This is a genomic window from Marinomonas pontica, from assembly GCF_026191375.1.
GTDB lineage: Bacteria > Pseudomonadota > Gammaproteobacteria > Pseudomonadales > Marinomonadaceae > Marinomonas > Marinomonas pontica.
This window is the reverse complement of sequence record NZ_JAODTL010000056.1, coordinates 1-57,671: the sequence shown is the minus strand read 5'-3', so window position 1 is coordinate 57,671 and position 57,671 is coordinate 1. Positions and strand designations below refer to the sequence as shown.

The window sequence follows — 57,671 nt, the reverse complement described above, 5'->3', positions numbered from 1 at the left end:
CTTCAGCTGACTCTGCTGTTTCAGCATCATCAGAACCACTGAACAATAAAAAATACGCTGCGGCGCCACCACCCACTAGAACGAGAACAAGGGCAATGATGATAATAAGCTTTTTCTTACCGCCAGACTTTCCCTCTTCAGTACCGATATCCAAACCGTCTTCTTCAGCCATCTCTTCAAACCTTAGCTATCAAATTCTTTCTATGGAACACTCACGACGCTATCAATTCGTAAGCCATCCCCTATTCTACAAAGAATCAAACATAGCACCATCAATTTCTCGTAAGTTTAAGCATAGTAATCAACGCCAGACGCAGAAACATACGACAAATTAGTCGGAATCAAGTCTTCATCCACATCCTCTGTCGCCATGAAATTCCCTTGAGGAGTGCCATTATTTCGATTATTGGCCCTATCTTGCGCACCAGAGGTGTCTTGCTGAGAAACATCCACATCCGCTCGACTAAGATCCATACCTTGCTGAGCCAGCATCTCTCTCAATCGCCCCATCTGCCCTTCCAACAGATCCCTCGCTTGAGGTGTCGCCGCAACAAAGCTAATTTGAGTATTAGAATCACTGTCCACTGACACTTTCACCGTTAAGCTACCCAGCTCAGGTGGATCCAATCGGATATGTGCGGTATGGCCGCCATCACGCGCAATCCAAGCCACTTTTTGGCTCATTTCATTCGCCCATCCAGGGTGCCCTGGCGGCAAACTCATAGTCAAGTTATTCTGAGGTGTCATAGCAGCCGCGCTACCTACCACAGCGGCACGATTAGCATTATTTTGTAGTGAGCTATTTAAACCACCTAGTGCGTTGTCATCACGACCAGCATCACTTACATTGCCATCCACTTGTGCTGCCATTCGTCCTATCATGGCTTCTTGTTCTTTTTTACGTAATTCAATTGGCTCATTCAACACAAAGCCATCATCGAGCAATGTGGTGGCAGAGTCTGCCTTTTCCCTGTCAGTAGAAGTGACAACCCCCGCCCCCATTAATGACAACGGCACCGTCTCATTACGCCCGTCCTTATTAGCCCCAGCAATGACGCCAGCGGCCACACCAACAGTGGCTTTTGCTACCTCCGTCGCAGGATCGACATTAGGTGCAAGAGCTGAAGCCTTAGTCACGGGCGCCTCCATTTGAGATAACACCCATGAAAGTGAACCATCTTCATTCAATGGTGCAGGCGCATCCGCCGAATCAGTAACAGGAATATCTGCCTCTTTAACAAGTTTATCCGTTCCAACAACAGCCTGTTTAATCGCACTCAATCCAAGAATATTAGCGCCTGCTTTTGTGGTTATGCTGGATGTGTTCTCAGCCTCCCCCTCTTTGACAACGGTGGGAGAGTTTGGCGGCATAATGTAAGTTGCAACAACTTGTTTATCATCGACCACTCCGTCAACGCCAACTTCTGGCACACCAACCGGCAAACTATCCGCGGTTACTTCAACTGTTGACGCCGATGCCAATGCCGCCGTCTGATCGACTGAAACTGCGGGTAGCATCTCTTCAGAAGGAGCATTCTCGCCTTCTGGCTGCAAAGTTTTGCCACCATCAGCAGTAACAGTATCATGAGAAGTTGACGCTGGAGATTCATCCGATTTAGCGACACCCCCACCCTTTTCATCATTAGAAGAGATGACGTTTTCCGCTTTTTTTGTGGTATCTGTTGGGGCCGCACTGGCAGATGAAGAGGCCTTATCTACGTCACTTGCCGTGTTTTTTTTCGCGTCTAGAGTGTCTTTGGCTTTATTAAAGTCACTGGAAAAAGCCTCTCCATTTCTAGAAGGACTTTTGGTCGAAATAGGCTTCTTAGGTGGTACACCTGAAGACAATGACAATACCGAATTTGAATCTGTGCGCATAATTTCCTCCGACAATACAAAGGACTATGCAATAGAAAGGCCAACCTAACCCAATCCCCCTACTTGCCACTGATAATGTGCTGTCACTGCACTTCCTCCCTTAGAAAACTCCAGCTTGGAGCACAGCTGATCCAATAAAGCCAAGCCACGATTATAAAGCAACTCCGTATTGGACATGTCGTAATTTACGCTGTGGTAATCAAATCCTGAACCACTGTCTTCCACGTATAAAATGAGTGACCGACTGTTAAGATCCGACGACACTTTCACTGAAATTTTCACGTACCCGTCCACCAAATTAGACAATCTTCGTTCTCGTTCGTCATAATACTGAACAAAACCGTCACTGGAGCTTTTCTTTGCCGAACTAAGCTTTAAAACGCCGTGTTCAAGCGCATTTGAATACAATTCAGAAAGGATCATAAAAATTTGACTGGAGAAGCTACTCAACCCAGGAACCGTGGTCAAAATTTGTAAAACATAAGGCAATGGATCGGTATTGCGAAGCGAATCTGCGTTTAGAACATACTCGAAAGAAAAATCGGCTGGCGCCTCATCATGCCCCTTTCGAATCTCTTGCTCGGAAGAGTCAATACCAATATTACTATCCAAACGAACGCTTAGACATGAAATATCGTCATGAGGGTTTTTCAACACACCTTCTGTTTCCAGTTGATCAACCAACCAATCCAGTGAGTGCTCTGCGTCAATGTCTCCTTGGTAAAGCGGGTGCAAGACTGAATGACAAAACATCTGTCCGGATGAATCCAACGCTTCATAAACACCATCAGAAAATGCCACCAAGCGATCTCCAGGGACAAAAGAAATCGGATCAATTTCACACTCAAACGCATCAGGAGATAAGACACCCAAGGGCAAATTCTTAGAAGAAAAACGAACCGGCTTATCCGCAGCACTGGGAAAAAACAATAAATCTGGCAAGCCACCATTCCAAATTTCTATGCTTTTATTATTCACTTTCACATCAATAAACGCCGCACTGCAAAACATATTAGCCGGTAAAATATTTTTTAAGCGCGCGTTTATTTCAGGAAGAATCTGCCGCATTAGAAAACCTTTTCGCGTCCAATCAAAAAAGATATCAGCCAAAGGCAATGCACCAATCGCAGCAGAAAGACCGTGTCCGGTAAAGTCTCCTAATAAAATATGCATGCCGCCATTTGGTTTATAGGCAGCCAAAATAACATCACCATTAAAGGTATGCGTACCATAATGTATGGTCGAAAGTGCCGGATCTTGAAGGCAATTTGAATGAGTTATATTTTCATAAACAACCTTCGCAACGTCTTGGTCATTTAACAACTGTTCATTATACGCACTCAAAGCGTCACGCTGCTCTTCAAGTGTTTTCTGCATAACAAGCAATCGAACAATAGCGTTCAATTTAGCAGTAATCAAAGCAGGGTTGTATGGCTTGGATATAAAGTCTATGCCACCGATACGCAGACAATTAGACAACGCGATGGGATCAGCAATCCCAGAAAGAAATATAATAGGAACAAACAAATCACCCGCTAAGTGCTGAATCTCAAGCGCGGCCTCCCAACCATCTTTATGCGGCATTTTAATGTCCAAACAGACCAGTTCAATGGTGTCTGGATCGAACTTATCAATGGCATCTTGCCCATCAATCGCCGTGATCACCTTGTGACCAAATTGGCTCAAAATGGCCTTCAACAGAATTCTGTCTGATGGATTGTCGTCCGCAATCAATATGGTTAAAACGTGTTCCATATGATACTACTCAGTAATAACAAAAAGCCGATGAAAATTAGCCATTTTTAAAATCTCAACAACGGCATTATTCGCATGAATCAGGCGAATTTTAGATCTCTCGGCACCAGCATGGTCTCTTAGCAATAACAGCATTCCGAGCGCTGAGCTGTCTAAATAAGTCGCTTCTGACAAATCCACATCGTATGACGACACAACACTGCCTTTAGAAAACGCTTGTTTAAAGGCTTTATGGCAGCTGTAATCAAAACGCCCTTTGATCTGGATCGTTAGACACCCCGTTTTTTTATCAATAAAGCTTTCAACCACAGACGACTCCTCAAGTCTGAGTGGAAAACTTTATTCTATTCCCACTCATCGTTTGTTTTTTTAATTGCGCTCTCGTCCACAATGGAAGGCGCATTGGATGCCGATTTTTCCATTAAGCCATGAACACGTACTAGCATTTCATTAACAGACGCTCTTGCTTTATCTAACCTTGCCACACCCACACTTCGATCTGATTCGAGCAAGGTCAAGGTTGAAGCAGCCATGGATTTCATGCTTTCTATTTGGCTTTGTACGTTGCCAATGTCATGTTGTAAATCAACCGCAAATCGATGACGAATGGTTTCACTTTCCCCCTCCGTCGCGGCTAAGCTGGTTAATACACCTGCTCTTACTTCATTTAAACAACGCTCTACATCGCTCAACAGAAACACATCTGAAGACAAATCTTTCTCAACCAAGGCCAAACGTTGCAACACCAGTTCATAGCCAAGAATGAGCGAATCCCGAATCTGCTCTGACAACCATGCCACATTGCTCAACTCACTTTGCACTAACTCTGCCTGTGTGTTTTCAACAGCAACCAGATCATTTTCCGATGAATTATTGTGATCTGTTTTTTCGTCAATTAGGGATGCTATTTGTTGTAGTTTAGTAACTTTATCAATCGAATTTGTGTGCAATAAGGCGGCGTTCAGTTCATCAAATACAACGGATACTTTCCGTCGTATATTCTCTAACGACTTCGCAAAACCAGCATACGGTGATGACGACCTTAAAGGCCTAATCGGAGCGTCCCAAACATCCTGAACCATGAGCTTCAAGCTATGATGCAACACATCAAACTCAACCAACTCTGATTTAGGTCGAATGGAAATAAAGCGTTGCAAATCGTTTTCCTCCCTCTCCACATCGCTCGCAAACCGTTTAACCGACAGCACATAAATACCGTCTGACAAGTTCAATGTGAGATCGTCATCAGACAGCAAAATCGAGTCCGAGATTCGCTCTCCGACTGGATCATCCAAACCAGAATCAATGCCAAACATGGACTCAAACAAAGAAGTGTTTCTGAACCACAAACGCTCTGCACCCGCGCTCAGCCAATTAACGTCCCCATCATGATTGGTGACCAAAAACGCCTCATCGACTTGGTCAAATGCTCGCTCAACCAAACTCAAGCCGTCTTGATAATGAGCTAAATCAAAATCACGAGACGCCAATTCATTGTCAATTTGGTGACCAAGGTCGGTCAATTCATCGACAACACTACGAGGCGACAAAACAGAAGCATGATTATGTTTATGATGGTCTATAATCGTATGTACCGCCGCCAAGCCAGAGCGCAACTGACGCGCAAAACGCACACTCAATAGCAGAATAATGGCTGACATCGCCAAAAGTACCGCACAAGCGCCCCATAGCAGATGCTCAGAAAAAAGCTGTCGATGGTATTCTAGACTCACACCACTCTGTACCAAGATATCATCCAGCTTATTTAGCGCATCAACAGACGAAAAAGCCACCGCTCGCTCATTCCCCACCAACACAGTTAAGTCTATGGACTCTTGAAATAATTGATTAAGCGATTCAATCGACGCAGAGAAATCCACATCAGAGGTAAATGTAAAACGAGGAAGTCGGCTTTCAATCAGACGGTATTCGCTCAACAAGGCTTGATAAAAAACATCGGCCTCTTCGCTTACATCATTGACGTTAGCACCTTGAGAATGACCTCGTAACAACCACGCCTGCCAATGCGCTTTGGCACTGTATGTTAATGCCTGCAATTCACTGAGTTGTTGTTGCTGAAGGTGTTGCTTTTCCAAACCTTGACTGACCCACAAATACATACCATTGAAGGCGAGTATCAGTAAAAATATCAAAGCAACAACGCCTTTTTGCAGCCTATTAATGAGCTCTTTTCTAGGAGCGCCAACAGATGAATGCGGTGTATTCATAGTCAATAATCACTTTCAAGCTAATGAGAAAGATGGCCAAACGCCAGCCACAAAGGACAAATAATTTTTCTTATTAATCAACATCTCGCTACTCAGCGCAGACGATAAAAAATCCCTTCCGCCTTCTTCTGATGTAGGAAGCAACGACGAAATACCATCGAAAGCGACATCATAGTCAGGCACATTGTCATGCCAGTCACACGAGGAGCAAGACACAAGTATCGATTCATTCTGCCATTCAAGAATCAGAGTAAAAGCAGCCTTTGCAGAAGATACGGCTAACTCTTCTCCAAAAGTTGCTCCCGACAAGATGCGATCAACACAATGTCCATCGTGCACTAAAAAATCGACGCACTCAGCGCCCGCATCCGTAAACTGAATAATTGTTTGAGGCACCTGATAAGGCAAAACAGATAAAACCAAACTTGCCTCTACCCAAAACATCCTGCCACAGACATTAACAAAATAATAACCATTCTTAGCAGACTGAATAAATTTCATACGTTCTTTTTTGCTAGCCGCTTCAAACAACGGATCTCCATCAAACAACCAAGGCTCTACCATTGCTTGATTCAATGGATTCACCCAAATATTTTTAGCCCATGAACGCTGCGAAGGCATCCTCGAACAGACTCCCTCTACATCACGAATTGAGACATAAGGCACAGCGAAAAAACGATGTCCCTGCTGAACCAGCAAGACATGCTCAACGTCAGACATCAGAAAACAAAAAGCATCGCGGTCTGTTTCACTTAAAGGCATGCTCAGCACAATTTCGGCATCAAGATGACTACCACAATGAAACCACCATGTTTGTCCAACGCAATAAACATCCAGATCCGTTACACGATATCGCCCCAAACACTCATCATGTGGAAAAACACACTTTCCATTAGGCGTTTCCACTTCATATAAGCGATAAGAAAGGTAATCGTGACCAAGACACGCCAGATACGTCTCACCCGCTGCGTCTTCGTGTTTAGCAGCACGTCCAATGTAAACCGACCCACCTTGCCGCATCGGGTAATAGTAATAGCCATTTTGCACTTCGAAGGACTCACCCGACACAAGAGACGGTACTAAACGTGTTGAATGATGAATCGACGTATCTTGCGTCAAAAAAAACGCACCAAAAGATTGGTAAAACTGGCGTTTAAATCGACTTTCAAACATCGACAACAGTCGATAACGTGAATCACGGTGCATGGTAAGATTTTGAAATAAAGGCAAAAACTCGCCTCACACAAGGCTTTCAATGGCGTATCGTCATGTCTGGACAACAGTCGCCAATGCAAATGAGGGAACGTCATTTTTAGCCAAGTAAGAGACTGCACCGTCACTAACCAGAACCGGCCTTTAATCCTCCCATTTTGAGCAGAATCCAACTGAAACGACACGTTACCCACATGAGAAAAATCATCAAAATAGGTGTCAATTTTGACTCCACTGGCAGATATTGAGTCAAATTCCGCTTCGTAATTGCCATAAACAGGAGATGTCGATGAAGAATCATTCAGAGACGCTATAAGCACCCAACATGCTCGATCACTTGACAATAACCCCTCAAGCTGACGACTACGCTCAGCACCGAACTGATTTGCAATCATCACTTGAAAAAGAGCGTCTGTCGCCGACAAAAAAGCGCGATGATATTCTTCAAAATACGGAGAGCCTACCGCCAAAAGACCATCAACGGCAGACACAAGCGACACGAATTGACGCTGATAAAGAGGTGATGAAATCGCAGGTAAAGAGACGTTTTTTACGGAAAGGAGCGCTTGCTGAAAATGCATCAACCCTTTCATCGGAGCATTAACGTATTCTTGTAACGCGCTGTTCAACTGAGCAAAAGGCAAAGACACATTGGTTAATCCGTTATCCTGTCCAGCCATATTTCACCCTAAAAAAACACACTCAATGATGGAACAACACTCAATAGAAAGACTATCGCATGCTATCTAAAAAGCGCCGCATCGCAAATTCATCACTTTGACGTTGCTCTTGTTTGGTTTCCAAAAGCACTTCCGCTTTATGATTTTTGTCCTTTAGCCAATCCATGCTTTTCGTTTTTGATCGAGCTTGTAGCCATCGTCGCATACTCATATCAGCTTGCTGCTCTGCACGACCGACCGCCGCTTCTTGCTGAACAATCGCTTGCTGTACCCGAGTCACAAAGTGCTGATAGTTCGTGGTTAGATAGGCACTCAAGCCTAACAGGTTTCGCTCAGATTCGTATTGCTCCGCGTATTCTCGTAGCTCATTCAACTTCTGCTCATCGTGCATGACTTTTGCCTTATCACGAGCCAGTTGCTGAGCCGCGGTATCTTCTTTGCGCTTAGCAAGATCAACCAAAATTTGCATTCGCTGTGACTTTTTCATGCAACCTCCGATGAAAAACTCACTAAATAGTAGACGTTTTTACACACTATCGTCTACTGCCCTTTCGTCATGGCTGTGACAAGCTCTTGCAAGCTTTGATCTATTGTAAAGCTCTCCGAAAGAGACTGCTGTAAAAACCCCCTAATTTCAGGCATTTGCACAATGGCTTGGTCCAAATCGGGGTCACTTCCACGAGCGTATGCGCCCACAGAAATCAGATCTTGGTTCTGCTGGAACTTCGAATACAGCTGCTTAACCCGCATAGCACCATACAAATGATCTTCACTGACAATATGCGGCATAGCACGAGAAATAGACGCCTCAATATCAATCGCAGGATAATGCCCTTCTTCGGCCAAGCGCCGAGACAAAACGATATGACCATCAAGAATCGCACGAGACGCATCTGCAATAGGGTCCTGCTGATCATCACCTTCGGTCAACACGGTATAAAATGCGGTGACGGACCCACTGCCTTCGCAGCCATTTCCTGCACGTTCAACTAGCTGAGGCAGCTTAGAGAAAACCGAAGGTGGGTAGCCTTTTGTTGCCGGAGGCTCGCCTACCGATAGTGCAATCTCCCGTTGAGCTTGCGCATAGCGAGTTAGTGAGTCCATTAATAGCAACACGTTTTTACCTTGATCACGATAGTATTCGGCAATTCGAGTTGCCAGCATCGCTGCTCGTAAACGCATCAAGGCAGAATCATCCGCAGGAGACGCAACAACAACCGAGCGAGAGAGCCCCTCTTCGCCTAGTATTTGATCAATAAACTCTTTTACTTCTCGACCACGCTCACCAATTAACCCCACCACCGTGATGTCGGCTTCAGTATACTTAGTCATCATACCGAGAAGCATACTCTTACCCACGCCACTGCCAGCAAAAAGCCCCAGCCTTTGCCCCTTACCAACGGTTAATAAGCTATTAATCGCTTTTATGCCGACATCCAGAGGTTCACTAATCGGTTTTCTTTGTAATGGGTTGATCACATTACCATGCAAGGTTACGGAGTCTTTGGTTTTGATCGGCCCTTTTCCATCCAACGGCTTGCCTAAGCCATTAACAACACGACCCAATAACTCATCGCCAACAGGCATCTTGCTGTCGCCTAATAAAGGACGAACTCTGGCGCCAGGTGATATACCTTCTATTGCTTCCGTCGGCATGAGATACGTCAAATCACCAGTAAAGCCAACCACTTCAGATTCAACCCAGCGGTCTTTTCTCACTTGGACAGAACAACGATCTCCTAAAGCCACGACACAACCCACGGCTTCCATTGTTAGGCCAACCATGCGGGTCACTTTCCCTTCTATTTGAGGTGGCAATGGCGTAGGAGAAATGTGCAAGAGTTTATTGAGGCGCTCTTCAAGCGTAGTCACAGCAGTTAATCCTGCTCAGACAAAGAAAGGGTACGAAGCTCATTGAAGACAGCATCAAGACGCTGCTCCACACGCCCATCAACATGAAAAGATTTCGAATCCAGAACAAAACCGCCACTCATAAGCGAATCGTCCGTTTCCAGTTGAATCATTAGCCGTTCATTGATGCCAAGTTCTTCAATAACCTGAACATCGTCAGAATGAAGCCTAAGTCGAATACGTCCCTCGTATTCGCCAATTTCATCAAAGATTTTTGTTAACTGTGTTTTTAATACACGATGCCCATCTTGCGACATAGTAGACAAACAAATATTTTCGATCATTCTGGTCATGGATTGATACAAAATATGCTCAACACCGGCTCGACTGTCTTCCAAAGGCTGAGTAATTTCTTTCACCACATTCGCCAACAACTGCTCAATATGCTCTAACTTAACCTGAGCATCCGCTTTTGCTTGCGCCAACCCTTCTTCGAAACCAACTACACGACCTTCTTCATGACCTTTTTCAAAGCCATCCACTTCACCCTTGGAAAATCCATCAGCATGGCCTTTCTTATGGCCTTCTTCTTCGCCCTGTATATACCCTTCATCGTACGCGGCAGAGCGAATTTCTTCTAACTGGGATGCGGTTAACGGCTCATAAACCAAAGAGCTTTCATCCACTTCTTCACTGGTGACTACCGTGTTTTTTTGGATCAGTACCGCTGGCCCAGTGTTGTTATTAGGCTTATTGCTTTCTAGATGAGGAAGCTCCCAACGCTCGTAGGCCGTCAGCTTGCGCTCGTCCTTATCTTGCTTATGATCAGACATGCTCTACTTAAACCATCTGCTCACCGCCGCCGCCGAGAACTATTTCTCCGTTGTCGGCAAGGCGTCTGGCAACAGCCAATATTTCTTTCTGAGCAACTTCCACTTCGCTCACACGAACAGGACCTTTCGCCTCTAGATCGTCTTTAAGCATGTCCGCAGCTCGAGAAGACATGTTCTTAAAGACCTTCTCCTGCATGTCTGGATCTGCGCCTTTCAGGGCAAGGATCAATGTTTCAGACTCCACTTCACGAAGTATGACCTGAATGCCACGATCATCCACTTCCAAAAGGTTATCAAACACGAACATCAGATCTTGAATGGTATTGGCCAAATCTTCATCGACGTCACGAATCGATTCCATCAATTCAGACTCTACGGAACTATCAATAAAGTTCATGATATTGGCCGCCGTACGAATGCCGCCGATAGTAGTAGATTGGGTGGAGTTATTGCCAGAGAACTGTCTTTCTAGAATATTGTTCAACTCTTGAAGTGCCGCTGGTTGAACCGTTTCTAACGCGGCGACACGCAACACTATGTCAAGACGCACTCGCTCATCAAAGTTCGCTAAAATGTCGGCGGCTTGATCTGGGTCCAAATACGAGATGACAATCGCTTGTATCTGAGGATGCTCATAACGGATAACATCCGCCACAGCACGAGACTCCATCCACTTTAGTGTGTCCAACCCTGTGGTATTACCACCCAGTAAAATTCGGTCAATCAGACTGCCGGCTTTTTCTTCACCGAGCGCCTCACGAAGCATATTTCGAATATAGCCATCGGCACCCAAGCCTAGTCCAGTTTGGTCGCCAACTAACACCAAAAAATCATCCAATACTTTTTCGACTTGATGGCGCTGAATATTAGAAAGCTGAGCCATAGTCTGGCCGATACGCTGAACCTCTTTAGGTCCCATATGCTTTAGAATCTGAGCCGCATCCGACTCACCTAATGACATAAGCAGTACGGCCGCTTTTTGAACCGAACTTAACTCTGCACCTTGGCCCATATCACTCATTTGCTTTCCATTACCCACTGTTTAACGACTTGAGCAACACGCTCTGGCTCTTCGGCGATCAAACCACGAATTGCGTTCAATTGTCTGTCAATTTTCTCTGGTGATCCTGGTACCAAAATATCCTCGGCGCTGACTAAAGACACCTGATCGTCAGAAATCTCATCGGTTTCATCAGAGAATATCGCAGCTTCAGTGTCTTCTGTAACCGCAATTTTATTTTGGTCACTAAGGGTTTTCAATATAGGTCGAACGACGACCAGCAATAGAATCAACACAAACAAACCAACCAAGGTTGGCTGAATTAAATTCAGGAACCAAGCTTGCTGATAGAAAGGCAGCTCAACAACAGGCTCTTCAGGATCGGGTAAAGCAAACGGCGAATTAATCACACTGACACTGTCACCGCGAGACGGATCATAACCAACCGCATCGCGCACCAAGAGAGTTAAACGCCCCAGTTCATCATCATTCCACGGCGTACGAATAATGGCAGAAGTGTCTGGATTCAAACTGACCAGGTCATCCACCACCACTGCCACAGACAAACGTCTCACCATGCCTTGCTGACGCTTGGTGTAACTAATGCTTCGATCTAATTCAAAATTACGGGTCGTTTCTTCTCGTGACTGACCATTAGCTGCAGAGGTACTTCCACCAATTGGCGCGCCATTTTGATCAACCGCCTCAGGAATAGTCACCGCTCCGGGGGCTGATTGGTCAAGGCTCCAGGAATACCGCTCGCATTTGCGCCAGCACCACGATTTTCTTTTAAGGTTTGTTCGCTTCGTAACGCCAGCAAATCGGGGTTGTACTGTTCGTCTGTTTTTTCAACCGCCGTAAAGTCGACATCAGCAGACACTTCGGCTTTGAAGCGTCCCTGACCAACCACGGGGCCAAGAATATTGTTTACACGCTGTAGCAATACATCTTCGACTTTGCGAGCATAATCAAACTGCTTGCCAGCCACAGATAACTCCGAGTTGGAATCTTTTTCTGTCAACAATGTGCCACGCTGATCAACCACAGTAACGTCTTTATCGCTTAACTGAGAGATACTAGAAGCTACCAAATTGACAATGGCTTCGACTTGGCTTTTGTCTAAACGTCGACCAGGATAAAGTTCCAGAAAAACAGACGCAGATGGTTTACGAGTGTCACGAACAAACACAGATTCTTTGGGGATAGCTAAGTGCACTCTTGCACTTTTAATACTTTGTAGGCTGGAAATCGTTCGACTTAGCTCGCCTTCAAGCCCACGCCGATAGCGGGTCGTTTCGACAAACTGGGAAGTACCAAGACCTTGCTCTTGGTCCATTATCTCCATGCCAACAATGTTGTCAGAAACAATGCCAGAACCCGCTAATTTAAGCCGAGCCTGATGATAAAAGTCGGACTCTACCAGCAAGGCACCTGTGTTTTGGTCCAATTTAAATGGGATGTTATTGACGCTGAGAATCTCAACGATTTGATCGGCATTATAGTCCGTAATGCTACTAAGCACTGGCTTGTAATCTGGGCCATTGCTCCATAAAACCGCAGCCAAACCTATGGCGATAGAAGCCGCTAAGCCCACCATTAGGGCAAGCTGACGTATTACCGTCAATTTATTAAAGCCGGTAACCAACTCTAGATAGAGCTTTTGCTCCGATTGTTCTGCAGGGATATTATCCATTAAAAAGCGCCAAGCGGTTTATTATGCCTAAATCGGCATATTCATGATTTTTTCATACGCGTCTACAAGTTTATTACGCACCTGCGTCATTGCTTCGAATGACACGCTCGACTTTTGCAAACCAATCATGACTTGGGGTAAATCCACCCCTTCGTCACCGCGCTCATAAGATTGGGCTAATTGAGTCGACTCTTTTTGTAAAGTATTCACGTTATTGACCGCATTTTTCAGCATTTCTGCAAAGTCTGCACGTTCAACAGCCTGACCGCCGTCTCCTTCACCACCGTTTTTGGTGACAGTAGGCACAGCAGAGTTAGGCGCACGAACTTGCGACTGCATTTCTCTCATTTGAGATAACACCTGATTAATGTCTGGTCGACCAGTAATCATGTTTTTTCACCTAAAAAATCACATTTGTACAGCTTAGCATAAAGCTAATTAAAACAAGATACAAAAATCAATCGACATCTATGCCACTTTCACGCATTTTCGCAATTTTGTAACGCAAGGTTCTCGGGCTAATGCCCAGCGTATCAGCAACCACTTTACGTTTGCCATTCGCATCCACCAACGCTTGCGCAATAATACGGAATTCGTGTTGTTGAACACCTTTGCCTAAAATCGACGCGGCGCTGTCTTCTTCCACAACTGCCTCGGTCGCAACCGGCGTGAGGCTCATCATATCAAACGCAATATGATCCTCATTGATTTGTGCATTGGGGCTTAATATTAAAGCGCGCTGAATCACGTTGTCTAATTCACGCACATTACCAGGCCAAGGGTGAGATTCCAGCTTACTCTGAGCAGACGGTTTTAAAACAGCCCCCACGATACGCATTTTAGCGGCGTGCTTTGCCAACAAATGTTGCGCAATGGGAAGAATATCGCCTTTTCTTTCACGAATAGGCTGCCAGCGAAGAGGAAACACATTTAAACGGTAATACAAATCCTCCCTGAAACCACCTTCACGAACATAATCTGCAAGATCTCGGTTGGTGGTCGCAATGATACGCACATCCAAAGGTATCGACTTTTTACCACCAAGGCGCTCTACTTCTTGCTCTTGGAGCACACGAAGCAACTTAGCTTGCAAGCCAACATCCATTTCAGTAATTTCATCCAACAGCAAGGTTCCACCATTGGCTTGCTCGAACTTACCCGCCTGTGAAGAAATCGCGCCTGTATAAGCGCCTTTTTCATAACCGAATAAAATAGCTTCCAGCATATTTTCTGGGATGGCTGCGCAGTTAATCGCCACGAAAGGTGCATTTGGACGACTTGAATTCTGATGAATGTAGTGAGCAAGCACCTCTTTACCCGTTCCACTTTCACCACAAATCAATACTGTCGAATCGGTTACAGCGACACGCTTTGCCAATTCAAGCAAAGCAATACTTGATGGGTCTTTTGCTATCGGCTGAAGACTAACTGCTGGGGCTGCTTTTACCGTGTACTTAGCGATCGCATTAAGCAGTTCCTCTTCCTGAAATGGCTTTAAAAGGTAATCAACCGCACCATCTCGCATCGCTTCCACTGCATGAGCAATATCGCCATACGCCGTCATCAGCATAATAGGCAACTCGGAGTAGGTGTCGATGACATGATGCAACAAACCGTATCCATCCATGCCAGGCAAATTTACATCAGACACCACCATATCAAAGACCGCATGCTTTAACGCAATAATGGCCTCTTCGGCGCTGTAAACCACCTTGCATTGATAACTTGCCAGCATCAGCGTGTCTTCCAGCGCCTCTGCAAGCCCTTTGTCATCTTCAACAATTAATAACTTTACATCAGACATTTCATACCCTTACAAGAGGTAACGTAAAACTGGCTGTCGTTCCAGTTCCCTCTATACTGTCTATTTCAAATTGACCATGATGAGCCCGAGCGATGGCTTTCACAACCATCAAACCCAACCCAGTGCCATGCTGTTTTGTTGTCACAAAACCTTCTTGCACATGTTCTAGCTGCGCTTTAGACATCCCTTCACCACGGTCCTTAAATAACAACGTCAAAAAACCATGACTGTTTCGCCAATGCAACTGAACCAAACCACCCTCAGACTGCGCATCGACCGCATTATTTACAAGGTTTAATAATGCCCCTAATAATGTTTCTTTATTGCACTGAATACAATCCGTTGCCGAAAATGTCGCCCCTGAGGCGTCAAACTGCATGTTTTTTTGGTCGCAAATTTCTTTACTTTGATCTGTCAGCTCCCTAATGAAGGCTGAGACACTGACCGTTTCATCCAGTTTTATTTCACTGCGAGAAAATATCAACATATCACGTATTTGCTTTTCAATATTGGCCAGTCTATCCACTAATTTATTCGCAAACGTTTGTCGCATCACCGGAGCCAAATCCGGCTTTTGCAAATGACCAGCATATAAGGTTGCAGAAGACAAAGGAGTTCGAATCTGATGCGCTAACGCCGCTACCATTTTCCCCATATTCGACAGGCGCTCATGATGGCTCAATTTTTTCTGCAATAAATAGGCTTCCGTTAAATCCACCAAAATAACCAACTGTCCCGGCACATTCCCCAATGAAGCAGTTTCAACACGGACACGACGCCCCGTCACCATACTCACATCGTGTCCATCGTCTTTTTGAGGACGAAAGCTCAACGGAACAATGGTTCCCCAAGATTGACCAACCAAAGGCACATTGAATAAGCGGTCAGCGACAGGGTTAGCCATGACAACCACCCCTTCTTCATTTAATAACAACACTCCGACCGGCATCGACTCGAAAAGCTGCTGAAACTGCAACACCAACACTCGATTTTTATCTTGCTCTTGGCGCTTATCTTGCTCAGATTTTTCCAGCTGATCGTATAATCGAGTGACTTCTTGCTGCAGGTCTAAGTACGATTTGGCTAACGCATCAGACGACTCAGAAAACGTCTTAAATGCGGCTTTCAACTCCGCAATTTCTTCATCTTTTGTCACTAAAACTCCGATTTATCAATATTATAGCGACGCATTTTTTCAATCAGCGTGGTTCGTTGTATCTGTAAGTTTTGCGCGGCTTTTGAAACCACACCCTGAGTAGACACTAAAGCTTGGCGGATGAGAAGTGCTTCTAAATGACGAACGTGTAAATTTAAATTCACCCCAGAAGCCTGAGGAAATGTGTGCAGCTGTTTGATTTCTTTTAATATCGAAGAAAGCGATTGCGATCGCCAAGGAAGGGGGCAAAACCAGACATTAAAATCACCGACAATATCCATGCCCGAACGCAAAGAAATGATGGGAATCATTTCATCCAATTCAAACGACTCTATTGCTTTGCCCAACACAACAAAATCAGGCAAAGAAATCGAAGTCAATGATGCACTATGTTCAATACCAATAAACGTCAAAATGCTGGAAACGCTTGCCGCTTCTTCATCATCCAACCCACATAACCAAGCCTTCACAACGCCACCTCAACCTCAAAAACAACCAATATTCACCATTACGTTATTATAATGCGTTGATATCCTTCACTTTCAAGAGCAGCACGCCATTTATACGTTAATATAAGACTATAACGCTGAAAGCAATTCATCAAATTGAGATTGAGCCTCCTCACCGCTGTCACACCATGACAAGGTGGTTAACAAAGGCGCAGGAAGCATAGCCGACAAGGTTGCCACATTTTCCTCAAAAAAAGGCATTTTTTCTGGTCCGGTATTCGCTACCCAGCCAGCTAAGATCAAACCATCGCGCGCAATCGCCTCCGCCGTTAACACAGCGTGATTCAAACAGCCCAATTTCATGTTTACAACCAGAATGACAGGAAACCCCAAAGACTTAGCCACATCCGACAACATTTCTCTATCATTTAACGGCACTCGCCAGCCACCAGCACCTTCAACCAATGCCAACTCATGAGGCATTAATAACGCCCCTTTAATATAGCCTTCTAAACGAGAAGCCGTGACCAACCTTCCTTCTTGAATCGCTGCAATGTGCGGAGCTACAGCCGCTTCTAACACCACTGGATTTACCTGTTCATAGGGTAAAGAGACGCTGTTCGCAGCTTGAATCAACAAGGCATCATCATTTCGTAATTTCCCTTCAATAGAAACAGCCCCTGCCGCAATAGGCTTAAGCCCTAACGATTTCACCCCTGCGCGTTTCGCCGCATTCAACAACCCAACGGTGACATAAGTTTTACCGGCATCGGTATCTGTGCCAGTAACAAAAAAACGTTTTTTCACTGATTACTCCGGAGTATCCATCATTTTTGAGCAACAACAAAAGCAACCTGATAACTAAGGGGAATACCTAAATCAGTCTTTTGTTTTGAATATTCGTGTAAGAAACACTTCCACACGCTAGGTGACATTGTACTTGGCGAATCTGACGCAATCAGGCTTGCACCGACTTTTTTTAGAGAATCAATTGCCTCTTCTGCAGAAGCGAACCACATAGGCACACGCGACAATTCGGCGCTAGAAATACGCCAACCTGAGGCAGACACGCACTCCAACAACGCTGCAATAGACATATATTGATGAACATGCTCTTTATCGTCCAAGGCACTCCATGCTTGGCGAATTTCAGGCATGGAATCTTGCGATAATGTTGAAAAAATCACATAGCCACCCGGTTTAGTGACACGGTAAAGTTCCTCGAACAGAGCCTCCGGCGCCAAACACCACTGAATGGCAAGACTCGAAAACACCACATCGCACGAGGAGGACTGAAATGGCAACTGCTCAGCATCAGCACACACAAATTGAATATTTTCCAAAGAAGAGGAGCGCGTTCTGGCAACAGACAACATCTGTGCAGAAAGATCTAAAGCGACACAGGATGTTGGCTGAAACACACTAGATAGCGACGCCAATGCTTGCCCAGTTCCCGTACCAAGGTCTACTACCACATCGGCAGGTTGCGTAGGCAACAATGACAGCAAGCGCTCTAAAACAATGCGCTGAAATTCTGCATAGGAGTCGTAAGATTGTGAAGCACGGTCGAAACGTCTAGCCAGCTGTTTTTTATAACCAAACGCAGGCAAATCATGGGGTATTAGCATCAATAAAGCTTTCTATCTGCTGCACACAAGTGTCTTCATCTTCAATGAAAGACTGGTGCGCACAATGGGGTAAAACAACGCATTGTTGTAAAGGGTTTACATCAGTTTGTTGCGTGACAGTTTCAGCAGAAACCAACCTATCCTTACCGCCCAATAGGTGCAAATTGGGCAGATCCAAAAGCGACCATTCACGACGAACATCAAGCGATTTAAGAAGACGCAACCCACCCACTAATGCTGAGCGGTTTAACGTATTGATGGGTAAGAATGACTGCAATTGCTTAATAAGAGCCCTCTCATTTTTCGCGCCTTTCGCCTGAAGCATTACAAAACGCTGAAGCCCTTGCTCTGGTGACGTGTCGACTAAAGATGAAAAAGCCTCGAAGTCATCAACCGACATACCATTTGGCCAGTTTTCTCGCTGAATAAAGCTTGGGGAAGCCGACAAAGTCACTAGACCTAACACCTGACTTGAACGACGCGCCGCAACATAAACCGACACCATGCCACCCAAAGACCAACCAATCCACCATGCGTCTGCAGGTGCAACGTCGATCAATTGCTCAGACAACGCATCAATGTCGTAATTCGGCCCAATGCGAGAACGAGAGATCCACTGTTCATCGAGAGAGACGCCCGGCAAATTTGCTATTACTACATAAAAACGCTGACTCAATCGTAAAGCAAAAGCACGCATCACTTCTTTTGGCATTGCCCAGCCGGATACCAAAAAAATGGCTTGGTCAGACGGATTCCCAAAAGCTTCGGTTTCTATACGTGCTCGCATGCTGTCCCTCTATTACTGTGAATTTAACGTGTTGCGTTTGAAAGTTTCGCAGTCAAAACTTTTTCGAGTGAATCGCATAATAACACTAAATCCGCATCAGAGTGGGCAGCACTTAATGTAATTCTCAAGCGCGCACTACCCGCAGGTACGGTCGGAGGACGAATCGCAGTACACCAGATTCCAAGAGCCTTTAATTGCTCACTCAGACGAATGGCCGATTTGCTATCACCAATAACAATAGGTTGAATGGCGGTATTCGAAGGCATCAACGCCACTGGCAGGGACTTGACTCGTTGCCTGAAATACGCGACGTGCTCAGCCAATCGTGCTCTCCGCTCCTCACCTTCATCCGACTGAATAATCTGCAAGGAAGCCAACGTCGCTCCCGCCATTGCGGGTGACATAGCGGTAGTATAAACATAAGGACGCGCAAATTGCGTAAGGTAATCCGCAAAATCATGAGACGTAGCCACAAAAGCCCCGGCGGTTCCAAACGCCTTGCCAAATGTCCCTACTAAAATGGGCATCGTCTGCGCATTCAAACCGGCTAGCGACATACAGCCTCGACCAGCGTCACCCAAACACCCAAGCCCATGAGCATCATCCACCATCAACATCCAATCATGGCGAGCGGCCAAAGCAGACAAGTCAGCAAGAGGCGCCACATCACCATCCATGCTGAACACACCATCCGTCACCAATAACCCGGAATCACTCGACTTAGAAAGCAGTTTTTCAGCACTTTTTACATCCCCATGCAAATAACGGCGTAACGGTGCTTGCGCCAATAACGCACCATCAATCAACGAAGCGTGATTGAGCTTATCTTGCACAACAGGGCGATGCTTACCAGTCAGCGCTGAAATCACGCCGAGGTTTGCCATATAACCAGTACTAAACAGCATGACTCGCTCATAACCAAGCCAGTCAGCTAGCGCCTCTTCCAGCATTTGGTGGGGCGTTAAATGCCCACACACCAAATGCGAAGAACCGCCACCCACACCATAAACTTGCGCGGTATCATTCATCGCAGCAATCAGTTTAGGGTGATTGGCCAACCCAAGGTAATCGTTCGAACAAAAAGCCGTAAAATTTTGGGAGTGGATCTGGGTATGAGGTACTTGAGCGCTATTAAGCGTCATTGTTTGACGCATTAAATCGTGCTGGCGACGCTCATCCAGCGCCGCCAATACCCAATCAGGCGTATTAAACGCTGGCTTCATAAAACAACTTAGACTCTTCTTGTTTTATCGCTTGCGCAGCAATGGCTTCCGCCACGGCTTCATCCGAGTGCTCTTCTCGCTTTTCAGGATTAATACCCAAATTCGCAAATAAAGCCATGTCTTTGTCCGCTTCTGGGTTACCTGTTGTTAGCAGCTTTTCCCCATAGAATATTGAGTTCGCGCCCGCCATGAAGCACAAAGCTTGCGTTTGCTCATTCATACCCTGACGGCCTGCCGATAATCGCACATGAGATTTAGGCATCAATATACGCGCCACCGCAATCGTTCGAATGAACTCAAACGTATCAAGATCCTCCACATTCTCCAGCGGAGTTCCCTCTACTTTGACCAACATATTGATTGGCACACTTTCCGGATGTGGTGTCATTTGAGAAAGTTGACGCAGCAGACCCACTCGGTCTTTTTGCTCTTCGCCCATTCCCATAATACCGCCGCAACAAAGCTTGATCCCAGAATCACGAACACGGGAAAGCGTATCTAAACGGTCTTGATAAGAACGTGTGGTAATGATGCTGTCGTAGAACTCTGCAGACGTATCCAAATTGTGATTGTAATAATCCAATCCCACATCCGACAAACGTTTCGCTTGTTCATCATTTAAAGTACCCAGCGTCACACACGACTCCAGACCTAGGGATTTCACCCCTTTAATCATTTCCAATACATATGGAAAGTCTTTTTCAGAAGGATGCTTCCACGCCGCTCCCATACAAAAACGGCTCGCGCCTTTTTCTTTGGCCAAAGCCGCTTCTTCAAGCACCTTTTGCACTTCCATTAACTTTTCTTTTTCAAGTTCCGTATTATAGTGACCACTCTGTGGACAATATTTGCAGTCTTCAGGGCAAGCGCCTGTTTTTATCGACAACAACGTACTAACTTGCACTTCATTTGGTGCAAAATTTTCTCTATGGACGGTCTGAGCACGAAACATTAAATCCATAAAAGGCAAATCAAAAAGCGCTTTTATTTCGGTTTGAGTCCAATCAAAGCGCGGCTGAGCGGCACTGATTGGTGTGTTTTGAGACATACTTAGAGACATGACACCCTCGATCCAATAGATTTGATGGAGCAATACTAATGGACTGGAAAAAACTGTCAACCAGAAAAATACGCTCGGTTTACAAGTGTTTATTTTTAAATCGATGCTACCTTTGCCATGCCAGTAGTCCGCACACGCTCTGTCATTACTGCCAAAAAGGCCTCCCTAACAACAATAGACATTGCTGCCAATGCAAGCGCCCCACACATTCCCCCAATATTTTATGTGGACAATGTCAGACATCAGCGCCTGCGTACCATACCTGCATCGCGCCGTATCGGTTTGAAGGCATCATCAAAACACTCATTCACAGCATCAAATTCAATCAAGGCAACCATTACATTCGACCACTTACTGATTTGCTCGGTGAGCATGTAATAGCGTCATACAACACCGGAAACTGGCCAGACCAAATCATTTACGTACCAAGCCATGCGAGTCGAATCAAAGAACGTGGCTTTTGCCAAACCCAAAAAATGGCGCACCTATTAGTCAAAAAGCTCCAACAGCAAGCCAACATTCAATGCCCAACTCTACCAAAGAACAACCCACTCAAAAAAAGCAAAAACACTCAAGCCCAGCACACATTGAGCCGAAAGGAACGTCTGCGAAACCCACAAAACAGCTATTATATCGATGGCGCTATTGCCAAACATGTCGCACTCTTTGACGACATCATGACAACTGGGAGCACGATTGAAAGCTGCACAAAACAACTGCTTGATGCCGGCGCTGAACGCGTTGATATTTGGCTAATAGCCCGAACGCCCGACAAAGAGCAGCAAGGATAAAAATCCAGCGGTCTAGCCATCTTCTTAACCATTGTTTAGTATGCTGCCAACAAAACAATGGTTAAGATCATGAAAACACAACAAGAGTACCTAGACTTAGACAAGCAATTACTGTGGCACCCTTACACATCCATGAGTCACCCAAGCCCTCACTTTCTGGTCGAAAAAGCCGCTCAGTGTGAAATAACACTAAGCAACGGAAAAACACTGGTAGATGGCATGTCCTCATGGTGGAGCGTGATTCATGGCTACAACCACCCAACCATAAACGCCGCTATTCAAGAGCAACTGTCGCAATTTTCTCATGTCATGTTTGGTGGATTGACACACAAACCTGCGATCGAACTTGCCGAAAAACTCATCGCAATGACACCCCGCGATTTGCAGCGCGTTTTCTTTTCCGACTCTGGCTCAGTATCCGTAGAAGTTGCCCTAAAAATGGCAATCCAGTACTGGAATACCCAAGGCAAACCTAATAAACAATTTTTTGTCACCCCCAAAAGCGGCTACCACGGAGACACCTTTGCAGCCATGTCCGTGTGCGATCCAGAAAACGGAATGCATAATTTATTTACCGGAGCGCTGACCCGACAGCACTTCGTTTCGCCGCCGCCAACAGGGATTCATGATCCCGTTAAGCGTGAATATTTAGAAGAAATTCGCCACACATTTCAAACACACCATCAACACATAGCGGGGTTTATCATAGAGCCCGTTGTGCAAAACGCTGGCGGCATGCGTTTCTACAATCCAGCTTATCTTGATCACATTAGAACGCTGTGTGATGAATTCGATATCTTGCTAATTTTTGATGAAATTGCCACAGGCTTTGGCCGCACAGGCAAACCTTTCGCAACCGACCACACCAACATTTGCCCCGACATTATGTGTGTTGGCAAAGCATTGACCGGCGGTTATATGACTCTTGCCGCCACATTAACCAACAACAAAGTCGCACTGGGCATCAGCCAAGAAGGCGGCGTGTTTATGCATGGCCCAACATTTATGGGTAATCCACTCGCTTGTGCTGCCGCTAATGCCAGCTTGTCCTTATTGAATCAATACGACATTGTCGAACACATTTCCCAACTCGAAACATGGATGAAAGAAGCGCTGTCGCCTTGCGAACAATTAAAGCAAGTTAAGGAAGTTCGATGTCTTGGTGCCATCGGAGTTGTTGAACTCAATAACTCCGTAAGTTTGCATGAAATACAGCCCAAATTCGTTGAACTTGGCGTTTGGATTCGCCCATTTGGAAAACTTATTTACCTCATGCCACCTTACATCATTACTCAAAAGCAAATTAACAAGCTGGCCGAGGCCATTTACAAAGTAGCCAGTGAAGAAGCCATTTAACACCATCCAGACAAAAAAGCGCCTTGAGTGCGTGTCACTCAAGGCGCTTTTTTGTTTAACAATCACTTAACCAGCGAACATTCACTTAACCAGTGAGCATTCCACCTCAAAAAGACTACTGTTTCATGCGCTCTGCAAGGTTACCTTGCTCATAAGCCTCTTCTTCAATGTGGCTAATATTGATTACGATATTTTCCGCCCTTTCGATGCTATTAATGCTCAACGCATCGACTTCTTGCATCTTATCATTCAGGTCACGAGCCACACTGGCCTGCTCTTCTGAAGAGACATTAATTTGCGCTGTCATGGCCACTACTTGCTTGATCGCCATTTCAATATCGCTCATTTTTTGAGCCACTTTATTCACACTATCCACACCTTCTTGAGCAACTGCCGTGCCTTTGTCGATGGTGTTGGTAACATCCAGTGTGTTTTTCTTCAATTCTTCCGTCATGCTATGGATACTTTGCGTCGCGTTTTGGGTACGAATCGCCAACGCACGCACTTCATCCGCCACGACAGCAAAGCCTCGTCCGGCCTCTCCTGCACGAGCAGATTCAATGGCTGCATTCAATGCCAGCAAATTGGTTTGCTCTGCAATACCACTAATGGAACTTACCACTTCATTAATGCTGTCACTGCGCTCCGCCAATATCGCAACCACTTTTTTTGCATCAGATATGTCTTGATACACTTGGCGCATTGTCTCACCCGTTTGCTGAGCCAACAGACGACTCTCGCGAGACACACCTCCTACCGACTCCGTTGCCTCCACGGCCACATGAACGTGTTCCGCCACATGAGTCACGCTGGACAATAACTGAGAACTTGCTGCGACCACTTCCTGAAAAGTATTTCGCTGCTTATTAAAGTTAGCCAAATTAGTGGTCACACTGGCTTTGGCCTCTGATGCACGCTGACGCAATTGCCCAGCGCCCTCTTTCAAACGATATCGAAACGTATTTCCAGCGGCTTCTTGGTGAATCTTAGCAAATTTAATCGCTGCTTTTGTCCCGACCGTTTTACAGTACAAGTATTGACCGATAGGATTCTGAGATTCGGCGGATAAACCAGACACCACAGAGGCCAAAGATTGTCGTTGATGATTAGAAAGCAACACACCCAGTAACGCCAAGATAGGACCAATCACTTGCAATGCCAACACATTCGACAACAAACACGCCACAGCAAGCAGTACAAAACATGCCATTAAAGGCCAAGAAGCGTTCGCCAAATGCGCCGTTGTTTTTGTGACTGCAGGCACCAAACCTTTACCCGCATTAATGCGGTCATAGACAGACTGAGCGTGTTGAATTTCATCGCGTGTCGCTTTACGACGAACCGATTCATACCCAATAACGTTACTGCCATCCAATAATGGACTTACATGAGCACTCACCCAATAATGATCGCCATTCGCACAACGGTTTTTCACCAAGCCCATCCAGCTTTTACCCTGCTTGAGATTAGCCCACATATCCGCAAACACGGCTGGCGGCACATCAGGGTGACGGATCACGTTATGAGGCGCGCCAATCAAAGCGTCACGCTCATAACCTGCTACCTCACAGAAAACATCATTAACAAACGTAATACGTCCTTTAACATCCGTACTGGAAACCAAAACATAGCTTTCAGGAAAGTCATTCTCTTTATTTGTTACTGGCATTTTTCGCATAAAATAGCTCTCGATCCATTCGTTTATTTCGCCACCTATGATCTGCGTGGCTTCTTATTATGTATAAAGACAATCAAAATACACCAGTATTGGCCTATTCGTCATCAAAATCTCGGTAGGCATCCGGCGCTAAATCCTCAAAACGCGTGTATTTGCCCACAAACGCTAAGCGACAAGTACCAATGGGGCCGTTACGCTGCTTACCGATGATGATCTCGGCAATCCCCTTATGCGGCGTATCTTCATGATAAACTTCATCACGATAGACAAACGAAATCACATCCGCATCCTGCTCGATCGCTCCAGATTCACGCAAGTCAGAGTTTACAGGGCGCTTATTTGGTCGATTCTCCAAACTCCGGTTCAACTGTGACAATGCCACCATAGGGCACTCCATTTCTTTGGCGATGGCTTTTAGCGATCGAGATATTTCAGAAATTTCGTTGGTTCGCCCCTCGGTGAAACCAGGAATCTGCATCAATTGAAGGTAATCGACCATGATTAATGCCACCCCACCGTGTTCACGAGCAATACGACGAACACGCGAACGCATTTCTGTCGGGCTGATACCGCCAGTATCATCGATAAACAGCTTGCGATCTTTGAGCATTTTGACGGCTGACATTAACTTGTCCCAATCCTCTTGAATCAACTGACCTGAGCGCATACGCGTTTGATCGATACGGCCAAGAGAAGACAGCATACGCATCATAAGCGACTCCGCTGGCATCTCCAGACTGAATACAATCACAGGCTTTTCACTGATCATGGCGGCATTTTCCACCAAGTTCATCGCAAACGTTGTTTTACCCATAGAAGGACGACCGGCCACGATAACCAAATCCGAAGGCTGTAAACCCGCCGTCATGGCATCAAGATCGGTAAAGCCAGTACTCAGCCCCGTTATCGCACCTTCTTGATGATACAGTTCATCGATTTTATCTACGGTAGCACTTAGAATATCAGCGGCAATGCGTGGCCCGCCTTTTTTGTCTCCACCCTCTGCAATCTGAAATATTTTTCGTTCGGCTTCATCCAACACTTCGGCAGCCGTCATTCCTTCAGGGTGAAACGCTCTAGCCGAAATATCGTTTGTGGTTGAAATCAAACGACGCAGAATAGATCGCTCACGAACAATGTCTGCGTATGCGGCAATATTTGATGCGCTTGGAGTCGCTTCTGCCACTTCAATCAAATAAGCCATTCCACCAATGGACTCTAAATCGCCTCGTTTATCTAATCGCTCCCCTATAGTCACCACGTCAATAGGTTCTGACTCATCAGCCAAACGAGCAATTACAGTAAAAATTGCCTTATGCTCTGGTCGATAAAAGTCATCGGCAATCACAAGCTCAGAGACTTTCTCCCAAGCTTGCGGATCCAGCATTAAGCCGCCAACAACAGAACGTTCAGCCTCAATGGAATACGGTGGTAATTTAATAGAAGCGACTTCAGAATCATTTAGTTGCACGCAAAATACCCATACAAAAACAGAAAAAATAGTGGAGGATTAGCTTAGCACGCCCGAAAAAAAGGGCATCTTGCAATAGCAAGATACCCTTCTCTTATTTGAGAAAGACTTACGACTTTCTCAAGCAATTTGTCGAAACAAATTACTCAGCGATTACAGCCAAAGTAACAGTTACAACCACTTCAGAATGAAGTTGGATGTCTACTTCGAAAGAACCAGTGTGACGAATTGCGCCTTCAGGAAGACGAATTTCCGCTTTCTCTACCGCTACTTCAGCAGAAATAGCCTCAGCGATGTCACGAGTGCCGATAGAACCGAAAAGCTTACCTTCATCACCAGCGTTTGCCGCGATAGTGAAAGTTTTGCCTTCTAGTGTCAAAGCACGAGCTTCAGCAGCAACTTTACGTTCAGCCGCTTTCGCTTCAAGTTCAACACGACGCTCTTCAAAGCTAGCCAAGTTAGCTTTAGTCGCCATTACCGCTTTTTTGTTCGGAATCAAAAAGTTACGAGCATAGCCTGGTTTAACAACTGCAACGTCACCAATACCGCCTAGCTTGTTTACTTTGTCGAGTAGAATAACTTCCATCTCGATCACCTCTAATTAATCATTAGCTATCACTTGAGTTGGACGCCTTACCTTGGATTCTGGAACGGATATCTACAAAACTGTCGATCACACAAAGTGCCACCAAAATATTTGCAAAATACACATTCAAAACAAAAAATCCCACAAGATAAAATGCGATCAGTCCAACAACCCCAATTTCTTTCTTTGCTAAAACACCATGTACTAGAGCAAGCCCCGGCAACACTAAAGCAGGTATAGCGGCTTGAGAAAGAACAATAAAGGATCCGCCTAAGCTCTCTCCTATAAGAATCATTCCACCCAATACCAGACTAAATGCGATTGGCAATCTTAGCTGATGAAACTCCGCACGTAAGCCGCCCGGATTGTAGAGCCCTGCCTGCCACTTCCTCGCCAAAAACAAAGAAATAACCGCAATTACCACTTGGAAAATGGATATAGCCATTACCGCCTGGTTAAAAATCACGCTTTGATCAGGAACATCAACCCCTTCCGAAGACAAGACCCTCTGAACCAGCGAAACCGCCAAATTCAAAACATCCGCCATCAAAACGGGTTGGAGCAATGTACTGACTACCGCCAAAAAGCTGCCAGCCAATAACACCCAACTCCACGACATCGTTGACCTAAGCAAATAGCTCAACAACATCACATCAACCAACACCATGAGTGCCGTTGCATCTCCTTGAATTACCCACAAAACTAATGCTGGTAGGCAACCCCAGGCCAATACAGGTATTCCTTCTTTTACACCTTTACGAAGCACCACCAATCCAAGGATTGCGGCCGCTAGCCAAAACATCATGGGAATGAGGCCAAACACCATTACACCAATAATGGCATTAAGGCGTTTATTCATTACCCATTTAGCTAAACCACCCATAAAAAGCGCTTCTTCAGCCTATTAATTAAAGTGGCTGTCAGTGTAAGGAAGAATAGCAATGTAGCGAGCGCGTTTGATTGCAGTCGCTAGCTGACGCTGGTAACGAGCCTTAGTGCCAGTAATACGGCTAGGTACGATTTTACCAGTTTCAGTGATGTAACCTTTCAGTGTGTCTAGATCTTTGTAATCGATCTCTTTAACGCCTTCTGCTGTAAAACGGCAGAACTTACGACGACGGAAAAAACGAGCCATGAGTGTCTCCTAATAAAAATAAATTAATCTTCAGATTCTTCAGATACTTCGTCAGCATCGTTGTTACGCTCTTCACGCTGAGGAGCAGAACGACGATCTTCACGACCTTCAGAAGCTTTAATAGGAGATACGTCAGTTACCGCATCTTTACGACGAATCACCAAGTTACGGATGATCGCATCGTTGTAGCGGAACGTGTCGTTTAATTCAGACAAAACACTGTCAGAACACTCAATGTTCATAAGAACATAGTGTGCTTTGTGAATTTTGTTAATTGGGTAAGCAAGTTGACGACGGCCCCAATCTTCTAGACGGTGAACTTTACCACCATCTTCAGTGATTAGGTTAGTGTAACGCTCAACCATTGCTGGTACTTGCTCGCTTTGATCTGGGTGAACCAGAAAGACGATTTCATAATGACGCATTTAAGCTCCTTATGGGTTCTTAGTCTCCACGCTTCCCCTGTTAAAAAGCTGTGAGACAAGGAGTATTGATTTACAGGGACGCGCATTATATAGCACGACTGGATAATAAGTAAACGAAATCAACCAAAGTAATGCCTTGCCCGCCAAATTAGAGACAAATCATGCCAAAAAAGGCGATCCCCGATTTAAGTTGTTTTACAGCCTCGAATGAAGGCAATAGAATCGCTTACTTTATTGGCGGTGCGCTATTTACCACCAGCATAGCTTCTATTTAAATATTTCTGTTTAAAGCAAAGAAGACAATCAAAGCATAGAAATGCTCCCTTACCCTCTGGACATATGGAATCCAATCAATGAATGCACAGTCTGATAACACCAAAGCTATTTTTTATGGGCTAGGGGCCGTCTTACTCTGGTCTACGGTTGCCACCGCGTTTTCACTGTCACTAAAGCACTTTTCACCAACCCAATTGCTTTTGGTCGCGAACCTCGTGTCACTGGTGTTTTTAATCTGTCTTATTGTTTTAAAGGGTGAAACCAAACAACTCATTCAGCTTGCCAAACAATCATGGAAATCGTCCCTGTTTTTTGGTGCTATCAACCCTTTTTTATACTATTTAATTTTGCTCCAAGCGTACGACACACTTCCAGCCCAAGAAGCTCAAGTGATTAACTATACATGGGCTATTACTTTGAGTTTTATGGCTGTCCCCATCCTTAAGCAACGCCTTAAAACCGCTGACTACATTGCCGCAGCCGCCTGCTACTTTGGCGTGCTTTACATAGCAACACGCGGACAAATAGGTGCGTTAGAATTTTCAAATGCGTCGGGCGTCGCCTTTGCATTGTTGAGCACCATCATTTGGGCAATGTATTGGCTTTTAAACACCAAAGACACACGCCCAAGCTTAATTGGCCTCACGCTGAATTTTCTCTTTGCTTTGCCTATTATCCTTGTTTACGCCGCCGCCACGGGAGAATTAACACATTGGGACAATGCTGGACTGTGGGGCGCCGTCTATATTGGCTTTTTTGAAATGGGATTGAGTTTTGTTCTATGGAATAAAGCATTGAAACTTACGTCCAACGCCAGCCAGGTGGCCAATTTAATTTTCTTATCGCCATTGCTTTCTATTATTTGGCTCTCGCAGTTCGCTGGCGAACCGATTCTATCGTCTACACTGGTTGGCTTAGCTTGCATACTTATTGGTTTGTTTGTGCAAAACTGGTCTAAAAGAAAAATAAAATAAGACAACAAGGACATTTCATGCCAGCGTTTATCTATTTATTACTGCCTATCCTCTTCTGGTCAGGCAACTACATTCTAGGACGTTTAACCGTCTCCCATGGAATAGACCCTTTCTCCATTTCTTTTCTGCGTTGGAGCCTTGCCTGCCTCATCATTTTACCTTTTTCCTACAAAAAGCTCTGGTTAGAACGCAATATCATTGCAAAAAATTGGCCGTTACTCGTTTTGTTCGGCTGGCTTGGTATTTGCAACTACAATTTATTTTTATACATAGGTCTTACATCCACCACAGTCACAAACGCAGTTTTGCTTAACTCCATTATGCCCGTCATGATCCTCATTACGGCACGCCTATTACTAGGAAGCAAAACATCATGGCTGCAAAATACCGGAATCCTAATCTCCACCTTGGGAGCCATAATCATTGTTAGCCGAGGAAGTTTGGACACATTTTTGCATCTCACTATTCTCAAAAGGAGACCTGTGGATCATCACGGCGGCAGTGAGTTGGGCTATTTATTCCGTCCTTATTATCAAACGCCCGAAAGACATGTCGCTGATTGGATTCTTTGCCTGTACCGCGTTAATCGGCACATTATTTCAAGCCCCTCTTTTCTTCCTGTTCGGAAGCAGTTCGCTTGGCGATTTTACGGTAACAGACTGGTTAGCCATTGTGTACATGGGCATATTTGCTTCAATCGGTGCCTTTTTATGCTGGAATATTGGCATTCAAAAACTCGGTGCGGCTACCGCAGGACACTTTATTCACCTACTGCCTGTTTTTAGCATCACTTTGTCCGTAATATTTCTAGGAGAAAGCCTACTGAGTTTTCATTTCGTTGGCATTACCCTGATTTTTTCAGGCATATTTGTAGCGACCATACTTAATAAAAAAACAGCTAAATAAAAAGCGTCCACAAAACACTTAACCTCGATTACGCGCCATTCGGGTACTGATTAGAATACTTGAAAAAATACACAGCATTCCCAGAATGGCGAAGACATCCGGCACATGCCCCCAGACAGCCCACCCCCAAAAACCACTGAACACAACACCCACATAACTTACCGGCGACACCACACTGGCTGGGGCATAGGTGTACGCCAAATTATACAGATACATCCCCACATACAAAGTCGCCGTTACTACACCAACCCATGGCCAGACATCCATAGGCAATCGTAAAGAATCTCCTTGCAAAAACACCAAGGGAAGAGAAAGAAGCGTCGACACAAAAAAATACACAAACAACGTCTCTTGACCAGACACTTGCTGCGATAACATGCGCGTTGTCACCATCGACAACGCCAAACCGACAGCAGAAACAAAACCAACAAGATGCCAAGGATTTAAATGCGCAGGGGTCGGCTGAATCACAAACGCCACTCCTACAAAGCCTACTATTAAAGGCAACCAACGCGCCTTTGGAATCCGTACACGATGCAATATCAGCACCACAAAAGGCACACACAAAGGAGCACAAGTGCGCAACAATGACGCCTCAACTAAAGGAATATGATTCAAGGACCAGTAATAAAACAGAAAACCAACAAAGCCACCGAAGCTGCGTAGAAAATGGATTTTCCAAACAGATAGTGGCCGCTTCTGCCAGCGCCCACGCATTTGAGGAAGCAGAATCAAAGCGCAAAACACGCTCTGCCAAAAAACCAACGTAGAGACCGCAATCATAGTTTGAGCTTGCTTGGCAGCTAGCGCTGTTAATGACATAACAAACGCATAAGCGATTGTCATGACAATCCCTTTTTTACTAACTCATTATCGTCTGACACACAGCGCTCTTTAAATACAAAGTTGGGAAGATAAAGTGACCGTTATATCAACGCCCACCATTCAAGTGATATGTAACGCAATATCAAGGGTTTGTCGAACGATTAGAAGCGCCAAGATAATGCGAAAAAAGCGGATGAGCCACATCCTGAGATAAAACGGACACGGACTCATGGGCCGCGACTCGACCATGCTCTATGAGCAAAACTCGCCCGCCAACCAAACTCGCTTCTTGCGGCAAATGCGACACCAATAAGGTAGTCAATCCCAACTCTAACGTTACATCATTCACCAGATACAACATCTCTTCACGTAAAGCGGGATCCAACGCACTAAATGGCTCATCCAATAGCAAAATAGGCTTCCTACGAACCAACACTCGAGCAATCGCCACACGCTGAGCTTGTCCTCCAGACAGTGCCTGTGGAAATCGATCAGCCTTATCAGCAAGCTGCGTTTTCTCTAATGCCCAAAGCACCTTGTCTTTTTGATCGGCCGTCAACGCCAAAGAAGGCGATAAGCCAATGGCGACATTGTCAAAGACGGTCAACTGAGGAAACAAATTATCGCTCTGAAACAAGGTTGAAATAGGTCTCTCATAAGCTGGCAACGACAACAATGATTCTTCATGAAACCGCAATTCCCCACGGCCATCTAAAAAACCACCCAGTAAATGCAACAGCGTACTTTTTCCTTCGCCACTGCCACCAAGCAACGTGGTGACGCCTTTCGAAATCCCCACACAATAGTGTGCGTGAAAGTTTTCCCAGTCATACTGCAGGTTAATTTCTAGCATGCAACGCTCCTATTGCTTTTCGGCCACCAATAAAAAAGGATGAACAAAAAAACAGGGCCAAACAAAGCAAGATCAACACAACAGCCACACAGGCTCCCTCTTCGAGTTGATACGAGCCGATTAGTTGAAACAAATACAAGGGCAACGACACCAAGCCCTGACTACCAAACAAGGCAATCACCCCCATGTCCCCAAGGGAAAGCAATAATGCATAACCAAACGCCTGTGCAATACTTGGGCGCAGCAAAGGCCATTCCAGACGCCATCGAGACCCCGCACGGACACCTAGACTTAAATACAAATTTCTAAAACGGCGCTCTTGTTGGTACATCATTGGCATAAGAGCACGCAATACAAACGGCAACGCCATCACCGCATTGACCCAAACCACCACCCAGTAACTGGATCCTAACCCCCAACCAAGATCGCGTAAAAACAAAAACAAACCAGTGGCGATCACTAAACCTGGCACCATTAAAATCATGTTTCCTAGATGTTCGAGTTTGCTAGGCAAGATATGCAGGTATTGTCTCGCCATACAGAACCGTGCCAGCACGCCAAAGCTCACACCAAGAAAAAGACTCACCATAGCGGCCGGAATGGCTATTTGTAATGACACAAAAACGGCATTCCACAATGCTTTTGATTGCAGCGCTTGAAGAAAAATAGGCGAAAACATCGGATCAAAAATGGCCAAAAAAGGAGGAATCACCAAAACAAACGCACACAGCAATGCAATAGCATCCCCGATTTTTGACAAAAATGAGTCTTTTAACGCATAACTTTTTATCGACAATAAGCTCATATCTTGTCGATTAACCGGCGCAAGTCGATACACAATAACCGCAAATAAAGTACATATCAGCACCTGCAACAGCGCCAAAAAGCTGGCTTTATTTAAATCAAATTCAAACCTCAGCGCCTGATAAATAGCCACTTCCAGCGTACTAAATTTGGGTCCACCCCCAGGCTCAATACCACCGCAAAACTCGAAAAACACAACATAAAAATAAGCACAAACGCGCCTGGCAAAACCTTCTTAAGATAATGCCACTCAATCAAACGAAACGCATTCCAACGGGAAAAACCCAACTGTGAAGCTTGGCGCCACTGGCCTGCAGGTATCAAATCATAACCCTGCATCAACAGTCGTACCGCCAATGGCATATTAAAAAACACATGCGCCAACAGTATACCCAGCAAGCCATACAGAGGGATTTGGACACCAAATAGACTGCTTAGCCAACCGCTTCGGCCGTATACCACCACCAAGCCCAAAATCGCCACAATGGTTGGCACTACCATAGAGACGGAAAATAGCTGCAATAACAAAGATCGCCCATAGAACTGGCGGTGTATTAGGCAAGACGCAACTGGAATAGCAATAAGCAGGCTAATTCCGCTGCTTAGTAATGCTTGACACAGAGAGAAACGTACAACTCGCCACAGATAGGGTTGCTGCATGTAGCCAAGCCAAGAATGTAATTCACTATAACGCAAAAGAGCCGCCAAGCTGGCAGCTCCCATTATCAGGAAAAAGCCAACACCCAATAGCGCTGGCCACAACCCTTTTACTGCTCGAAAAGAAAGCAACTTAACGACTATTATCGAGTTGTAGCATTTAGCCACTCGTCGACCCAAGCTTTACGATGTGTTGCTACGTCTTTTGCTGGCAAGACAAGGTTCTTTGTTGGCTTTAAAGCACCATCAAATGCGGCCGGTAATTTTTCATCTAGCTTCACGACGGGCAACATCCAATTGCCCGTTGCCACCGTTGATTGGAAACCTGGCTGTAAAATAAACTGCATAAACTGTTTCGCTAAAGCTGGATGGGGTGCATCTTTCATCATTGCCGCCACTTCAATTTGCGGGTAAAGGCCTTCACTGGCCATTACAGCCTTATACTTGTTATCCCCTTCCGCCACAATGTGATACGCAGGTGACGTCGTGTAACTCAATACCACATCCGCCTCGCCTTTCAAAAACAAGCCGTAGGCATCAGACCAACCTTTAGTAACGGTTACCGTATGTGAAGCGAGTCGCTCCCAAGCATCGGCCGCGTTATCCCCATAAACAGATTTCATCCATAACAACAAACCCAGCCCAGGTGTACTGGTACGAGGATCCTGATAAATAACACGTAAATTTTGATTGTCCACCACCTCTTTCAAGCTAGTTGGCGGATTTTTCAGTGTCTCAGAGTTGTAAATAAAGGCAAAGTGGCCTTGGTCGAATGGCACAAAGACTTTATCCGTCCACCCACCCGAAATCGTCACGGCAGACGTATCAACAGCATGATCCACTAATAAGCCCGTTTGCTTTGCTGCTTCCATCAGGTTGAGATCTAACCCTAGAAGCACATCCGCTTGTGACGATTTGCCTTCTAATTGCGCGCGAGACAAAATACCAACAGAAGAATCCAGTGCGACAAAATTCAATTCGCACTCACACTCTTGTTCAAAGTTTGCTTTAATCTTAGGGCCCGGCCCCCAGTCGGAAGCAAAGGAATCATAGGTATACACATTAAGGGTGTTAGTCGCTAAAACAGCAGGCGAAAAAATAACGCCAAGCGCCATAACAGCCGCAGGCAAGGAAGAGGGTAACGAAAGTAGTTTCAAAGTGTCGCTCCTAAAATAAGTGAGCGGCGTACAGGGGAAATGGCAAGCAGTGTATTTTGAGCTAGATTTTTTTAGCCGTTCAACTTGCTATCTCGATTCCTACGCCAGCATGATCTGGATCAGGTTCGGTGGGTTAGCAGAAAATCCGCTTCTCAGCCCTAGCATTGAGTCAATGCCAAAACACCCCATGAGATAATGAGCGTCTATTGTAAGGAGTCGTTTAACGGAAGTCTATTTCGGCAAGCACCCTTGTGACAGCACCTTGGTTTTTTTCTGCAAAACGCAGTGCCGTCTGACCTAGCCTAAAGCGTTGAGAAGACTGTCCCGCCAAATCCACTACCACTTTTTCAAGCTGTACCTCATCTTGACACCGAATGGCACCATTGACTTGCAATAACTGATCGGTAATATCCGTAAAATTAAACGTGTACGGCCCCACTAGAATGGCTTTACCTAGCAAGGCCGGTTCAATCGGATTATGCCCACCTCGCTTTATCAAACTTCCTCCCACGAAAGCGAGATCAGATGCTTGATAATAATTCATTAACTCCCCCATTGAGTCACCTATGATGACATCAGACTCAGACCACTGATCCAGCGGCACCTGACTTCGAAGCGCAACCCTATCGAATGATTGCATAGCCAAGGTTTTTACGGCATCAAAACGCTCTGGATGACGAGGCACCAGTATCAATAGCGCCTCAGGGTACTTTTTCATGAGTTCAGCATGAGTACGTAAGAGCATTTCATCTTCGCCTTGATGAGTACTTGCACCCACCCAAACAAAACGAGATCCAAGCTGACGACGCCAATTCGACTCAAGAACACCTGGTGGCACGACAAGATCAAACTTAATACTGCCTATCACCATAACTTTTTTTGCACCCAACGCTTCAAAGCGAACAGCGTCTGCTTGTGCATGGGCTAAGAAACAATCGGGTAATGCGAACAGCGAACGAGAAATAGTCGAAAACTTTTGATACCGTAGAAAAGATCGCTCACTCAAACGCGCATTCACCACATCCACTCGTAAACCTCGACGCTTTGCTTGCTGTAACAAATTAGGCCAAAGTTCAGTCTCGACAACCAGAAGATGCTTACAGGACATTGCGTTTAGCGCTCTTTTAACACTGAAACGCCAGTCCATTGGCAAATAGCGGTGTTGGGCAAATGGAAAGGTTTTCGCCACTTGCTCAGCGCCCGTTGGAGTCATAGTCGTTATCAACAACCGATGAGAGGGATATTTCTCTTGCCATTGCGACACCAATGGCCGCACAGCCAATACCTCACCAACAGACGCACAATGAATCCACAAATCCGCGTCAACGGTGGGCCATAAACCAAATGCTTCTTTCGCCCGATAATTCGCATAATCTTTTTTAAAACGCCGGACTTTTAACAAAATCAACGGCGTTAATAGCGCGATTAGAATACGATAAAGCCACATAACTACGCGGACGTCTCACTAAACTGCTGATTATGAAGTTGTGCATAGGCCCCATTCATCGCCAACAATTCACTGTGAGAGCCTTGCTCAATGATCTCACCATGATCCACAACGGCGATAATATCTGCGTTTTCAATGGTTGATAGTCGATGCGCAATAGCAATGGTCGTTCGATTAACCATTAAATTTTCCAGTGCTGTTTGAATAGCGCGCTCTGACTCGGTGTCCAACGCGGATGTCGCTTCATCCAAAATCAAAATGGGTGAGTTTTTCAGTATTGCTCGAGCAATAGCGATACGCTGACGCTGACCGCCAGAAAGCAATACGCCGTTTTCACCAACCATGGTATCTAAGCCATGATCAAGTTCCTGAATGAATCCCCAGGCATTGGCGGCTTGTGCCGCGGCTACAACATCATCATCACTCACACCATTTAGGCCGCCATAAGCGATATTGTCGCGAATCGTTCCGTTAAACAGCACCACTTGCTGATTCACCAAAGCGATGTTGGAGCGTAGTTCCGTCAATTTATAATCGGCAAGTGAAACGCCATCAATCTTAATGTCGCCTTCACCAAAGTCATAGAATCGAGGAATCAAATTCGCCATCGTGGACTTCCCACTGCCAGAACGACCAACCAAAGCCAGCGTTTTCCCAGCGGGCAAATTCAATGTTATGTTCTTCAAAGCTGGCTTATCAGCACCTGGATATTGAAAAGACATGGATTGCCATTCTATATCGCCTTTTAAACGGTCAATAGAAATCCCGCCTTTATCGACCTCTTCCTGCATATCTAGAAACTCAAAGATACTATAAGAAGCCGCTATCCCTTTTTGCAAAATACTGTTCACATCCGTCAACTGGCGAATGGGCTTACCCAGCATGCCAGCCGCTGTAATAAAGGCAATAAAGTCCCCAGACGTCATGTTCGAGCTAATTGAAGGACTTAAGGCAAACCAAATCAAAATGGCCATTGCCGATGCGAGAATAAATTGCACAATGGGCACGTTTAGCGCTTTGGTTTTTTCCATTTTCAACTGTGAGCGTCTATTTTCAGCGGCCGCTTTGTGAAAACGCTCTATTTCATATTGACTTCCACCAAATATTTTAACGACCTCATGGCCTTTAATCGCTTCAGAAGCCACGTCAGTCACACCGCCCATCGCATTCTGAATGCGAGCGCTTAGTCGACGAAAACGCTTAGAGGCATAAGAAACCACCAAACCAATTAGGGGAACCACTAATAAAAATAATAGCGTTAATCGCCAATTCATGTAGATCATATAACCTAACAAACCAACAACAGTCATTCCTTCACGCAACAAAATTCGGATAGCTTGCGTGATAGACCCAATAACCTGCTCTGTGTTGTAAGTTAGCTTAGCTAATAAGCGGCCTGTGGGAGTAGAATGGTAGTAACTAGAAGGCAATAACACTAATTTATTGAACATGCTGGTTCGTAAATCAAACACAACATTGTTCGCAACTTTTGCCATAAAATAGCTGCCCAAAAAAGTCCCAACTCCTCGCAAAATAAAAATACCTAAAATAGCAGAAGGTATCACTAATCGACTTTCGGTGATTTTCCCTTCGGATACCACATCCACCATGTGTTTCAATAATGCGGCTAATGCTGGCTCCATTGCTGCGTAAATAACATAGCCAATAATACTTAACAGCAAATATCCCCAGGAAGAGCGAACATACGTCAACAAACGAAAATAGGTTTGCATCCCAGTAGCAGGCTCTTTAATAGAAGACGTTTCTTTTTCAACACTGTCGTTTTCTTGCATTTACAAATTCGCTTTTTTAATAATAGCTGTAGTCGAATAGCCATCAACAAAAGTTAAGACCTTCACTTCCCCGCCATGGGCTAGGACATGATCAGCACCAACTATGGTATTAATCGTGTAATCCCCACCCTTCACCAATACATCAGGCGTTAAATATTCAATTATTTCTTTCGGCGTGTCTTCATCAAACCATGTCACCCAATCAATAGCGCCAACACCTTCAAGAACGGACATGCGATGAACCAAATCATTAATGGGACGCTTTTCACCCTTTAAGCGCTTTACCGATGCGTCTGTGTTTACAGCGACGATTAGTCGATCACCAAGCCCCTTTGCCTGCTTCATATAAGCAATATGACCTGGATGAATAATATCAAAGCAACCGTTGGTAAAAACTACCCGCTCTCCATTCATTTGGGCCAGCTTCACCTGCTCTAACAATTCGGAAGGCGGCAATACACCGAAATTTGTTGAATGAGAACGCTGATACATAATCGCCGCTAACTGATCGGCCGTTATAAAAGCCGTTCCGAGTTTTCCTACCACAAAGCCAGCCGCCTGATTAGCGTATTCAACCGCATCCGTGAACCGCTTACTCGTCACAAACACCGCAGTTAACACGGCAATAACCGTATCTCCTGCGCCTGTCACGTCATAAACTTCTTTAGCGGATGTGGCAAGTGAAAAGGGAGATTTACTGCTCTCAAATAATACAAGCCCATCTTCACCGCGAGTAACTAATAAAGCCTCCCAACCAAATTGCTGCCTAAGGAGCTCGCCCTTTTGCTGCACATCGGCATCTGACGCACACTGACCAACAATGGTTTCGAATTCAACAAAATTAGGCTTTACCAGTGTTGCACCCTGATAAATTGAAAAGTCCTCTCCTTTTGGGTCAACAAAGCTTGGAATATTGGCCTCATTCGCATACTTAATTAACGTCTGAACATCATTCAGACAACCTTTATTGTAATCAGAAAAGATGACGGCATCAGCATCAGGGAGAACGCTCTCAACCATATTAGCCACAGCTTCATTCTGAGTTAAACTGTACTCATGCTCTTCAAAATCTAAACGAATCAATTGCTGATGGCGACTCATTACACGCAATTTGGTAATTGTTGGTAAAGAGGCAGAACGAACAAAATGACAAGTAACGCCGCTTGCCTCAAGGCTGTGTTCTAGTACTTTGGCATTATCATCTTCACCAACCACACCAATCAAAGTTACTTTCACGCCAAGCTTAGCCAACCCTAATGCGACGTTAGCGGCACCGCCAGGGCGATCTTCTATGTTCGATACTTTCACTACTTGAACAGGCGCCTCAGGAGAGATACGGGAGGTACCACCATGCCAGTAACGATCCAACATCACATCCCCAACGACGAGAATATGTTTATCATTAAAATTCAAATATGAAGAGTTCATAGCCACATAATAATCGATTTTTGAAAGCCGCCATCTTATCATACTCCTCAGTCAAGTTGGACATACTCAATATCACATGAAATAAGGCTATTTACCGTATGCTGGAATCAACCATTCCTATTTGCCACTCGTTTGTTTTTCAAAAGCTGCTTAAAAACTGGGCTGCGTATGGCATTAACAAAGATTTTGGTTTCAGCTACGAAAGCATGACCCATGAGTGGTCGAATAACCCTGCAGGACGAATTCGCCTACTCACACAGTGCAGACAGCTATACACATTCAGTCATGCCTGCCAAATTCAGCCATCTGACGAACTGCATGAAAGACTCGAGCCTCTTTTTCGTTTCATAATCACCCGCTACTTTGTGAACGAACGCTGGATCTTTTCTTTAAACGATGACCTCTCGACAAAAGACACGCAATCTGACGCTTACGCCATTGCCTTTGTCTTGTTGTCTTTTAGCCATTATTACAAGGTAACACAGGACGATAGAGCCTTATCTTACATGAAGAAAACCCACCGCTTTCTGCACGAAAAAATGCAATCTGAAGCAGGTGGATTTTACGAAACCTACCCGGTTGACGACACACAAATTCGCCGCCAAAACCCGCACATGCATTTATTAGAAGGCTATATTGCTGCTTACGAAGTCACGCAGGATGATGAATACAAAAAGACCATCCACTCTCTACTGTCGTTAGCGCTAGAACACTTTTACGACAAAAAAACAAACACTCTACGTGAATTTTTTACTGTCGATTGGAAGCTTGACCCACAAATAGGAAATCAAGTTGAACCCGGCCATCACTTTGAATGGGTATGGTTACTCTATGAAGCAAATAAAATCATACCAAACACGGATCATACGGACTTAGCGCAACAGCTATGGTTAACCGCCACCAGATACGGACTCGCCAAGAATGGCGGCATTTACAATCAAATAGACGCAGAGACTTATCTTCCAATTGACACCGAAAAGCGTATTTGGCCGATCACCGAATATTTAAAAGCCATCACGGTAATGCCCATTGGCAAAGAGGAAAAGGTCGATCGCTTAGAAAAAGCAATCGATTTCATTCAACAGCACTATCTATTACCAGATGGCCGCTGGAATGAATACCTTGATGAAGACAATACACCTAAGACATTCCCTCTTCCTGGAACCAGCAGCTATCATATTTTTCTCGGGCTAACGGAGGTGTTAAGATGGTCAGAACACAATAACTCTCATACAATTTAATATCATTGCCACGGCAAATACTCGAACACTACTCTGTTCAGTAACGGTATCCAGCAAGACTTAAAACGTCAATTAGGCCCAAAAATGAAAACCAGTATCGTCTTTACAACTTACAACTCTCCTGCTTGGCTAGAAAAAGTCCTTTGGGGATTTTTTGAGCAAACAGCCAAAGACTTTGAAATCGTCATTGCTGATGATGGATCACGTGAAGACACACGAGAGCTCATTGATCGAATGAAAAATGAAACCACTATCCCAATAAAACACGTCTGGCAAGAAGACGATGGGTTTCAAAAATGTCGAATCCTAAACAAAGCCATTCTTGCATCCGAAGGGGAATACCTGATTTTCACCGACGGCGACTGCATCCCTAGAAAAGACTTTATTGAACAACATCTAAGACTGTCAGAGCGAAATACCTATTTGTCCGGAGGCTATTTCAAGCTCCCTATGGACATAAGCAAAGCCATAACAAGGGAAGATATTGTTAGCCAAAAAGCCTTTGATGTAAGTTGGTTAGTTAGTATGGGACTTAAGAAAACGCACAAAACAATGAAGCTGACAGCCCGCGGAGCTTGGGCCGATTTTCTGAACAAGATAAGCCCTGCTCGACCAACTTGGAATGGGCACAGCGCTTCCTGCTACAAAGAGCACATTTTAGCCGTAAACGGTTTTGAAGAAACAATGCAATATGGTGGTCAAGATTGTGAGTTTGGTGATCGACTCGTTAATTACGGCCTAAAAGCAAAGCGTATTAGATACTCTGCTGTGTGTATTCACTTAGACCATAAGCGTGGATACATCACCCCTGAGATGCTAGCAAATAGCAGATCGATCAGAGAAGACACCAAAAAGAACAAAGTAATCAAAGCAAGGGTAGGTATAGATAAACATTTGAGAAACCACTCCTAAACACAATTCAATATTAACAACAAAGAAAAGTTTAAAATGGATCATTTATTTATTACCCGAAAAAATGTACATGCTCGGTACTACAAAAGGCTAATTGGAAAATTAGACCTTAAGTGTTACCTTTATGTCATGGGAAAACCAAAAATAAATTCTTTGTGGCACTTAAAAACCGCCTTTAAAAAAATCTTGATAGCGTCATTGAAAAGCAAGTAATAAGAAAAAAAGCTCAAAGTACAATCTGGCACTTCAAGCTAATAGAAAAAGCCTATTCGTTTATTGTAAAAGTTCAAGAAAAGCTAAGGTTTGCAAAGTACATAGCTGTTTTAAAAGAATACAAACCTAACAGTGTTATCGTATGGAACGGCAAAAAGCTACCTAACATAACCGTTGTACTAGCCGCCAAACACTTAAACATAGACGTTTTTTATTTTGAAAATGGCTTACTTCCACACACTACAACTTTAGACCCTACAGGCGTAAATGCATCTTCTTCGCTGAATAAAACACCCGAGTTTTACCTCAAATTTGACCCAGAAAACAAGTTGTCATTTTCACCTCCAGAACTATCTCAAAGAGGAAACCATAAAAAGCGACAAACCTTTAAAAATACAGAACTACCTAAGAATTATATTTTTGTCGCATTCCAGGTACCCCACGATACTCAAATAGCAAGCCATTCACCTTGGATTAGCTCAATGGAAATGCTATATGACGAAGTAATAAAATCGACTAAACCGCTTAATGATCCATCTTTAAAAATAGTTTTTAAAGAACATCCCACTTGGCACAAACACTATAATCATTTGTATGATAAAAATGATAATGCGGTATTTGCAAATGGAAATCTAACTTCAGAACTAATAGAGCATTCTAAGGCTGTAATAACGATTAACTCCACAGTAGGTTTAGAAGCCTTATTACTAAACAAAAAGGTGATAACGCTTGGGGAGGCTTGCTATAACATTGAAGACCTTGTGCTTCATGCGAGTAACTCGAATGAGCTGACATCTTGTTTGAAGAAAATAAATGAAGGCTGGACATTCAACCAAACTCTCAGAGATAAATTTTTCACTTATCTGAAGTATATTTATTGTATACCTGGAAATAGAAGCAAAGCTGAGGAAGAACACGTTCTTGCTATCAAAAACAGGCTTAATGGCAGCGATACATTTTCTTTAACACGTAATAAAGAGAGCTAAAATAAGATCAAACCAATTAAAATATATCGCCAAAACTAGTGTTTTGGCGTCTTAATCCCTAGTATCAGCTTCTACTTTTTCTTAAACCGACTTAAATGTTCTAAAACATCTTTTAAATAATGAAAGTTTGGCTCTTCATCAATTGCGCGATTCGTTAAATCTAAATGCTGGTACTGGCCACTGGCCCCAACTTCCAGAATACTATCTTTAGTAATCATGGAATAAGCAGAATAGCTCGAACTGATCAGCCAATCTCTACTTCGTGCATTCGACTCAAACAAATCCTGACCAGTGGAATAATCACCAACAGGAATATTCCTCCCCCTAGATAATGTTTAATCAGTGTTGGGGCAACATCTTCATGAGTAGATACATTTTCAGTCGCCATAACGTGTTCAGTCGTCGTTTTAGGCGCAATTATCACGAAAGGTACGTGAGTCTGGGCAGGGGTGAAGTTGCTATTATGCCCCCAATAATTCAGCTTATTATCATTAAACTCTTGTCCGTGATCTCCTGTGATGACAACCACTGTATTATCGAGTCCCCCCGACATTTCAATAGCATCAAGTACTTTTTTCGATAAGCTATCAACAAAGTGCACACTCGTTTTGTAGCGATTTAGGAAAGGAACAGGATCCGTATCATTATTAAGTGCAAGGTAATTTACATCACTAAGCATTGGTTCATATCGCTCTTTGTAGTCGACAGGAAAGTCATAACCATGAGGAGCATCATAAAAAAGAAAAGAGAAAGTGGGCCTTGATGCGTCTCTACTCTCATACCACTTCAACCAATCTTCAGTCAGATCACTGTCTCTTTCTGATGGAGAGCTACCTTCAGACCTCAGCCTCAAGTCTTGAATTTTAGAAAAAACAGTACGATTAAACTCCGGGTCCATCAAAGAAGCCGATGCAAATGCACCAATTTGATAATTCAACTCCTGCAGCCTGTCCATAAATATAGGTGATCGACCATTACTAAGCATATTCTGCCAATACGTACCAGGCATACCATAAAACAGCCCAAATATTCCGGTTCTAGTAGAGTTGCCAGTAGACATATGATGGTCATAAACAACGCCATTTTGCGCAAACAACCACAAATTTGGCGTATTATCAGCATTAAATGTGTCGTACCGCCATGAATCTATCACTAAGAAAACAATATTAACTGGCTTATCAATATCGGTATATTTAAGCTCAGACAGCGGATAATGCAAATCACTGCTGACTTTAATTGACATAGCTCTTTGTTTCGCAATTGCCTCTTCATCTACCCAACCATATTTTTGCATTAAACTATTAGACGTAGCGGGGTGAAATACAGGTAAATAATTTTTAACAATCATTATTGGCTGGTACGCATTTGCAGCAGCCCAGATATGAATAAAATTAGAGGTTAAGAAAGAAAGAACAAAAATAGTAACCAAGCCTTTTTTTCTATATTTTTTCCCCTTTTCTATTCGACCACTCAAATACAATACAAGCAAAATTTCTATTAAAAACACACCAACAAAAGACAAAACGCTGACAAGCCAAGTCATCATTGAAAAATCAACAACATCTCCAGATAAAACCAGCTTTAAAACCACTTCATTGATATGAAATCGATACTGTGAGAATACAAAAGTATCAACAACCAGAGTAGATAGAGCCAACGTTGCTAAAAGGCTAAGGCCTATAAAGTAAACAGGCCTAGGCAAAAATGTAATAACAAACCCGATCAATCCAATCAATCCACCTAAAAGAGCGAGATGACTAATCAGGCTAGAAATGATAAAGACTGGACCTAAAACCCCACTTGGGAATTCAGGCATAAAATAAAAATATCGGGTAGAAATACCAATAGAAAGAAAAATATTTACAATCAAAAAATCTGAGTAGACAGATAGCTTATTTTTATAATTCATTTGCTAACCTTAAAAACTTGAAAGGATTAAGAATCCACACCAAACAAATCACGTGTGTACACCTTCGACTCAACATCTAAAACATCGTCCGTCATTCTGTTCGCGACAATGACGTCTGATATTTTTTTAAATTCATCAAGATTCTTAATCACTTTCGAGTTGAAGAAAAGATCCTCGGAGAGAGCTGGTTCATACACAACCACTTCGACACCCTTGGCTTTGATGCGCTTCATCACCCCCTGAATAGCGGAGGCTCTAAAGTTATCCGACCCGACTTTCATCACAAGGCGGAAAATACCCACAACTTTGGGATTGTTTTTCAAAATCGATTCTGCAACAAAGTCTTTACGGGTAGCATTAGCGTCAACAATGGCACGTACTAAGTTATTTGGAACCTTATCGTAGTTTGCTAGCAGCTGTTTGGTATCTTTAGGTAAGCAGTAGCCACCATAGCCAAAAGAGGGGTTGTTATAATGATTACCAATGCGTGGGTCTAGTCCCACTCCTTCGATAATTTGACGACTGTTCAGGTGATGGGATTCAGCATAACTGTCCAACTCATTAAAAAACGCAACTCGCATCGCGAGATAGGTATTCGCAAACAGTTTGATTGCTTCCGCCTCAGTAGAGCCTGTTAATAGCACATCAATATTCGTTTTCTCCGCCCCCTGCACCAATAAATCAGCAAACACTTGAGCACGATCAGAAACCTCGCCCACAATAATGCGAGACGGGTATAAATTGTCGTGCAGGGCTTTGCCTTCACGTAAAAATTCAGGTGAAAATAAAAGATTATTCGTTGAAAAGCGCTCGCTTGCTGACTGAGTAAAGCCAACCGGAACGGTCGATTTCACGATCATCACCGCATTAGGGTTGATGCGAATAACATCTTGAATAACGGATTCTACATGGCTGGTATTGAAATAATTGGTCTGCGGATCGTAATCGGTAGGCGTTGCAATGATAACAAAATCCGCACCAACGTAGGCCTCTTCCTTGTCCAAGGTAGCAACAAAATCAAGCTCTTCTTCGGCGAGATAACGCTCGATATCATGATCTTCAATAGGCGACTGCTTGTTATTTAGCATCGTCACTTTGGCAGCAACAATATCCAGCGCAACAACGTGATTGTGCTTAGCCAATAACAAAGCGTTTGAAATACCAACGTACCCGGTTCCAGCTACTGCGATTTTCATTCAGTCTTGTCCTTTATTTTAAAGATAGATATCGAATTCAAAAGACGCTATTTTACAGCTTGCATCATAATTAAAAATGCCTAATCGTGCTTTTTTTATGAATTGCATTAAGAAAGACAGCAAACAGTGAACACCTCAGCTAATCTTAATAAAAAACAAGGAGTTCCATATGAAATTTGAATTGGTCGATCGTCAAGGCTACATCCCTGATCTGAACTATGGCACCTCAGGCCAAGAACTTTCCTGCTTTATTCCCAGCGACTACCCTTTCCAACAAGTCAGCTATAACAATGGCGAAGGCCAGGCAATCATCGACAAACACACGTGGCATTTTTTCTTCACACAAGAAGGAATAGGCATTCAACTCATTGATGGCATTGTGTCTTCAAAAGAGGCAGAACACTTACTCCTCGCCATTAAATCGCATATATGGGGAGACTCTCATCAACAAGTACAAATATTCATAGCAGGCTCAACCCCCAAATAGCAGCTTGGCAACCGTTACAATTAGCCCCTAATATTATCAACAGGGGCTAATTTAACGACACTAAGACTCGGCCATCGCACGCATCATTCGCTTCGACCACTGACTCCATGATCCTACATAGACTCGTTTCGCTTCAATCCCCGCATAATTTAGCGCCAATACATTATGGCAAGCGGTTATACCAGAGCCGCAGTAATACACATACGCATCACCTTCCTCTGTCAGCCAGTCTTGCCACTCAACATGCAATTGCTCAGCCGGTTTAAAGCTTCCATCCGCATCAAGGTTGTCTAAAAATGGGCGATTAATCGCTCCTGGTATATGGCCGGCGATCGGGTCTATGTTCTCGTTTTCACCGTTAAAACGATCTGACGCTCGAGCGTCCACCAATTGAAATTGATTGGTCTCAAAATTTTCAACAACAACTTGCTCATTGATCGCCCAAGGAAACGAAACCTCTATTTTATCTTGCGTTGCCACTCCCACATTCGGCTCAGTCGACACATCCTTGCCTTCGCGCACCCAAGCAGGAAAACCACCATCCAACACGCGTACGTTGATCGACTGCTGGCACAGCATCCACCATGCGCGCGCTGCAATCGCGCCACCCATATCATCATACACAATCACTTGAGTGTCAGAATTGATTCCCCAAGTCTGTAACTGGCGAGCAAAAATCGCTTCATCAGGCAATGGATGACGCCCTGTCACCTCCGTTTCCACTGCAGCCAGTTCATGGTGAACATCCACAAAAATGGCCCCAAGAATGTGGCCAATATTGTATTCAGACTTACCTTTAGCGTGATCTGTTAAATAAAATCGACAATCTAAAACAACCACATTCGAAAGCCCAAGCAATGCGGCCAGTTCGTTTGTATTTATTAGCGTTTTTAATAGCACAGGCTTTCCTCAGACAATCATTAAGAATAATAAAATAGGCGCACTCTGTTTCGTTAAAATCTACTTTGATTATTCAATTTTTGCTAACATCCGCGACAATTACTTCATTGCCGAGTTTCTTATGTTACGTATTGACCTAATCCTCACAGAGCAAGGCCTAGCCAAATCACGCTCTCAAGCTCAAACCTTTATCAGTGAAGGGCGCGTCAGCTACAAACAAGATCAGCAATGGATAACCGTCACCAAACCGAGCCTGAAACTGTCACCAGACACAGAACTTCACGTTGAGATCAGTGACACAGACAAATATGTCTCTCGTGGCGCGCTTAAACTTGAAGGCGCTTTAGACTACACCAAGCTCGACATTCATGGTTTTCATGTACTAGATATCGGCCAATCCACCGGAGGCTTTAGCGATTGTGTCCTTCAACATGGTGCTGCTCACGTGGTAGGCGTAGAAGTCGGACATGGCCAACTGGATCCTCGCTTACGAAACAACCCAAACATCACCTGTTTAGAAGGTATAAATGCTCGCCACCTTTGCGCCGAAGACCTGCATCAATACCTACCAAAAAGCGGCTTTGACCTCGCGGTTATGGATGTGTCGTTTATTTCACAGACTAAAATATTGCCCCAACTCCCCAATTTACTCAGCGATACTGGGCATTTAATCACACTCGTTAAACCGCAGTTTGAAGTGGGAAAAGAGTTTATTGGCAAGGGAGGCATAGTCAAAGACAAGCAACGCATCGAAACGCTGTCCAAAGACATGCAAGCGTTTGTAAAAACGTTAGGATTCGAAGTGAAGTGTTATATAGACAGCCCAATAAAGGGCGGTGATGGCAATCAAGAATTTTTGCTTTGGGCAATCAAACAACAAGCCTAAGTGATCACAACCTAAATAATTTCATCATATTGATGGAGGCTATTTGGCAAAATGTCGCGTGCCTCCTTCTCTTCCAGTTCATGGATGTAATTTCGTGCCATATAAAAGCCGAGACTACCGAAAATAACCGAGCCCACAGCCTGACCAAACAAGATCCCTTCCGCCCCCATAAATAGGGAGAAAAAAGTAATCAATGGCCAGGTTCCCAGCGTCGCACGTCCAAAGTTCAACAACGTGCTATTTAATGGCTTACCTAAATTGTTAAACACCGCAATCGCAATGAACAAAAGACTCTGAAAGAAAAAGCTGAACGACACAAAAGTTGCGAAAAAACGAATCAAATCCGCACTGCCTTGCGTTGCATGAAAGACACCCACCAACCAGTCTTGAATTTGATACAGAAAAAAACACAATATCAAACAATAACCCAGAGCATAGACCACAGCACTGCTGATCGCGCTGTGCATCCTATCAAAGCGCCCGGCGCCATAATTTTGCCCTAATATTGGTCCAACAGCCCCAGACAACGCAAAAATACCACCAAACACAACCGGTATCACGCGACCGATCACGGCCACCGCCGCAACGGCATCATCACCAAAGGACGAGGTGTGCTCCATCACAATAGCATTCGCTAAAGGAGACGACATATTCGTTAGCATTGCCGGAACCGCAATAACAGAAATCGATTTAGCGTCTTCAAAAAACTCCATCAGGTCAAACTCACCCAACATTTTATGAATATGCACAACGCCATAATAAGACACTGCGACCATCGAAAACCTCGCCAACAACGAAGCAATGGCAGCACCTTGAACACCCAAACCAAAGGCAAAAATGAAAATTGGATCCAAAACCGCATTAACCAAACCACCCACCATGGTGGCGTACATTGCACGGCGGGCATCTCCCAACGCGCGCATGATCCCAGAGCCGATCATGCCAATCATCACCGCAGGCATGCCCACTACCAAGATCTGTAAATACCCAGTCGCCAAATCCAGCGTTCTACCCGTTGCTCCTATGTACAAGAGGATATGAGGAATATTTGGCCACAAAAACCACACCACCGCCGTGGAAAAAAACACACCAAACGCCAAGACATTGACGGCTCGGCGCTTCGCTAATTCAATTTGCCCTTCACCCACCGCCCGCGACACTAACGCAGTGGCCGCAATCGATACCGCAATACTTAGCGATATCGTAAAAAACATTATTGTACTTGCAAACCCAACAGCAGCAACCGCTTCTTTCTCGCCCAACATAGACAGAAAAAGCATATCGACCAGATCAACCAAAAACATACACATTAGGCCAAACGCCCCGGTAGCAGACATGCTAACGACATGTTTGAACGTGGAACCTTGTGTCAGTTTTGCCGGAGCAGGCATTCTTATCCCCTAAAAGTGTCGCACTTGCGCAAAAAACATAAAAAAACCAGACACATTGCTGTGGTCTGGTTTTTCATTTTCTCATGTATGGCGTTGCGAGAAAACGCTTACTTTACGCCTGGGTCATAGACGCCTCAGTGAAGATGATTATTTCCTCGATTAAAGACGATTTTTTCCACATCTGTGAAGCGTTCTGCGAAATGCACGGTCATGCCCTCTTTCACTGATTCTGGCAATTCTTCAAAGTCACGACGGTTAGGCTCCGGCAAAATAACTTCACTAATTTTACTGCGCTTCGCGGCAATGATTTTCTCACGAATACCACCAACAGCAAGCACTTGCCCTGTCAAAGTCAGCTCACCGGTCATCGCCAAACCTCGACGAACCGGTTCGCCTTTGGCCAAAGACAGCAATGCCGTCGCCATAGAAATACCCGCACTTGGTCCGTCTTTAGGTGTTGCCCCTTCTGGCACATGCAAATGCACCAAGCTTTTATCGAAAAACTCTGGAGCCTTTTGATAACTCTTCGTATGTGAAAAAACATAAGAATACGCGATCTCTGCAGACTCTTTCATCACATCACCCAACTTACCCGTCAGCTTCAAGCCGCGAGTCAACTCATGCACTTTATTGGCTTCAATTGGCAAGGTCGCCCCACCCATTGATGTCCATGCCAAACCTGTCACCACACCAACGCCCTGCAATGTTTTCTCAGGACGGAAATACGGCATTCCCAATAAAGCTTCTACGTCTTTGACGCCCACACTGATGTGATCTTTTTCGCCTGTCATCAACTCAACCACACTTTTACGCAGAATCTTTTGCAGTAATTTATCCAATCCACGGACGCCCGCTTCCCGAGCATAATGTTCGATGATATGTCGCAACGCCGCATCAGTAATATTCAGCTGCTTCTTCAACAGCTTATTTTTCTTGAGTAATTTAGGCCATAAATGCTGCTTAGCAATCGCTAATTTTTCATCGCCGATGTAACCGGATAGGCGAATCACATCCATACGATCCAATAAAGGTGATGGTATTGTGTCCAGCTGATTGGCCGTACAAATAAACAGCGCCTTAGACAAATCGATACGCATGTCTAAATAATGGTCTAAAAACTCAACATTTTGTTCTGGGTCAAGCGCTTCCAGTAACGACGACGCTGGATCGCCTTGGAAAGATGAGCCAATTTTATCGATTTCATCCAGCATGATAACTGGATTTTCAACTTCCACGTCTTTTAAAGCCTGCACAAATTTACCCGGTAAAGCTCCGATATAAGTGCGACGATGACCTTTTATTTCCGCTTCGTCACGCATACCACCCAGGCTAAAACGGTAGAATTTACGGTTTAGAGATTCAGCAATGGATTTACCAATCGACGTTTTACCCACACCAGGCGGCCCGACCAAAAGCAAAATGCTGCCTCCCATTTCGCCACGGTGCGCCCCCAATGCCAAAAACTCAACAATCCGATCTTTAATATCACCAAGACCGGCATGGTGTGATTCCAAAACATCACGTGCCAGTTTTATGTCTAGATTGTCTTTTGAATGCACGCCCCAAGGTAAAGCCGTCGCCCAATCCAAATAATTACGAGTAACGCCGTATTCAGGAGAACCGGTTTCTAAAATACTCAGTTTATGCAGCTCTTCATGGATCTTATTTTCCACCGCTTTTGGCAAGGTTTTCCCTGACAGCCTTGCTTCGAATGTCTCCACATCGGAAGTGCGATCATCTTTGGAAATCCCCAACTCTTTTTGGATGATTTTTAACTGTTCTTTAAGAAAGAAATCACGTTGATGCTTGCTAATTTTGTCGTTAACTTCTGCACTGATTTCATTTTGTAATCGCGCAATTTCCAACTCTTTTCTAAGAAGCGTCAATGCCAAGTTCATCCGAGCATGAATAGGAATTGTCGCTAATACATCGTAAAGCTCCTCGGCATCGGCAGAGGTGATAGACGCTGCGAAATCCGCCAACAGCCCAGACTCATTAAACGAAAAACGCCCCAGATACTGTTTTAAATCTTCACTAAATAACGGGTTTAAACGAATCAACTGTTTGATGGCATCCAATATTGCGATCGAATAAGCCTTTGACTCATCGTCGTTGGATTTCACATCATTGATATAGCGAACTCGTGCCAAATAAGGCGCGTCTTCGCTCAACCACTCAACCACTTCAAAACGCTTTACGCCCTGAGCCAAAAACGTCAATTTATCGTTCTGTTTTTCAGCTTTATGTACTCTCGCAACACAACCAATAGAACGAAACTCATCAACAGAAGGGGCTTTTTTCGCTTTTTTATCCGCGTAAACCAATCCAACAGCCGCCTGTGGGTGCTCTGCAATTCTTTCTAAGGTGTCTTCCCACTGATCCGCATCCACCATGACTGGCTGCACTTGTGCAGGGAAAAAGGGCGACTCGAAATCGGTAAAATAAACAAAGTGTCAGGCAACACATCATCAGGCAATGCCAAGCCTTTAGGGTCACTGATCACAACCTCGTCATCTTCTTCCATGATTTCATGCTCAGTTTGCTCATCTAAGTATTGTTCGTCATTACTCATAATCAACATCTCAAAAATCGGTATATTTATTAAAACAGCACAAGCTAAAAAATGAATGCTGTTAATGGAACGGAATACTCTCTATGTAATGACGATCTGAACGAAAACAACACTCTGTTTTGTTTTCCCAAATACTTACTCACTTTAAAGGCAAAACTTAACCTAGCAGACAGGATTAGTTATTTGGCCAATTCCGACTTAGTGCTATTATAAGAAACATCATTAAGACACAAACGCTTAGTTCATATCCCCGTAGAGTTAAAAAAAGGAAAGGCCAATGACTCGTGACGAACTCCTAACCGCTTACCAAGACATCCATGTGGTAAAGCACCCTTTCGTAAAACATAAGCTGACCAGCCTTCGAGACAAAAACACCAGCACACGTGAATTTAGAATGTTGGTTGAAGAGCTTGGTACTCTCATTGGTTATGAAGCCACACAAGATCTAGAAACCGTTGACGTTGAAATTGAAACACCTCTAGAAAAAGCCATGTGCCCCGTCCTAAAAGGCAAAAAACTGTGTATCGTTACCATCATGAGAGCAGGTAACGGACTGGCCGAAGGCGTCTTAAAACTGTCTCCTAGCGCCCGAGTTGGTCATGTTGGTCTATACCGCGATCCAGAAACCAAGCAACCGGTTGAATACTATTTGAAAATGCCTCACTCGGTAGAGGAGCGAACCATTATTGTCGTCGATCCAATGCTAGCCACGGGGAACTCCGCCATCATGGCCATAGAAAAGATGAAAGAAATGGGCGCAACAGACATTCGTTTCATTTGCTTATTCGCCGCACCTGAAGGCATCCAAGCGTTTAAAGAAGCGCATCCAGACGTTGCTATGTATATTGGCTCGATTGACCGTGGTCTAGACGACCATGCGTATATTCGTCCAGGCGTAGGCGATGCTGGCGACCGTATTTACGGTACTCGCTGATCCTCCTCTTCAAAAGCTCACAACAAAAAACGCCCTACTGTTTCAGCAGGGCGTTTTTTCGTTTCGTTAACACTGCAAAAATACAAACAGCTCTATTTTCTAGCTTTTTAACGCTAAAAAAGCCCCCGCACTGGCCATAATGCCACCAGCCGTTTTGTTTAACGATTTCATAGAACGTTCTGACTTCATCAACCGTCTTGCTTGAGAGGCCCCTATAGAAATAATGGTCAAACCAAAAAACAACGCAATGAACGCCAGAAAAGACGCCAAAACGATGTCAGCACCACTCAATACGGTCAAATCCATAAAGGTGGGTAAAAAAGCCACATAGAACAAAATGACTTTGGGGTTGGAAGCTGAAATCATAAAGCCCTGAATAAAGCTGGCAATCTCACCTTTCGAGCCACCTTCACTTTCAAGTGACGAGTCTGCAACAGGAGAAAACCACATTTTCCACCCCAAATACATCAGATAAGCAGCACCAGCATATCGAATGACCAAAAACGCGGTTTCCCATGTTGACGCAATCGCCGCCAAGCCATAACACGCCATCACTAAGTAAATGATGTCACTCAACACCATGCCCAAGCTCAGAGACACGCATGCTCGCACACCTTTTGTCATACTTCGTGCCAATATGGCAAACACACCAGGACCAGGTGTAATGCTAAAAATAAAAATGGCGAGAAAAAACGTAATTCCACTTTCTAATGTCATAACCAGCCCTCATGCCTTCTATGAATTACCCAACCACGCCGCAACCTGCGAGAACCATTCGCGTGATGATTTGCTTTGCCTCATCATAATCGCTTTCTTCTAGCTCGTCTTTTTGCAGCATAATTTTTACTTGCGCGTCAAAGTCTGCGTACGTTTGCGTCATCGCCCAAATACTAATAAACAGATGCTCAGTGGAAACTGGCTGAATAAGCCCCTCTTCCACCCACTGTTGTATTGTCGATTTTTCGCGACTCAGCTCCGTCACAAAGTAGCGTCTAAGATACTCGAGAACGAACGCTTCTTCACCAATTAATGCCATAGCAAAAATCTTAGAAGCATTTTTATTTGCTCTAGACTGGTCTACCTTCTCACTAATGTATCGTGTCAGATTCTGTTTTGGCCCTTCTGACACCGTAAACTCACTAACAGAATCCAACCATAACCTTAGAATTCGTTCCAACACCGCTTCAAGAAGGTCTTTCTTAGAGCGATAATAATAATGCACATTCGCCTTCGGCAATCCTGCTTCGTCGGCAATCATCTGAGTCGTGGTCTTTGCCAACCCTTGTCGCGCAAACACGCGTTCTGAGGTTTCAAGAATTAGAGCTTGATTTTGCGCTCTGATGTGCGCTTTTAACTGATCTTTTGGTCGTTTAACGTCGGACAAAGGTTTAGCCTCGCTGATCGAATATTTACTAAAAGAGAAAAACGTCAATGCCGACTTACCATCCTGAACGGCACAACAAAAGAATAACATTCTTTGTAATTGCCACGAAGGTATAAGCAAAATTTGCATAAAAAAAGGGAGCCGAAGCTCCCCATTTCCCCTCGCAGCAGAGACGTTCGTGACTATAGGCATTCGTCACTAGGCTAACTGCTACACCACGTTGGCGCTGTGATTAAGATATCAAATACACATTGGCTATCTCAATGTTCTTAATGGACGGTGTCACCCATCACAAGCCACTGGATTCAGTGACTCAAAACCGCGTCTATCGATCAACCTCATCGAAATGGTCTCCCAATAAACACGGCTTTATAAAAAAGTATGACACTGATTATAGACAGCTGTAATCACAGTGCAATAGATCACAGCAAAAAACTTGACCGATCGATCAATTAATTTGAAATTTTACACATTCTTGGGCTGCGGAGACTTAGAAACGCGATTTCGGCCTTTTTTCTTCGACTGATATAATGCTTCATCGGCTCTTTTAAGGACCGAATCCGGAGACTCCGCGAGCGCCGCAAAAGCAACACCAATACTCACCGTTACATTCACATCCACATCCCGCTTCTTTTTGGGATCAAACACTTCAACCAAGGTTTCCTCAATACTTTCACGAACCAGTTCCAATGCTTTTTCCGACTCAGCAAGATGCTTCCCTCGAAACACCACCGTGAATTCTTCACCGCCATATCGAAAGGCGCGCCCTGGATAAGCAAACAGTTTCAGTTGCGATGCCACCGTTTTCAACACCTTATCCCCCATATCATGGCCGTAGGTATCATTAAATTTCTTAAAATGATCCACATCCACCATGGCAATAGCGTACTGTTTAGGCAAACCAACCAACTGTTCATTTAATGCCCGCCGACCTGGCAATCGAGTCATATCATCCAGATAAGCCATACGATGGCTTTCCATCAATAAAAACCAAATCCACAACAAAAATTGAGCGGACAGCAATGCATCAAATTGGGAATCAGAAGACACAAAATGGCTGATGATTAACAAGCAAATAATGCTGATCAACCCACTCGCCCTGAACGTATCGCCGCTCAGCCACCAAGCCGCACCTATGGCCGTGGTGCTTAGACACAATACACACCAAAGCAAAACAGTAGACCAAGTTAACGAACTGTTAAAAAAGGCATAATCTAAAAACGAGAATGAGACCCAGCGGCGTTCAATGGCATAACACCAACAAACCAACATAACGACGAACAAAATACGATTGACCGCAAAACGATTAAAAAAGCCGCGCTCGGGAATAAAACCCAGTAAAGCAATACAAAAGCATGAGACCACTAAATACGCTGTCAAAGAGGCGTCTTGATCAGAGTCACCATACAATTTAGGGATCAATAACAGCAACACTAGAATCAGCACTCGGCCTTTATTGAAGTGCCAAGCCAGTAAAACAGCAACGCCAGCCAAAATAAGAGGAAGTAACGGTAAAATACTAAACCAAAGCGGTGGCAGCAGCCCCACATACAAACTAGCATAAACACTAACCAGTAAAATGCAGCACGGAACCAACAGTGAACCTAAACGTTCAGACATAAAAAAATAAAACCCATCGAATCATTCGATTAAATACGATCAATATATTGCCCCGAAAACGATTCAATTTCATTAATAATAGTAGGAAATCTAATTTGAGGAAAAACGATGGGATTACTGATAGATGGCCAATGGGCAGACCAGTGGTACGACACAAAAGCCAGCCAAGGCAAGTTCATTCGCAGCGAGTCCGCTTTTCGCAACTGGATCTACCCTGAAGGCGAATACGACGCACACAACCCAACACACTTTCCGGCACAAACAGGTCGTTATCACTTATACGTTTCCCTTGCCTGCCCATGGGCTCACAGGGCACTGATTTTTATCAAGCTCAAACAGCTAGAAGACATTATCAGCATCAGTTGCGTACACCCAGACATGCTTGAAAATGGCTGGGAATTCAAACAAGACCCAGACTTTATTGACCCAAACATTCACATAGAAGACCCACTGCATCAATTTGATTATGCGCATCAACTTTATACAAAAGCCAACCCAGATTACAGCGGCAGAGTCACGGTCCCCATTTTATGGGATAAAGAGCGCAGCACCATTGTTTCTAACGAGTCATCGGAAATTATTCGTATATTTAATCGCGCTTTCAATGACATCACCCATAACACGCTGGACTTTTACCCTGCTGAAAAAGCGGATCAAATAGATCAAATTAATGACCGCATTTACAACACCCTGAACAATGGCGTGTATAAATGTGGTTTTGCTACGACCCAACAAGCCTACGAAGAAGCGCTCGTTCCAGTTTTTGATACGCTCGACTTTTTGGAAGAACAACTTTCCACCAATAGCTATCTAGTTGGTGAAGAACAAACCGAAGCCGATTGGAGGCTATTCACCACACTGATTCGCTTTGATGCCGTTTACTTCGGGCATTTTAAATGCAATATGAAACGCATTTTGGATTACCCCAAACTCAATGCGTATTTAAAACGCTTGTACCATTGGCCGAACATTGCAAGCACAGTCAACTTACAACACATAAAACGCCACTATTATTTTAGCCACAAAAACATCAACCCAACGCAAGTGGTTCCCATTGGACCTGCGAGCCTTTTTGTCTGACGTCTTTACAACAAGAAGAGGAATTAAGGCAAATTAAAGAAGCCTAAGCTAAAGTCTATTAAAGTTGAGCCTTTTTAAGGATAATAGGCTCACTTTCGTATCGACTTCTTTTCCTTGGAAGCATTATCTGAATAGATAATCATAACGAGGATATAAACGTT

General features: G+C 44.4%; 52 protein-coding genes, 3 pseudogenes and 1 riboswitch (1 of these 56 running past the window's edge). Of the genes and pseudogenes, 12 read left to right on the top strand and 43 right to left on the bottom strand.

What is annotated here, in order from left to right; translation table 11 throughout:
* From N5P32_RS16780 to bioB, 21 genes and pseudogenes are all read right to left on the bottom strand, one after another.
* Positions 1-172, bottom strand: partial view of a flagellar basal body-associated FliL family protein gene (locus N5P32_RS16780; RefSeq protein WP_265730163.1) — the 5' portion only. It extends 335 nt beyond the left edge of the window; the window shows 172 of its 507 coding nt (coding positions 1-172); the start codon lies at positions 170-172; the stop codon falls past the left edge of the window.
* A gap of 116 nt (positions 173-288) precedes the next feature.
* The gene (locus N5P32_RS16775) at positions 289-1,878 is read right to left on the bottom strand and encodes a flagellar hook-length control protein FliK (protein WP_265730162.1); all 1,590 of its coding nucleotides are present in this window, start codon (positions 1,876-1,878) and stop codon (positions 289-291) included.
* A gap of 45 nt (positions 1,879-1,923) precedes the next feature.
* A complete protein-coding gene (locus N5P32_RS16770; RefSeq protein ID WP_265730161.1) occupies positions 1,924-3,633 on the bottom strand; it encodes a PP2C family protein-serine/threonine phosphatase in 1,710 nt (569 codons plus the stop codon).
* 6 nt (positions 3,634-3,639) lie between these two features.
* Entirely contained in the window at positions 3,640-3,942 is a 303-nt protein-coding gene (locus N5P32_RS16765; protein ID WP_265730160.1) for an STAS domain-containing protein, read from the bottom strand.
* A gap of 35 nt (positions 3,943-3,977) precedes the next feature.
* Positions 3,978-5,861, bottom strand: coding sequence for a hypothetical protein (locus N5P32_RS16760; protein WP_265730159.1), 1,884 nt, complete (start codon positions 5,859-5,861; stop codon positions 3,978-3,980).
* 15 nt (positions 5,862-5,876) lie between these two features.
* Complete coding sequence (locus tag N5P32_RS16755) at positions 5,877-7,091, bottom strand: hypothetical protein (RefSeq protein WP_265730158.1); 1,215 nt, start codon at positions 7,089-7,091, stop codon at positions 5,877-5,879.
* On the bottom strand, positions 6,977-7,753 hold the full coding sequence (locus N5P32_RS16750; RefSeq protein ID WP_265730157.1) for a hypothetical protein: 777 nt from the start codon (positions 7,751-7,753) through the stop codon (positions 6,977-6,979). Before N5P32_RS16750 ends, N5P32_RS16755 begins: the two co-directional genes overlap by 115 nt.
* A gap of 52 nt (positions 7,754-7,805) precedes the next feature.
* A complete protein-coding gene (gene fliJ, locus N5P32_RS16745) occupies positions 7,806-8,240 on the bottom strand; it encodes a flagellar export protein FliJ (RefSeq protein WP_265730156.1) in 435 nt (144 codons plus the stop codon).
* Between the two features lie 53 nt (positions 8,241-8,293).
* Entirely contained in the window at positions 8,294-9,625 is a 1,332-nt protein-coding gene (gene fliI / locus N5P32_RS16740; protein ID WP_322783885.1) for a flagellar protein export ATPase FliI, read from the bottom strand.
* Positions 9,626-9,630: 5 nt separating this feature from the next.
* Positions 9,631-10,437, bottom strand: coding sequence for a FliH/SctL family protein (locus N5P32_RS16735; protein WP_265730155.1), 807 nt, complete (start codon positions 10,435-10,437; stop codon positions 9,631-9,633).
* Positions 10,438-10,444: 7 nt separating this feature from the next.
* Complete coding sequence (fliG, locus tag N5P32_RS16730; RefSeq protein WP_265730154.1) at positions 10,445-11,458, bottom strand: flagellar motor switch protein FliG; 1,014 nt, start codon at positions 11,456-11,458, stop codon at positions 10,445-10,447.
* Positions 11,455-13,130: pseudogene (gene fliF / locus N5P32_RS16725) on the bottom strand (flagellar basal-body MS-ring/collar protein FliF). Before fliF ends, fliG begins: the two are co-directional and overlap by 4 nt.
* 27 nt (positions 13,131-13,157) lie before the next feature.
* Complete coding sequence (gene fliE / locus N5P32_RS16720; protein ID WP_265730153.1) at positions 13,158-13,520, bottom strand: flagellar hook-basal body complex protein FliE; 363 nt, start codon at positions 13,518-13,520, stop codon at positions 13,158-13,160.
* 67 nt (positions 13,521-13,587) lie between these two features.
* Positions 13,588-14,934: a sigma-54-dependent transcriptional regulator gene (locus N5P32_RS16715; RefSeq protein WP_265730152.1), complete on the bottom strand. Its 1,347-nt coding sequence runs from the start codon at positions 14,932-14,934 to the stop codon at positions 13,588-13,590.
* Between the two features lies 1 nt (position 14,935).
* Complete coding sequence (locus tag N5P32_RS16710) at positions 14,936-16,090, bottom strand: sensor histidine kinase (RefSeq protein WP_265730151.1); 1,155 nt, start codon at positions 16,088-16,090, stop codon at positions 14,936-14,938.
* Entirely contained in the window at positions 16,090-16,560 is a 471-nt protein-coding gene (locus N5P32_RS16705; RefSeq protein ID WP_265730150.1) for a helix-turn-helix domain-containing protein, read from the bottom strand. Before N5P32_RS16705 ends, N5P32_RS16710 begins: the two co-directional genes overlap by 1 nt.
* Positions 16,561-16,668: 108 nt before the next feature.
* Positions 16,669-17,346, bottom strand: coding sequence for a dethiobiotin synthase (bioD, locus tag N5P32_RS16700; protein WP_265730149.1), 678 nt, complete (start codon positions 17,344-17,346; stop codon positions 16,669-16,671).
* 20 nt (positions 17,347-17,366) lie between these two features.
* The gene (bioC, locus tag N5P32_RS16695; RefSeq protein WP_265730148.1) at positions 17,367-18,167 is read right to left on the bottom strand and encodes a malonyl-ACP O-methyltransferase BioC; all 801 of its coding nucleotides are present in this window, start codon (positions 18,165-18,167) and stop codon (positions 17,367-17,369) included.
* The gene (locus N5P32_RS16690; protein ID WP_265730147.1) at positions 18,151-18,954 is read right to left on the bottom strand and encodes an alpha/beta fold hydrolase; all 804 of its coding nucleotides are present in this window, start codon (positions 18,952-18,954) and stop codon (positions 18,151-18,153) included. The genes bioC and N5P32_RS16690 overlap by 17 nt, the downstream gene beginning before the upstream one ends.
* A gap of 23 nt (positions 18,955-18,977) precedes the next feature.
* Complete coding sequence (gene bioF, locus N5P32_RS16685) at positions 18,978-20,177, bottom strand: 8-amino-7-oxononanoate synthase (RefSeq protein WP_265730146.1); 1,200 nt, start codon at positions 20,175-20,177, stop codon at positions 18,978-18,980.
* Positions 20,161-21,237, bottom strand: coding sequence for a biotin synthase BioB (gene bioB / locus N5P32_RS16680; protein WP_265730145.1), 1,077 nt, complete (start codon positions 21,235-21,237; stop codon positions 20,161-20,163). The genes bioF and bioB overlap by 17 nt, the downstream gene beginning before the upstream one ends.
* 38 nt (positions 21,238-21,275) lie before the next feature.
* On the opposite strand from bioB, the gene N5P32_RS16675 reads away from it, so the two are divergent.
* Together N5P32_RS16675 and bioA are read left to right on the top strand one after the other, a co-directional pair.
* On the top strand, positions 21,276-22,028 hold the full coding sequence (locus tag N5P32_RS16675; RefSeq protein WP_265730144.1) for a ComF family protein: 753 nt from the start codon (positions 21,276-21,278) through the stop codon (positions 22,026-22,028).
* Positions 22,029-22,097: 69 nt separating this feature from the next.
* Positions 22,098-23,384, top strand: a complete 1,287-nt coding sequence (bioA, locus tag N5P32_RS16670; RefSeq protein WP_265730143.1) for an adenosylmethionine--8-amino-7-oxononanoate transaminase — start codon at positions 22,098-22,100, stop codon at positions 23,382-23,384.
* A 115-nt stretch (positions 23,385-23,499) separates the two neighbouring features.
* Here the strand turns inward: bioA and N5P32_RS16665 are convergent, their stop codons facing one another.
* The 6 genes from N5P32_RS16665 to rpsF all read right to left on the bottom strand — a co-directional run bounded on the left by N5P32_RS16665 (position 23,500) and on the right by rpsF (position 28,679).
* Positions 23,500-25,062 (bottom strand): methyl-accepting chemotaxis protein, encoded by a 1,563-nt coding sequence (locus N5P32_RS16665; protein ID WP_265730142.1) that lies wholly within the window; start codon positions 25,060-25,062, stop codon positions 23,500-23,502.
* Between the two features lie 94 nt (positions 25,063-25,156).
* Entirely contained in the window at positions 25,157-26,533 is a 1,377-nt protein-coding gene (gene dnaB, locus N5P32_RS16660) for a replicative DNA helicase (RefSeq protein ID WP_265730141.1), read from the bottom strand.
* Between the two features lie 142 nt (positions 26,534-26,675).
* A complete protein-coding gene (gene rplI, locus N5P32_RS16655) occupies positions 26,676-27,119 on the bottom strand; it encodes a 50S ribosomal protein L9 (RefSeq protein WP_265730140.1) in 444 nt (147 codons plus the stop codon).
* Positions 27,120-27,141: 22 nt separating this feature from the next.
* Positions 27,142-28,002 carry a hypothetical protein gene (locus N5P32_RS16650; RefSeq protein ID WP_265730139.1) on the bottom strand — a complete coding sequence of 287 codons (861 nt, stop codon included), beginning with the start codon at positions 28,000-28,002 and terminating at the stop codon, positions 27,142-27,144.
* Positions 28,003-28,023: 21 nt separating this feature from the next.
* Positions 28,024-28,254: a 30S ribosomal protein S18 gene (gene rpsR / locus N5P32_RS16645; RefSeq protein ID WP_012071134.1), complete on the bottom strand. Its 231-nt coding sequence runs from the start codon at positions 28,252-28,254 to the stop codon at positions 28,024-28,026.
* Positions 28,255-28,277: 23 nt separating this feature from the next.
* On the bottom strand, positions 28,278-28,679 hold the full coding sequence (gene rpsF, locus N5P32_RS16640) for a 30S ribosomal protein S6 (protein WP_265730138.1): 402 nt from the start codon (positions 28,677-28,679) through the stop codon (positions 28,278-28,280).
* A gap of 353 nt (positions 28,680-29,032) precedes the next feature.
* On the opposite strand from rpsF, the gene N5P32_RS16635 reads away from it, so the two are divergent.
* The 3 genes and pseudogenes from N5P32_RS16635 (at position 29,033) to N5P32_RS16625 (ending at position 30,835) form a co-directional block, all read left to right on the top strand.
* A complete protein-coding gene (locus N5P32_RS16635; RefSeq protein ID WP_265730137.1) occupies positions 29,033-29,929 on the top strand; it encodes a DMT family transporter in 897 nt (298 codons plus the stop codon).
* 17 nt (positions 29,930-29,946) lie between these two features.
* Positions 29,947-30,297 (top strand): annotated as a pseudogene (locus tag N5P32_RS16630) (DMT family transporter); the annotation flags it as partial.
* A gap of 55 nt (positions 30,298-30,352) precedes the next feature.
* The gene (locus tag N5P32_RS16625) at positions 30,353-30,835 is read left to right on the top strand and encodes a DMT family transporter (protein WP_265730136.1); all 483 of its coding nucleotides are present in this window, start codon (positions 30,353-30,355) and stop codon (positions 30,833-30,835) included.
* A gap of 18 nt (positions 30,836-30,853) precedes the next feature.
* Here N5P32_RS16625 and N5P32_RS16620 read toward each other — a convergent pair whose 3' ends face one another.
* The 8 genes from N5P32_RS16620 to hldE all read right to left on the bottom strand — a co-directional run bounded on the left by N5P32_RS16620 (position 30,854) and on the right by hldE (position 39,799).
* Positions 30,854-31,681 (bottom strand): DMT family transporter, encoded by an 828-nt coding sequence (locus tag N5P32_RS16620; RefSeq protein WP_265730135.1) that lies wholly within the window; start codon positions 31,679-31,681, stop codon positions 30,854-30,856.
* Between the two features lie 121 nt (positions 31,682-31,802).
* Positions 31,803-32,513, bottom strand: coding sequence for a thiamine ABC transporter ATP-binding protein (locus N5P32_RS16615; RefSeq protein WP_265730134.1), 711 nt, complete (start codon positions 32,511-32,513; stop codon positions 31,803-31,805).
* Positions 32,500-33,450 carry an ABC transporter permease subunit gene (locus tag N5P32_RS16610; RefSeq protein ID WP_265730133.1) on the bottom strand — a complete coding sequence of 317 codons (951 nt, stop codon included), beginning with the start codon at positions 33,448-33,450 and terminating at the stop codon, positions 32,500-32,502. The genes N5P32_RS16615 and N5P32_RS16610 overlap by 14 nt, the downstream gene beginning before the upstream one ends.
* Entirely contained in the window at positions 33,429-34,106 is a 678-nt protein-coding gene (locus N5P32_RS16605; protein WP_265730132.1) for an ABC transporter permease subunit, read from the bottom strand. Before N5P32_RS16605 ends, N5P32_RS16610 begins: the two co-directional genes overlap by 22 nt.
* An 11-nt stretch (positions 34,107-34,117) precedes the next feature.
* Positions 34,118-35,131, bottom strand: coding sequence for a thiamine ABC transporter substrate binding subunit (thiB, locus tag N5P32_RS16600; RefSeq protein ID WP_265730131.1), 1,014 nt, complete (start codon positions 35,129-35,131; stop codon positions 34,118-34,120).
* Between the two features lie 78 nt (positions 35,132-35,209).
* A riboswitch (TPP riboswitch) is annotated at positions 35,210-35,329 on the bottom strand.
* A 22-nt stretch (positions 35,330-35,351) separates the two neighbouring features.
* On the bottom strand, positions 35,352-36,578 hold the full coding sequence (locus N5P32_RS16595) for a 3-deoxy-D-manno-octulosonic acid transferase (protein WP_265730130.1): 1,227 nt from the start codon (positions 36,576-36,578) through the stop codon (positions 35,352-35,354).
* A gap of 2 nt (positions 36,579-36,580) precedes the next feature.
* Positions 36,581-38,371 carry a lipid A export permease/ATP-binding protein MsbA gene (gene msbA / locus N5P32_RS16590; RefSeq protein WP_265730129.1) on the bottom strand — a complete coding sequence of 597 codons (1,791 nt, stop codon included), beginning with the start codon at positions 38,369-38,371 and terminating at the stop codon, positions 36,581-36,583.
* A complete protein-coding gene (hldE, locus tag N5P32_RS16585) occupies positions 38,372-39,799 on the bottom strand; it encodes a bifunctional D-glycero-beta-D-manno-heptose-7-phosphate kinase/D-glycero-beta-D-manno-heptose 1-phosphate adenylyltransferase HldE (protein WP_265730128.1) in 1,428 nt (475 codons plus the stop codon).
* Positions 39,800-39,897: 98 nt separating this feature from the next.
* Here hldE and N5P32_RS16580 point away from each other — a divergent pair, with 98 nt between their 5' ends.
* The 3 genes from N5P32_RS16580 to N5P32_RS16570 all read left to right on the top strand — a co-directional run bounded on the left by N5P32_RS16580 (position 39,898) and on the right by N5P32_RS16570 (position 43,151).
* Positions 39,898-41,040, top strand: a complete 1,143-nt coding sequence (locus tag N5P32_RS16580) for an AGE family epimerase/isomerase (protein ID WP_265730127.1) — start codon at positions 39,898-39,900, stop codon at positions 41,038-41,040.
* Between the two features lie 84 nt (positions 41,041-41,124).
* Positions 41,125-41,952 (top strand): glycosyltransferase family 2 protein, encoded by an 828-nt coding sequence (locus tag N5P32_RS16575; protein ID WP_265730126.1) that lies wholly within the window; start codon positions 41,125-41,127, stop codon positions 41,950-41,952.
* 542 nt (positions 41,953-42,494) lie between these two features.
* Positions 42,495-43,151 (top strand): capsular polysaccharide export protein, LipB/KpsS family, encoded by a 657-nt coding sequence (locus tag N5P32_RS16570; RefSeq protein WP_265730125.1) that lies wholly within the window; start codon positions 42,495-42,497, stop codon positions 43,149-43,151.
* Positions 43,152-43,395: 244 nt separating this feature from the next.
* Here N5P32_RS16570 and N5P32_RS16565 read toward each other — a convergent pair whose 3' ends face one another.
* Complete coding sequence (locus N5P32_RS16565; protein ID WP_265730124.1) at positions 43,396-45,060, bottom strand: DUF3413 domain-containing protein; 1,665 nt, start codon at positions 45,058-45,060, stop codon at positions 43,396-43,398.
* 26 nt (positions 45,061-45,086) lie between these two features.
* Positions 45,087-46,256: a nucleotide sugar dehydrogenase gene (locus N5P32_RS16560; RefSeq protein WP_265730123.1), complete on the bottom strand. Its 1,170-nt coding sequence runs from the start codon at positions 46,254-46,256 to the stop codon at positions 45,087-45,089.
* Between the two features lie 169 nt (positions 46,257-46,425).
* On the opposite strand from N5P32_RS16560, the gene N5P32_RS16555 reads away from it, so the two are divergent.
* A complete protein-coding gene (locus tag N5P32_RS16555; protein WP_265730122.1) occupies positions 46,426-46,743 on the top strand; it encodes a hypothetical protein in 318 nt (105 codons plus the stop codon).
* A gap of 60 nt (positions 46,744-46,803) precedes the next feature.
* Here N5P32_RS16555 and N5P32_RS16550 read toward each other — a convergent pair whose 3' ends face one another.
* Positions 46,804-47,643 carry a sulfurtransferase gene (locus N5P32_RS16550; protein WP_265730121.1) on the bottom strand — a complete coding sequence of 280 codons (840 nt, stop codon included), beginning with the start codon at positions 47,641-47,643 and terminating at the stop codon, positions 46,804-46,806.
* A gap of 121 nt (positions 47,644-47,764) precedes the next feature.
* On the opposite strand from N5P32_RS16550, the gene N5P32_RS16545 reads away from it, so the two are divergent.
* Complete coding sequence (locus tag N5P32_RS16545; protein WP_265730120.1) at positions 47,765-48,529, top strand: TlyA family RNA methyltransferase; 765 nt, start codon at positions 47,765-47,767, stop codon at positions 48,527-48,529.
* A gap of 11 nt (positions 48,530-48,540) precedes the next feature.
* Here the strand turns inward: N5P32_RS16545 and N5P32_RS16540 are convergent, their stop codons facing one another.
* Both N5P32_RS16540 and lon read right to left on the bottom strand, forming a co-directional pair.
* Complete coding sequence (locus N5P32_RS16540; protein ID WP_265730119.1) at positions 48,541-49,920, bottom strand: MATE family efflux transporter; 1,380 nt, start codon at positions 49,918-49,920, stop codon at positions 48,541-48,543.
* Between the two features lie 134 nt (positions 49,921-50,054).
* Positions 50,055-52,492: pseudogene (gene lon, locus N5P32_RS16535) on the bottom strand (endopeptidase La).
* Positions 52,493-52,769: 277 nt separating this feature from the next.
* On the opposite strand from lon, the gene upp reads away from it, so the two are divergent.
* On the top strand, positions 52,770-53,426 hold the full coding sequence (gene upp / locus N5P32_RS16530; RefSeq protein WP_265730118.1) for a uracil phosphoribosyltransferase: 657 nt from the start codon (positions 52,770-52,772) through the stop codon (positions 53,424-53,426).
* Between the two features lie 99 nt (positions 53,427-53,525).
* Here upp and N5P32_RS16525 read toward each other — a convergent pair whose 3' ends face one another.
* From N5P32_RS16525 to N5P32_RS16515, 3 genes are all read right to left on the bottom strand, one after another.
* Entirely contained in the window at positions 53,526-54,143 is a 618-nt protein-coding gene (locus N5P32_RS16525; protein WP_265730117.1) for a LysE family translocator, read from the bottom strand.
* A gap of 25 nt (positions 54,144-54,168) precedes the next feature.
* A complete protein-coding gene (locus N5P32_RS16520; RefSeq protein ID WP_265730116.1) occupies positions 54,169-54,810 on the bottom strand; it encodes a TetR/AcrR family transcriptional regulator in 642 nt (213 codons plus the stop codon).
* Positions 54,811-55,275: 465 nt separating this feature from the next.
* Entirely contained in the window at positions 55,276-56,430 is a 1,155-nt protein-coding gene (locus N5P32_RS16515; RefSeq protein ID WP_265730115.1) for a GGDEF domain-containing protein, read from the bottom strand.
* Positions 56,431-56,538: 108 nt separating this feature from the next.
* Between N5P32_RS16515 and N5P32_RS16510 the strand changes: the two genes are divergently transcribed.
* The gene (locus tag N5P32_RS16510; protein ID WP_265730114.1) at positions 56,539-57,510 is read left to right on the top strand and encodes a glutathione S-transferase family protein; all 972 of its coding nucleotides are present in this window, start codon (positions 56,539-56,541) and stop codon (positions 57,508-57,510) included.
* Positions 57,511-57,671 lie beyond the last annotated feature (161 nt).

Bases quoted from the DNA above. Each gene is read 5' to 3' on its own strand.
- N5P32_RS16775 (WP_265730162.1), bottom strand. From the start codon at position 1,878: ATGCGCACAGATTCAAATTCGGTATTGTCATTGTCTTCAGGTGTACCA.
- N5P32_RS16770 (WP_265730161.1), bottom strand. From the start codon at position 3,633: ATGGAACACGTTTTAACCATATTGATTGCGGACGACAATCCATCAGAC.
- N5P32_RS16760 (WP_265730159.1), bottom strand. From the start codon at position 5,861: ATGAATACACCGCATTCATCTGTTGGCGCTCCTAGAAAAGAGCTCATT.
- N5P32_RS16750 (WP_265730157.1), bottom strand. From the start codon at position 7,753: ATGGCTGGACAGGATAACGGATTAACCAATGTGTCTTTGCCTTTTGCT.
- fliJ (WP_265730156.1), bottom strand. From the start codon at position 8,240: ATGAAAAAGTCACAGCGAATGCAAATTTTGGTTGATCTTGCTAAGCGC.
- N5P32_RS16735 (WP_265730155.1), bottom strand. From the start codon at position 10,437: ATGTCTGATCATAAGCAAGATAAGGACGAGCGCAAGCTGACGGCCTAC.
- fliG (WP_265730154.1), bottom strand. From the start codon at position 11,458: ATGAGTGATATGGGCCAAGGTGCAGAGTTAAGTTCGGTTCAAAAAGCG.
- fliE (WP_265730153.1), bottom strand. From the start codon at position 13,520: ATGATTACTGGTCGACCAGACATTAATCAGGTGTTATCTCAAATGAGA.
- N5P32_RS16715 (WP_265730152.1), bottom strand. From the start codon at position 14,934: ATGTCTGATGTAAAGTTATTAATTGTTGAAGATGACAAAGGGCTTGCA.
- bioC (WP_265730148.1), bottom strand. From the start codon at position 18,167: ATGCTAATACCCCATGATTTGCCTGCGTTTGGTTATAAAAAACAGCTG.
- N5P32_RS16690 (WP_265730147.1), bottom strand. From the start codon at position 18,954: ATGCGAGCACGTATAGAAACCGAAGCTTTTGGGAATCCGTCTGACCAA.
- bioF (WP_265730146.1), bottom strand. From the start codon at position 20,177: ATGAAGCCAGCGTTTAATACGCCTGATTGGGTATTGGCGGCGCTGGAT.
- bioB (WP_265730145.1), bottom strand. From the start codon at position 21,237: ATGTCTCTAAGTATGTCTCAAAACACACCAATCAGTGCCGCTCAGCCG.
- N5P32_RS16675 (WP_265730144.1), top strand. From the start codon at position 21,276: ATGGACTGGAAAAAACTGTCAACCAGAAAAATACGCTCGGTTTACAAG.
- bioA (WP_265730143.1), top strand. From the start codon at position 22,098: ATGAAAACACAACAAGAGTACCTAGACTTAGACAAGCAATTACTGTGG.
- N5P32_RS16665 (WP_265730142.1), bottom strand. From the start codon at position 25,062: ATGCGAAAAATGCCAGTAACAAATAAAGAGAATGACTTTCCTGAAAGC.
- rplI (WP_265730140.1), bottom strand. From the start codon at position 27,119: ATGGAAGTTATTCTACTCGACAAAGTAAACAAGCTAGGCGGTATTGGT.
- N5P32_RS16650 (WP_265730139.1), bottom strand. From the start codon at position 28,002: ATGGGTGGTTTAGCTAAATGGGTAATGAATAAACGCCTTAATGCCATT.
- rpsR (WP_012071134.1), bottom strand. From the start codon at position 28,254: ATGGCTCGTTTTTTCCGTCGTCGTAAGTTCTGCCGTTTTACAGCAGAA.
- rpsF (WP_265730138.1), bottom strand. From the start codon at position 28,679: ATGCGTCATTATGAAATCGTCTTTCTGGTTCACCCAGATCAAAGCGAG.
- N5P32_RS16635 (WP_265730137.1), top strand. From the start codon at position 29,033: ATGAATGCACAGTCTGATAACACCAAAGCTATTTTTTATGGGCTAGGG.
- N5P32_RS16620 (WP_265730135.1), bottom strand. From the start codon at position 31,681: ATGACAATCGCTTATGCGTTTGTTATGTCATTAACAGCGCTAGCTGCC.
- N5P32_RS16615 (WP_265730134.1), bottom strand. From the start codon at position 32,513: ATGCTAGAAATTAACCTGCAGTATGACTGGGAAAACTTTCACGCACAC.
- N5P32_RS16595 (WP_265730130.1), bottom strand. From the start codon at position 36,578: ATGTGGCTTTATCGTATTCTAATCGCGCTATTAACGCCGTTGATTTTG.
- msbA (WP_265730129.1), bottom strand. From the start codon at position 38,371: ATGCAAGAAAACGACAGTGTTGAAAAAGAAACGTCTTCTATTAAAGAG.
- hldE (WP_265730128.1), bottom strand. From the start codon at position 39,799: ATGAACTCTTCATATTTGAATTTTAATGATAAACATATTCTCGTCGTT.
- N5P32_RS16580 (WP_265730127.1), top strand. From the start codon at position 39,898: ATGCTGGAATCAACCATTCCTATTTGCCACTCGTTTGTTTTTCAAAAG.
- N5P32_RS16575 (WP_265730126.1), top strand. From the start codon at position 41,125: ATGAAAACCAGTATCGTCTTTACAACTTACAACTCTCCTGCTTGGCTA.
- N5P32_RS16565 (WP_265730124.1), bottom strand. From the start codon at position 45,060: ATGAATTATAAAAATAAGCTATCTGTCTACTCAGATTTTTTGATTGTA.
- N5P32_RS16560 (WP_265730123.1), bottom strand. From the start codon at position 46,256: ATGAAAATCGCAGTAGCTGGAACCGGGTACGTTGGTATTTCAAACGCT.
- N5P32_RS16555 (WP_265730122.1), top strand. From the start codon at position 46,426: ATGAAATTTGAATTGGTCGATCGTCAAGGCTACATCCCTGATCTGAAC.
- N5P32_RS16545 (WP_265730120.1), top strand. From the start codon at position 47,765: ATGTTACGTATTGACCTAATCCTCACAGAGCAAGGCCTAGCCAAATCA.
- N5P32_RS16540 (WP_265730119.1), bottom strand. From the start codon at position 49,920: ATGCCTGCTCCGGCAAAACTGACACAAGGTTCCACGTTCAAACATGTC.
- upp (WP_265730118.1), top strand. From the start codon at position 52,770: ATGACTCGTGACGAACTCCTAACCGCTTACCAAGACATCCATGTGGTA.
- N5P32_RS16525 (WP_265730117.1), bottom strand. From the start codon at position 54,143: ATGACATTAGAAAGTGGAATTACGTTTTTTCTCGCCATTTTTATTTTT.
- N5P32_RS16515 (WP_265730115.1), bottom strand. From the start codon at position 56,430: ATGTCTGAACGTTTAGGTTCACTGTTGGTTCCGTGCTGCATTTTACTG.
- N5P32_RS16510 (WP_265730114.1), top strand. From the start codon at position 56,539: ATGGGATTACTGATAGATGGCCAATGGGCAGACCAGTGGTACGACACA.